38 protein-coding genes and 1 tRNA gene are annotated in these 45,177 nt (G+C 63.2%); 29 read left to right on the top strand and 10 right to left on the bottom strand.

Annotated features, from left to right (window positions below):
- Positions 1-1,011: 1,011 nt before the first annotated feature.
- The 12 genes from IEY07_RS23385 (at position 1,012) to IEY07_RS23330 (ending at position 15,103) form a co-directional block, all read left to right on the top strand.
- On the top strand, positions 1,012-2,487 hold the full coding sequence (locus IEY07_RS23385; RefSeq protein WP_188898480.1) for a tyrosine-protein kinase domain-containing protein: 1,476 nt from the start codon (positions 1,012-1,014) through the stop codon (positions 2,485-2,487).
- Between the two features lie 137 nt (positions 2,488-2,624).
- Complete coding sequence (locus IEY07_RS23380; RefSeq protein ID WP_229670589.1) at positions 2,625-4,445, top strand: polysaccharide biosynthesis protein; 1,821 nt, start codon at positions 2,625-2,627, stop codon at positions 4,443-4,445.
- Complete coding sequence (locus IEY07_RS23375) at positions 4,442-5,491, top strand: SDR family NAD(P)-dependent oxidoreductase (protein WP_268239258.1); 1,050 nt, start codon at positions 4,442-4,444, stop codon at positions 5,489-5,491. The genes IEY07_RS23380 and IEY07_RS23375 overlap by 4 nt, the downstream gene beginning before the upstream one ends.
- A 28-nt stretch (positions 5,492-5,519) precedes the next feature.
- A complete protein-coding gene (locus tag IEY07_RS23370) occupies positions 5,520-6,710 on the top strand; it encodes a glycosyltransferase family 4 protein (RefSeq protein WP_268239259.1) in 1,191 nt (396 codons plus the stop codon).
- Complete coding sequence (locus IEY07_RS23365) at positions 6,707-7,393, top strand: sugar transferase (RefSeq protein WP_188898476.1); 687 nt, start codon at positions 6,707-6,709, stop codon at positions 7,391-7,393. Before IEY07_RS23370 ends, IEY07_RS23365 begins: the two co-directional genes overlap by 4 nt.
- Positions 7,390-8,262, top strand: coding sequence for a sulfotransferase (locus IEY07_RS23360; protein WP_188898474.1), 873 nt, complete (start codon positions 7,390-7,392; stop codon positions 8,260-8,262). The genes IEY07_RS23365 and IEY07_RS23360 overlap by 4 nt, the downstream gene beginning before the upstream one ends.
- Positions 8,255-9,460 carry a DegT/DnrJ/EryC1/StrS family aminotransferase gene (locus tag IEY07_RS23355; protein ID WP_188898472.1) on the top strand — a complete coding sequence of 402 codons (1,206 nt, stop codon included), beginning with the start codon at positions 8,255-8,257 and terminating at the stop codon, positions 9,458-9,460. Before IEY07_RS23360 ends, IEY07_RS23355 begins: the two co-directional genes overlap by 8 nt.
- Complete coding sequence (locus IEY07_RS23350; protein WP_188898470.1) at positions 9,453-10,598, top strand: polysaccharide biosynthesis C-terminal domain-containing protein; 1,146 nt, start codon at positions 9,453-9,455, stop codon at positions 10,596-10,598. The genes IEY07_RS23355 and IEY07_RS23350 overlap by 8 nt, the downstream gene beginning before the upstream one ends.
- 8 nt (positions 10,599-10,606) lie before the next feature.
- Positions 10,607-11,710, top strand: a complete 1,104-nt coding sequence (gene wecB, locus IEY07_RS23345) for a non-hydrolyzing UDP-N-acetylglucosamine 2-epimerase (protein WP_229670587.1) — start codon at positions 10,607-10,609, stop codon at positions 11,708-11,710.
- A 76-nt stretch (positions 11,711-11,786) separates the two neighbouring features.
- Positions 11,787-12,989 (top strand): O-antigen ligase family protein, encoded by a 1,203-nt coding sequence (locus IEY07_RS23340; RefSeq protein ID WP_188898466.1) that lies wholly within the window; start codon positions 11,787-11,789, stop codon positions 12,987-12,989.
- A gap of 79 nt (positions 12,990-13,068) precedes the next feature.
- Positions 13,069-14,211, top strand: coding sequence for a glycosyltransferase (locus tag IEY07_RS23335; protein WP_188898465.1), 1,143 nt, complete (start codon positions 13,069-13,071; stop codon positions 14,209-14,211).
- Positions 14,198-15,103 (top strand): glycosyltransferase, encoded by a 906-nt coding sequence (locus tag IEY07_RS23330; RefSeq protein WP_188898463.1) that lies wholly within the window; start codon positions 14,198-14,200, stop codon positions 15,101-15,103. The genes IEY07_RS23335 and IEY07_RS23330 overlap by 14 nt, the downstream gene beginning before the upstream one ends.
- Here IEY07_RS23330 and IEY07_RS23325 read toward each other — a convergent pair.
- Positions 15,100-15,900, bottom strand: a complete 801-nt coding sequence (locus IEY07_RS23325) for a hypothetical protein (protein ID WP_188898461.1) — start codon at positions 15,898-15,900, stop codon at positions 15,100-15,102. The two genes, IEY07_RS23330 and IEY07_RS23325, sit on opposite strands and share 4 nt — an antisense overlap.
- Before the next feature lie 205 nt (positions 15,901-16,105).
- Here IEY07_RS23325 and IEY07_RS23320 point away from each other — a divergent pair, with 205 nt between their 5' ends.
- The 3 genes from IEY07_RS23320 to IEY07_RS23310 all read left to right on the top strand — a co-directional run bounded on the left by IEY07_RS23320 (position 16,106) and on the right by IEY07_RS23310 (position 19,319).
- Positions 16,106-17,587: an oligosaccharide flippase family protein gene (locus tag IEY07_RS23320; RefSeq protein ID WP_188898459.1), complete on the top strand. Its 1,482-nt coding sequence runs from the start codon at positions 16,106-16,108 to the stop codon at positions 17,585-17,587.
- A 146-nt stretch (positions 17,588-17,733) separates the two neighbouring features.
- Positions 17,734-18,588 carry a phosphotransferase family protein gene (locus tag IEY07_RS23315; RefSeq protein WP_188898457.1) on the top strand — a complete coding sequence of 285 codons (855 nt, stop codon included), beginning with the start codon at positions 17,734-17,736 and terminating at the stop codon, positions 18,586-18,588.
- Entirely contained in the window at positions 18,585-19,319 is a 735-nt protein-coding gene (locus IEY07_RS23310) for a methyltransferase domain-containing protein (protein WP_188898455.1), read from the top strand. The genes IEY07_RS23315 and IEY07_RS23310 overlap by 4 nt, the downstream gene beginning before the upstream one ends.
- A gap of 34 nt (positions 19,320-19,353) precedes the next feature.
- Here IEY07_RS23310 and IEY07_RS23305 read toward each other — a convergent pair whose 3' ends face one another.
- Both IEY07_RS23305 and IEY07_RS23300 read right to left on the bottom strand, forming a co-directional pair.
- Entirely contained in the window at positions 19,354-20,067 is a 714-nt protein-coding gene (locus IEY07_RS23305) for a sulfotransferase (RefSeq protein ID WP_188898453.1), read from the bottom strand.
- Between the two features lie 1,566 nt (positions 20,068-21,633).
- On the bottom strand, positions 21,634-22,233 hold the full coding sequence (locus IEY07_RS23300; protein ID WP_188898451.1) for an arsenate reductase/protein-tyrosine-phosphatase family protein: 600 nt from the start codon (positions 22,231-22,233) through the stop codon (positions 21,634-21,636).
- A gap of 1,354 nt (positions 22,234-23,587) precedes the next feature.
- Here IEY07_RS23300 and IEY07_RS23295 point away from each other — a divergent pair.
- Positions 23,588-23,959 carry a site-specific integrase gene (locus tag IEY07_RS23295; RefSeq protein ID WP_188898449.1) on the top strand — a complete coding sequence of 124 codons (372 nt, stop codon included), beginning with the start codon at positions 23,588-23,590 and terminating at the stop codon, positions 23,957-23,959.
- Between the two features lie 138 nt (positions 23,960-24,097).
- On the opposite strand, the gene IEY07_RS23290 is transcribed toward IEY07_RS23295, so the two are convergent.
- Positions 24,098-24,179 (bottom strand) — tRNA-Tyr (locus IEY07_RS23290).
- 117 nt (positions 24,180-24,296) lie between these two features.
- On the opposite strand from IEY07_RS23290, the gene IEY07_RS23285 reads away from it, so the two are divergent.
- Positions 24,297-24,788: a YajQ family cyclic di-GMP-binding protein gene (locus tag IEY07_RS23285; protein WP_188898448.1), complete on the top strand. Its 492-nt coding sequence runs from the start codon at positions 24,297-24,299 to the stop codon at positions 24,786-24,788.
- Positions 24,789-24,866: 78 nt separating this feature from the next.
- Positions 24,867-25,046, top strand: coding sequence for a hypothetical protein (locus IEY07_RS23280; protein ID WP_188898446.1), 180 nt, complete (start codon positions 24,867-24,869; stop codon positions 25,044-25,046).
- A 33-nt stretch (positions 25,047-25,079) separates the two neighbouring features.
- Here IEY07_RS23280 and IEY07_RS23275 read toward each other — a convergent pair whose 3' ends face one another.
- A complete protein-coding gene (locus IEY07_RS23275) occupies positions 25,080-26,732 on the bottom strand; it encodes an APC family permease (RefSeq protein WP_188898444.1) in 1,653 nt (550 codons plus the stop codon).
- 61 nt (positions 26,733-26,793) lie between these two features.
- A complete protein-coding gene (locus IEY07_RS23270) occupies positions 26,794-28,848 on the bottom strand; it encodes an NAD(+) synthase (RefSeq protein ID WP_188898442.1) in 2,055 nt (684 codons plus the stop codon).
- A gap of 104 nt (positions 28,849-28,952) precedes the next feature.
- Between IEY07_RS23270 and IEY07_RS23265 the strand changes: the two genes are divergently transcribed.
- From IEY07_RS23265 to IEY07_RS23235, 7 genes are all read left to right on the top strand, one after another.
- Positions 28,953-29,699, top strand: a complete 747-nt coding sequence (locus tag IEY07_RS23265; RefSeq protein ID WP_229670585.1) for an ABC transporter ATP-binding protein — start codon at positions 28,953-28,955, stop codon at positions 29,697-29,699.
- Positions 29,699-31,027: an ABC transporter permease family protein gene (locus IEY07_RS23260; RefSeq protein ID WP_188898437.1), complete on the top strand. Its 1,329-nt coding sequence runs from the start codon at positions 29,699-29,701 to the stop codon at positions 31,025-31,027. The genes IEY07_RS23265 and IEY07_RS23260 overlap by 1 nt, the downstream gene beginning before the upstream one ends.
- 8 nt (positions 31,028-31,035) lie before the next feature.
- Positions 31,036-31,869: an exodeoxyribonuclease III gene (locus IEY07_RS23255; protein WP_373288915.1), complete on the top strand. Its 834-nt coding sequence runs from the start codon at positions 31,036-31,038 to the stop codon at positions 31,867-31,869.
- Between the two features lie 75 nt (positions 31,870-31,944).
- Positions 31,945-32,532, top strand: coding sequence for a hypothetical protein (locus tag IEY07_RS23250; RefSeq protein ID WP_188898433.1), 588 nt, complete (start codon positions 31,945-31,947; stop codon positions 32,530-32,532).
- Between the two features lie 66 nt (positions 32,533-32,598).
- A complete protein-coding gene (locus tag IEY07_RS23245) occupies positions 32,599-34,179 on the top strand; it encodes a beta-N-acetylhexosaminidase (RefSeq protein ID WP_188898431.1) in 1,581 nt (526 codons plus the stop codon).
- A 36-nt stretch (positions 34,180-34,215) separates the two neighbouring features.
- The gene (locus IEY07_RS23240; RefSeq protein ID WP_188898429.1) at positions 34,216-36,804 is read left to right on the top strand and encodes an alpha-mannosidase; all 2,589 of its coding nucleotides are present in this window, start codon (positions 34,216-34,218) and stop codon (positions 36,802-36,804) included.
- Positions 36,801-37,970: a pyridoxal phosphate-dependent aminotransferase gene (locus tag IEY07_RS23235; RefSeq protein ID WP_188898427.1), complete on the top strand. Its 1,170-nt coding sequence runs from the start codon at positions 36,801-36,803 to the stop codon at positions 37,968-37,970. Before IEY07_RS23240 ends, IEY07_RS23235 begins: the two co-directional genes overlap by 4 nt.
- Here the strand turns inward: IEY07_RS23235 and IEY07_RS23230 are convergent.
- From IEY07_RS23230 to IEY07_RS23220, 3 genes are read right to left on the bottom strand one after another with little or no spacing between them, the layout of a single operon-like run.
- On the bottom strand, positions 37,967-38,272 hold the full coding sequence (locus tag IEY07_RS23230; RefSeq protein ID WP_188898425.1) for a 4Fe-4S binding protein: 306 nt from the start codon (positions 38,270-38,272) through the stop codon (positions 37,967-37,969). The two genes, IEY07_RS23235 and IEY07_RS23230, sit on opposite strands and share 4 nt — an antisense overlap.
- The gene (locus IEY07_RS23225) at positions 38,269-38,835 is read right to left on the bottom strand and encodes an NADH-quinone oxidoreductase subunit C (protein WP_188898424.1); all 567 of its coding nucleotides are present in this window, start codon (positions 38,833-38,835) and stop codon (positions 38,269-38,271) included. Before IEY07_RS23225 ends, IEY07_RS23230 begins: the two co-directional genes overlap by 4 nt.
- The gene (locus IEY07_RS23220) at positions 38,828-39,244 is read right to left on the bottom strand and encodes an NADH-quinone oxidoreductase subunit B (protein ID WP_229670592.1); all 417 of its coding nucleotides are present in this window, start codon (positions 39,242-39,244) and stop codon (positions 38,828-38,830) included. Before IEY07_RS23220 ends, IEY07_RS23225 begins: the two co-directional genes overlap by 8 nt.
- Positions 39,245-39,384: 140 nt before the next feature.
- Here IEY07_RS23220 and IEY07_RS23215 point away from each other — a divergent pair, with 140 nt between their 5' ends.
- Genes IEY07_RS23215 through IEY07_RS23200 form a run of 4 tightly spaced genes read left to right on the top strand, consistent with a single transcriptional unit; the run spans position 39,385 to position 44,506 of the window.
- Positions 39,385-41,268, top strand: coding sequence for a 2-oxoacid:acceptor oxidoreductase subunit alpha (locus tag IEY07_RS23215; protein WP_229670583.1), 1,884 nt, complete (start codon positions 39,385-39,387; stop codon positions 41,266-41,268).
- A gap of 8 nt (positions 41,269-41,276) precedes the next feature.
- Positions 41,277-42,350, top strand: coding sequence for a 2-oxoacid:ferredoxin oxidoreductase subunit beta (locus IEY07_RS23210; RefSeq protein ID WP_188898482.1), 1,074 nt, complete (start codon positions 41,277-41,279; stop codon positions 42,348-42,350).
- Between the two features lie 6 nt (positions 42,351-42,356).
- Entirely contained in the window at positions 42,357-43,307 is a 951-nt protein-coding gene (rarD, locus tag IEY07_RS23205) for an EamA family transporter RarD (RefSeq protein WP_188898418.1), read from the top strand.
- A 50-nt stretch (positions 43,308-43,357) separates the two neighbouring features.
- The gene (locus IEY07_RS23200; protein WP_188898416.1) at positions 43,358-44,506 is read left to right on the top strand and encodes an MFS transporter; all 1,149 of its coding nucleotides are present in this window, start codon (positions 43,358-43,360) and stop codon (positions 44,504-44,506) included.
- Here IEY07_RS23200 and IEY07_RS23195 read toward each other — a convergent pair.
- On the bottom strand, positions 44,500-45,006 hold the full coding sequence (locus IEY07_RS23195) for a nucleoside deaminase (protein WP_188898414.1): 507 nt from the start codon (positions 45,004-45,006) through the stop codon (positions 44,500-44,502). The two genes, IEY07_RS23200 and IEY07_RS23195, sit on opposite strands and share 7 nt — an antisense overlap.
- Between the last annotated feature and the right edge of the window lie 171 nt (positions 45,007-45,177).

The raw sequence follows: 45,177 nt of genomic DNA, 5'->3' as shown, positions 1-45,177 counted from the left end.
CAATGCCCCTACCCTTGAACAAACTTGACCTGGCACCGACCAATTTCAGAAATACCGTGACCAATCTGTGACAGAACCAGCGGGTTCTGCCAGGCTGCCGTGCGGGTTAAACCTTGCATCAGGCAAGAAGCTGCCAAAAGGTTACAGACTCAAGGATTTCTTCCACGGCGGCAGCAGACCGCAGTTATCGTGGCAATCGGGCCTAGGGAGCCCGGCGAGGCAAACAGAAGGTTCCCCCTTCACAGTTCCCGTGCCTCGCACAGTCCCCGCCCGGCCGGCCATGGTCCCCCGAACACGCGCCGACCGGGCGGCGGACATCACCGGCCCGGACTCTGCGCGAGGAACATGGTCCGGGCAAATCGTCAACGATGATGTCGCAGACCATGTCGAATCGCGATATTGTCGACTCGCAGGTCATATCGACCATCGCTGTGGTCGCAGCGTGATGAGCGCAGAGACTGAGCGTAACGTCCCGCACAGGCCGAACTGTCCACCAAGTAGGGCCGGGTTCTGCCGGGCGGCGGATGTACACCTGTCCAGCCGACAGGCCTTTACACAACTCGTTGACTATCGCGGTGCCCGCGCATCAGAGTTACCACCCGCTCTGTCAATGGCGGCCATGCCGGTAGGCACCACGCCAGCCAGCACCACGTGAGGGGAAAACTCGACCGCCCCGCCTTCGCACCTTGGTCGAACGCTGTGCCGAGCGAGGGAACTGAGCTGTGATGCCAGCCGCTCCGCATGCTTGGCCGCAAGAGGTCATAAATTCAACAGTTCACGTACACTCCACCCTGACGGGGGGCTATGTTGCTGATCGGATTATCTGCTAGGTTTCTTCTGTCCCAGTAGTTACACGGATCACATAGACAACGGCGCCGCGCGGAACCCTCTGGGCGACTCTTCTGCCTGAATAACGTAGTCGTTCACCTACTCGCCCGCTACTTAGAGGCGAGCCAGTGGCGGCACTCCCCCGCTCAGCCTTCGGCTGCTTATTGCTTGGAAAGGGTCGCTGTGGACCTTCAGACATTCGTGAAGATCCTTCGCAAGCGCTGGAGGATCCTTCCAGTGGCCGTTGTTGTCGTGGTGGCGTTGGTTGGTGCGATTACCTACGTTCTGCCCCGGAGCTACCAGTCGCAAGTGCAGTTCTTCGTGTCGACCGTCGATTCTAGCGACAATAGTCAGCTTGCGCAGGGCAGCACTTTCTTACAACAGCGAGTCAAGTCGTACGCTCAATTGGTAGCAGCCCCAGTCGTACTGAAACCCGTGGTCCAGGGTCTGAAGCTCGACACGTCCGCTGATGACCTAGGAACTCGGGTCAGCGCTTCCATTCCGGCGGACACAGTTCTGATCGATGTCACAGTTCACGATTCGAACGCCCGAACGGCACAAGCAATTGCCAACGCAATCGGAAGGCAATTCCCACGGAGCGTGGCGCAATTGGAGCAGGTTCCGGGGGCTGGCAACAGTCCAGTGAAAGTCACCGTAACCAAGCCAGCCACCCTCAGCCTCGCCCCGATCAGCCCGAAGCCAGCGCGAAATCTTGCGTTTGCTGCAGTTCTCGGTATGCTATTTGGTTTGGCCACTGCTTTGCTGCGACATTCTTTGGACACGAAGGTGCGCACCAAGGACGACATTGAGACGCTCGCAAACGGCACGGCCATCCTTGGTTCGATCCCTTACGACGGCGACGCGTCCAAACATGCTTTAATCCTGGGCGCTGCAACGCGATCCTCTCGGGCCGAGTCATTCCGTTCACTGCGGACGAACTTGGCTTTTGTCGGTGCGGCAGAAAATGTCCGGTCAATTGTTGTAACCTCCTCCCTCCCAGGCGAAGGCAAGACGACGACTACGGCCAATCTTGCACTGATGTTGGCCGAGTCAGGCTCACGGGTTTGTCTGGTCGAAGGTGATCTTCGCCGGCCCAAACTCCTCGACTACTTCGGCTTGGACGGTTCCGCTGGTCTCACGGACATCTTAATCGGCCGCGCCAATGCGGTCGATGTCCTCCAGCCGTATGGCAAACAGGACCTCATGCTGCTGGGGGCCGGCTCAATTCCACCGAATCCTAGTGAGCTACTTGCCTCCGCGGTCATGCGAAACGTCTTGCAAGATCTTTACAGAGATTTCGATTATGTACTCGTTGATGCGGCGCCGCTTCTCCCCGTCACCGACGCGGCCGTGCTTAGCACACATGTTGATGGAGCGCTCATGGTGGTCGGGAGTGGGCTCGTGACTAAGGATCAACTCCGGACAGCTCTTGACTCTCTCATGACAGTTGAAGCCCGACTACTTGGAGTCGCACTAAATCGAACGTCCCGTAGTGACAACTCAGATACCTACTACGACTACCGATATGAATATGCAGCCCGTCGCAAAAATGAATCTGCAACGCCCGTATCTGGCTGGGATAGGAAGTCCGCAGACGCAGTCGACGAAGATTCGACCGACAGCTTGCTGCCAGAACGATCGTCGACGCGGGTCAGTTAATGATGACTCCGGGCGTACCGATCGGGGACCGCGCAGACCATCGTGAGCCTTCGCACAATCGCGAACCTTATGCTTGGACTCGCCGGGAGCTGATCGTTCAAGTCGTTTGGGCGTCGACCGACGCCACGGTAGTTGTCATGGCGGCCTTTGCGTCAGCTTGGGTCCGGTACGACCTGCGCGTGGACGAGATACTCAGTCGCCCAATTGCGCGATTTGCTACGATTGCAGCTGCTGTCTATTTGGTTTGCGGACTGCTCATCGGTCCTTACCGAATCGGACACCTCCGTGGCTCCTTTGAGGAAACTGCAGACATTGCGCGAGCAGCTGCGGCGTCGGCGATCCCCATGGCTCTTGCGATGCTTTTGACGCCGTGGTTCACGGGTGTGCCTCGCAGCATGGCAATTTTGGTTCCTATCCTGGCCGTGGTCGGTATGTTCACATCACGGTTCGTAGTGCGTTCATACCGCCATGATCGACGGCCTGCGCTCGTGCATCTCCGCAAAGTGATTGTCTTCGGGGCGGGGCTCTCGGGGCGTCAGCTGGTGAGAGCGCTCCAGAATGATGCCGACACGTCCTTCGCTCCAGTGGCCCTGCTGGACGATGATCCCCACAAACGACGCCTGAAGATCGATGGGCTCCGAGTCCGAGGCAGTCGGAAGATGATCGGGGAGGTCGCTGCGGCCACCGGTGCGTCAGCTCTTGTCGTCGCGCTGCCCTCCGCCGACGCTCACCTGATCAGGGATCTACGCAGCCGCGCGCGGGACGCTCACCTCGACGTATTGACGCTCCCGCCAACCGATCAGCTCATCGGCGCCCCGAAGAGTGGGGACCTACGTGAGCTAGATCTGGAGGATCTGCTGGGCAGACGGCGGGTCCGACTGGATGAAGGATCGATCGCGGCTGCCATTGCAGGCAAGACGGTGCTCGTTACCGGTGCAGGCGGATCCATCGGGTCCGAGCTGGCCCGCCAGATCTCCCGATTTGGCCCGCGAAAGCTCATCCTACTTGATCGAGACGAATCGGCTCTTCATGCAACCCAGCTGAGCTTAACTGGACGTGCGCTGCTGGATGACGACACTCTTGCGCTGGCTAGCATCCGTGACCTAGGGGCCCTTCGGGCGATCTTCAAGGCTCAGTGCCCGGAGATCGTTTATCATGCGGCCGCGCTCAAGCATCTGCCGTTGCTGGAGCAATTCCCGTTGGAGGCGTGGAAAACAAATGTCTTGGGTACGCTAAACGTGCTCGAAGTCTCGGCCGAATGCGATGTCGAGGTGTTTGTGAATGTCTCTACTGACAAAGCGGCGGATCCCACTTCTGTTCTCGGCTACAGCAAGCGGCTTGCTGAGAGGCTTACGTCTCATTACGCCGATCAGCAGGGTGGAAGCAGGTTCGTCAGCGTCAGATTCGGAAACGTTCTCGGTTCCCGCGGCTCGGTGATTGAAGCGTTCACCAAACAGGTCCAGCGGGACGGCCCAGTAACCGTCACCGATCCTGACGTGCAGCGCTACTTCATGCTTATCCCAGAAGCAAGTCAGTTGGTCCTTCAAGCGTCAGCGATCGGCAGCGATGGAGATGTGCTGGTGTTGGACATGGGACAACCGGTAAAGATCCTCGATGTCGCGCAGGCCCTGATCGACCTTTCCGGTAGATCAAACATCGAGATTGTCTTCACGGGGCTGCGGCCTGGTGAGAAGCGCTCGGAGGATCTCTTTACCTCGGGGGAGCAGATCCGGCCCACATCCCACCCGCTCGTAAGGCGAGTTAGCGTGCCGGCTATCAATCCACTGGACGTGCGGAGAGCCGACCTTCTGGATCCCCTCGATGCGTTGGACTGGATGCGGACACACGCCGTCTCCTGCGCGTCGTTGAGCCCTCTGTTAGCCAGTGATGATCGATCCGAAGTACGGGCTGCCGAAATCGCAGCCGGCATTCGCCGCAGCAGGGAGTCACGACTTTGACGACGACATATCCGAGTTCGGATGGTGCAGTTGTTCTGGTCACCGGCGGGACAGGATCCTTTGGTTCCACGATGGTCCGTCGTCTCTTGGCTAATGGGGCGGCACAAGTCCGAGTCCTCAGCCGGGACGAGCTGAAACAGCACGAAATGCGAACCGAGATCGGGAGCGATCGTTTGCGGTTCTATCTCGGAGATGTACGCAATCGGGAGAGTGTCGACCGCGCCATGCCCGGCGTCGATCTGGTCTTCCACGCTGCGGCGTTGAAACAGGTTCCGTCGTGTGAGTTCTTTCCGATGGAAGCCGTGCTGACCAATGTCATGGGCAGCCATAACGTCATTGAGTCGGCTGCACGCAATGGTGTGCATTCCGTCGTATGTTTGGGGACGGACAAGGCTGCCTATCCGATCAATGCCATGGGTATGACCAAGGCGCTCATGGAGAAGACCGCGCAGGCATTCGGCCGCAACAACCCGGAATCGACCACCCGCGTCAGCACCGTCCGTTATGGCAATGTCATGTGCTCCCGGGGTTCTGTGATTCCGCTGTTTATCAGTCAGCTGCGCAATGGGCGGCCAATGACCGTAACCGACCCTGAAATGACCCGTTTCCTGATGTCGTTGGATGATGCTGTCGAATTGGTAGAATACGCTTTCCGGTCCGCTCATCCTGGTGATCTGTTCATCCGGAAGGCGCCTGCCTGCACAGTGGGGGCACTCGCGACAGCAGTGGCCGAACTCCTCGACACGGAACCTGAGATCGATATCGTCGGCACCCGTCATGGCGAGAAGCTGTACGAGACGCTTGCAACACGTGAGGAGCTGAGCCGAGCCCAGGACCGAGGGCAGTTCTTCCGAGTTGCGGTCGACGCGCGCGATCTCAACTACGAACAGTATTTTGATGAAGGTGATATCTTCGCCGGTGCGGCCGACGACTACCACTCCCACAACACCGAGCGACTCGGAGTAGCAGAGGTCAAGTCGGTCCTTGCCAACCTCCCAGAGTTCCGGACGCTGGTACGAGCATCGGAGCGGTTTGAACAGCGCTGAGCGGGGCAGTCGGTCGCATATCGTCCTCGTGCACCGCTATTTTCATCCCGATACGCCGCCGTATGCAGCTATCCTCAAGGAGATAGCCTTGGCACTGGGCGATCGAGGTATGGCCGTCACAGTTCTCACTTGTCAGCCTTCGTACAGTCGACACGTAGTTGGCCGCGCCGCTGGATCTGAACAACTTGCACCGAATGTCCGGGTACGACGCTGGTCAGTACTCCCCGACCGTTCGACGACTGCCCTCAAGATCGTCAACATGATCATTTTCATCCTTCACGTCGTGGCTGCATTGCTACGGATGAAACGGCTGGACGTCATCATGGCTGCGACCAATCCCCCAGTCCTGATCGCTTCGACGGCGTCGCTCCTTGCCAAGATCAAACGAGCACGATTCGTCTACCACCTACAGGACATCCATCCCGAGGTGTCCGTGGCCACGACAGGCAAGGCCAGCATTGCCGATCGCGTGGCAAACCTGGTGGACACCTGGACAGTTCGGCTGGCGGACCGTGTCGTCGTGCTGTCCGACGACATGGCCAAGGTCGTCGAAGAGCGCGGACGTCGCGACGCCATCATGGTGATCAACAATTTCGATCCGTGGCAACTGGGATCTCAACTGCTGCCGGAACCGAAACGGGTCGACGGCACAATTCGCTTCGTATACGCGGGCAACTTGGGCCGTTTTCAGAACCTCGAGACGCTCGCTCGGGCGATCCTTGAGCTTCGAGGCGATGATCGGTTCGCCTTCGACTTCATCGGCGACGGTGCCATGCGGCCGTGGCTGCAGCGGTTCGTCACAGAGAACCGCCTGTGGAGTGTGGGGATTCACGGTTATGTCGAGCCGCGTCGTCTTGCGGGCATGATGCGGGAGCGCTTCGACGTCGGTGTCCTGTCCCTTCATCCCGGGGTCATTCGTTGTGCCTACCCGAGCAAGATTATGTCCTATCTCCGTAATGGCCTGCCGGTCTTGGCTGTGGTCGAATCGGACAGCGAACTCATCGACACCCTGCTCCACCGCAAAGCGGGATGGACAGCCGATCCGTTGCGCCCCGATGCAATCGCCCGAGCAATGATCGAGATCGCGGAGTCGGACCAGATTTTAGTTCAGATGCGGGACAATGCTCGACAGATGTATCTTGATGAATTCGATCAGTCGCATCAACTGCGACGCTGGGGCAACCTGTTCGAGGACCTGCTCGTGGAGAACATCCGATGACGCAGAACCATACTTCAGGATGGCAACGGATTTTGGCTGGTGCAGGTCTGTTGATCACCTCCCCGGTACTCGCTGGTGCCGCCGCCGGGATCAAACTGTCCGACGGGGGAGCGGTGTTCTACCGAGCGACCCGTGCCGGTGTAGCGAGGGTGCCCTTCACCATGTACAAGCTGCGCACGATGCGGCACGGCGCCGACCAAGCTGGTTCGATCACAGCCGCCGATGACCCTCGGGTATTTCCGTTCGGCCGTTGGCTGCGGCAGCTCAAGGTCGACGAGCTGCCGCAACTCCTCAACGTCGTGAGGGGCGAGATGGCCTTGGTCGGTCCCCGACCGGAAGCCGTTGACATTGTGCGCGAGTACTACCTGCCGTGGATGGATGAGACTCTGACTGTGCCGCCCGGGATCACTGGACCTGGAAGCCTCCATTTCATCGCACAGGACCGCCAGCTTCCGAGGGACCCGGCGCAGGCACGCGAGGTCTACGCACGTGAGATTCTGCCGATCAAGCTCGCGCACGAGTTGGTGTACATCCGGTCCAGGTCTTTGGGTTACGAAATCCAGCTAATCGTCAGGACGCTACTGCGGATGTTCAGCGCGGACGGCTTGTTCGAGTCGGCGGCTGAACTCGAAGGCCGTGAGGCCCGAGCAATCCTCGGTGGAATCGGGAGCCAGACATCGTGACTCAACCCATTGTGCTGATCGGAGCCGCACGATCAGGAACCAAGATCGTTCGCGATGCTCTCGCCGAAGCAGCCGGCTGCGGACGGGTCCCCTACGACATCGGCTTTGTCTGGCGATACCGCAATGAGCGCGCCGAGAGCGACATCCTGGACCCGGCAACGGTGACACCGAGGATCAGGTCGTTCGTCCGCGACTACATCGAGCGGTACGCGACGGACGGCTCACTCAAAGTGATCGAGAAGACGGTCGGCAACGCTCTGCGCCTGCCGTTCGTCCATGCTGTACTTCCCGACGCGGTGTTCGTCCACCTCGTCAGAGATGGGGTCGACGTCTCGGAATCGATTCGACGCCAGTGGCTCGCGCCCGCCGGCGGCCGCTACGTGATGGCCAAGATGCGTCATTTTCCTCTGCGACTGGTCCCATCGTACGGCCGTAAATACACCGCTGCCCAACTACACCGCATCGCCCGAAAGTCGCGCGTCGGAACTTGGGGTCCTCGCTATCCGGGAATCGACCAGGACGTTCGCCGGGAGAGCCTGCTCACCGTGTCGGCCAGGCAGTGGCGTACCTCGGTCGAATACGCGGCATCGCAGCTTCCGCAGATCGGCGTTCCCTACTTCGACGTGCGGTATGAGGACATCGTCGCTGATCCGCCAGGAACCCTAGCGGCTTTGCTTGATGATCTTGGGTTGCCATATACCGACAAAAACTTACTTCGGACAGCGTCGAGGTTCGACCCAGGTCGCGTTGGCCGAGGAGCGACATCGCTGACATCCGAAGAACTGACCGAACTGGACCGGGAAATACGTCCGGTGCTCTGCCGCCTAGGCTATCCGTCCGCCGTCGGTCACGAGGTAAACGATGTCTGATGATTCTTTAGTTGATGTCGCGGATGCGGTACCGTTCGCACTCCCCGACATCGGGGAACGCGAGATCGCGGAGGTTGTCCAGACGCTGCGTTCCAACTGGCTAACCACCGGTCCGAAAGCACGTCTGTTCGAAGAACGCTTCGCCCAAGCGGTCAACGGCCGTCATGCCGTTGCCGTCAACTCCTGTACGGCGGCGATGCACCTTGCGCTGGAAGCCGTGGGTGTTCGCGCCGGCGACCTCGTCTATTTGTCTCCGTACACATTCGCTGCCACCGCAGAGGTGGTCCGGTACCTCGGTGCCACTCCGGTCTTCGTAGATATCGAGCCCGATACCTTGAACATCGACCTGGGCCTGCTGGCTGATCGACTCGAAAACGACCGGCTCCGCGGTTCGGGCACATCACGCGTGATCATGCCGGTCCATATCAGCGGCGTACCTGTCGATATGGAACGTGTCTGGAACCTTGCCCGCCAATATGATCTTGCGGTTGTCGAGGACGCGGCTCACGCGTTTCCGGCTTCGAGACGCGGGCAACTGGTTGGCACGATGCCCGAAGACGTGACCGGTGCTGTCTGCTATTCGTTCTACGCGACGAAGACGATCACGACAGCCGAGGGGGGCATGTTGGTCACACCGGATGCCGAAGTGGCTGAAAGGGCGCGCAGTATGAGCTTGCACGGCCTCTCGCGTGTCGCCTGGTCGAGATATTCAGCAGGCGGGACCTGGCGCTACGACATTGCGGCCCCCGGCTACAAGTACAACCTCACCGACATGGCCGCTGCACTCGGACTCGTGCAGTTGGAGCGCGCCTCCGAGATGAAAGAGAAGCGAGAACTAATTGCCGCTCGCTACGACAAGGAGTTTGCAGCATTCCAGCATCTCGAGACGCCGCGTGTACCGAGCGATGTCAGCAGTGCCTGGCATCTGTACGTTCTGCGGGTCGAGAACGAACAGGCTCGGGATTCTCTCGTCTCGCACCTGCAGCGGGAGCGCATCGGCTGCAGCGTCCACTTCATCCCATTGCATCTGCACTCCTACTACCGCGACACGTACGGTTACCTACCCGAGGACTACCCTGTCGCGACCCGTGAGTTCGGCCGGGCGGTTTCACTTCCAATTTTCAGTGCAATGTCCGAAGCGCAGGTCAGCCGGGTCATCGACGCGGTCAGTTCGTGGGCAGGAAGATTTGATGGTTAATCGTCCACCGCGCATTCTGCTGACCGGAGGCCATGGCTTCCTCGGTTGGCACACCGCCTGCCGGTTGCGTGCCATTCACGGCATCGAACCAATCCGCGTTGGCAGAAGCACTATGCAAAAGCCCGATGATCTCGACCGCATACTCAAAGATTCCGATGCCGTGATTCACATCGCCGGCGTTAATCGAGCCGACTCCGACGCAGAGGTCGAAAACGGCAACACAACCGCCGCCGAATGCCTCGCGGGCGCGCTCGTGCGGCGACGCAAGCCGGTACCGGTCGTGTACGCAAATTCAATCCAATCCACGACGTCGAGCCCGTATGGACGGGGCAAAGCCGCCGCCGCGCGGATTCTGAAGACAGCGTGCGACGGGCAGCTTGCCAACATACTTCTGCCCAACCTCTTCGGTGAGCACGGTCGTCCCCGGTACAACTCCTTCGTCGCAACCTTCGCTGATCTGATTGCGCACGACCAGGAACCCGTGGTCCACCAAGACCGCGAAGTCCCCCTGCTCCACGTGCAACAAGCCGCCCGGACGCTGATCGACATCGCGCTGGGTGGCGAGTCGGGAGATCGAACCCTTGAGGGAGATCCACACACCGTCACCGAGGTCCTGGACCTGCTGCGACGGATGCACGCGCTCTACAGCAATGGTGAAATCCCACCGCTGCCGACGCCCTTCGACAGCGATCTCTTCAACACCTACCGAAGCTACCGGTTCCCCGACATGTTCCCGCATACCCCGAAGGTCCACGCCGACCAGCGCGGAGATCTCTTCGAAGCTGTGAGATCTCACGGCGGAACCGGGCAGGCATTCGTGTCTAGCACCCGCCCCGGCGCTCAGCGTGGAGACCACTACCACATTCACAAATTCGAGCGGTTCCTGGTGATCCAAGGAGAAGCGGAAATCAAGCTTCGACGGCTTCTCCATGACGACATCGTAACGTTTCGGGTCAGCGGGAGCACACCGTCATTCGTGGATATGCCCACCTTGTGGGTACACAACATTCGCAATGTCGGCGACGATGAGGTGCTCACGATGTTCTGGTCGGACCAGCTCTTGGACCGTGCCAATCCGGATCAGTATCCGGAAGCGGTCGAGAGCAAACGATCCCCGAGTGGGTCGGTCGACGGATGATCAAAGTCATGACCATCGTCGGGACAAGGCCAGAAGTCATCAGACTCTCGCGGGTCATCAGCCGACTCGACGAATCCGTCCACCATGTCATGGTCCACACCGGACAGAACTACGACTATGCGTTGAATGGCGTCTTCTTCGAAGACCTCGGATTGCGAAAGCCTGACTTCGTTCTTGGTGTCGATACATCAAGCCTTGGGCATGTCCTCGGTGACACGCTCGTCAAGATCGAAGCGTACCTGAAATCAGAACAACCGGATGCCGTGCTGGTTCTCGGTGACACCAACAGCTGCATTTCGGCGCTGATGGCGAAGCGGTTGAGGATTCCTGTTTACCATATGGAGGCAGGAAATCGGTGTTTCGATGAAAATGTTCCTGAAGAGACGAACCGGCGTTTCGTCGATCACATCGCCGATTTCAATCTTGTGTACACCGAGCACGCCCGTCGTAATCTGCTGGCCGAGGGCTTGCACCCGCGCCGCATACATCTGACCGGTTCACCGATGAACGAGGTGATCAGCTACTACCGTCATCAAATCGACGGTTCGCCGGTACTTACCGAGCTTGACCTCCAACCATCGAAGTATTTCGTCGTGAGCGCCCACCGCGAGGAGAACGTGGATTCACCGGCACGGCTCCAGGCCCTGCTGGGATGTCTGGAAGCGGTCGCTGGTACCTACAGTCTTCCCGTCATCGTGAGCACCCATCCACGTACCCGGGATCGGCTCGAAAAGCTCGGAATCGACGTGAACAACAGCGCTATCCGTTGGCTCAATCCCTTCGGATTCAGCGACTACGTCAAACTGCAGATGCACTCCGCCTGCGTACTGAGTGACTCCGGCACCATTGCGGAAGAGTCCGCGATTCTCGGCTTCCCGGCGGTGACGCTTCGGGAGTCGATCGAACGGCCGGAGGCCCTGGACACCGGCTCGATCATGCTCAGCGGATTGGATCGGGACGACGTGCTGATCACCGTCGACGCCGCCATGACAGAGCGAGAACGAATCACTGCACCGGCGGAGTACCAGATCGATGACACCAGCCGTCGGGTGGTTCGATTCATCCTTTCGACCGTTCATCGCACCCATGAGTGGGCCGGAATCCGCCGATGACCAGGTTGACAGTCGAAGTCGTCCGGACGCGCGAGCCCACGTGGTCCCCGGGCCGCCGGGCATGTCGGAGGCCCGTGTGAACCTATCATTCGAAGCGATACTGATCGGCCTGGTCGCGCTGGCCGCGTTTGCGATCTTCGCTGTGTGCGTGACCAGCCAGAAGGTGTACGTAGCGACCGCGGTCAGCCTCTACATGCTGTCGCAAACACCCCAGGGTCACACCATCTCGGGACTCGGCATCGCAACGCGCGCGTTCGCGCTTGCGGTGCTGGCAACAGCCTGTTTCCTGCGCCCCCAGGCATACACGACGCGTGCGTCTCGAGCGCTCTTGGCGACGACAATTTGCGGAACGGGCGCCTACGCAGTGGAGATCTACAACCACGGGCGGTCCTCAAGCGCCATAGTTCCTGCTGTCGTCTACGTCCTCGTCGGGGTCCTCTTGCTTTCCGCAAGCCGAACGATTGATGCTGCGCAACTTCGCTCCGGCGTAGCTACAGCTATCGCAGGGGCCACGGGCCTCAGCATTCTGCTAGCCCTCGTAGCGCCCGGGACAGGATTGGTAGCCAACCGCCTCGCCGGTATCTTCCGAGACGCTAACTCTACCGGGTTCTTCGCGGGCCTGGGAGTTGTGATCAGCGTGATCAGCCCGCGCCTTCGTTTCCGGAACATCCTGCTCGGCATGTCCGCAATCGCTCTGATCTGGACCGCCAGCCGATCGGCGCTTTTGGCGGTCGCAGTCGCGGCTGTTCTGACCGGGGTGCGAGTCTTGATCACGAACGAGCGGAAACGTGCGCTGAAGTACGCAGTGGCCGGCATCGCGTGTGGGGCAATAATTTGGGCGAGCACCGCCCGCCAAAACCTACTTATTCTCCGCACACAGAACACCCGTGAGCCAGGCATTGAATACACCATGGAAATCGTGCGCGACCGTCCATGGATCGGCGTTGGCTACGGAAACAATCCTGTGGAAATCGCCAGCACGCCGCTGCGCTGGCTGGCCCAGGACGGAGTGCCGGCGCTGATCGCGGTGATGTTGGCTTACCTGATTGCATTGATTATCAGTTGGCGTCACGGTTGGACCGCATTCCTGGTTATGACCTTCGGCATTACCAGCTCGCTGTTCGAGGGTTGGTATCTTGCCGGCGGATCCGGACTCTTCATCGCATTCTGGCTGGCACACACGTCAACTCTCCGACAACCGTCGACGTCCGCCCATCCGATATCTCAAGAAATACCCATTCCGAACGTCCGCCGGAATAGCGAGTTCAGAACTCGCTGATGCATCCGCTATCCGACGTGCCCCACGAATTCCTTGCATACAGAGGCGTGTCTATGCCGTGCACCGACGGCTTCCTATCATGAAGGAGCATTTCAACGCCATGCTGAAAGGCAATCCGGCGGTCTCCAAGCCATGCGCCGGATTGTCAGGATATCGCCCTGATATCTTGGTGATCACGCAGTCCGTTTCACCCAATTTCGCCCCAGTTCTGGACCGACTCGCGACACGGTTCAACATCTTAGTCGTTTACCTGTACCCGACCAGTCCACGGGCCAGTTGGGGGGACTTGGAGATAAGGCATCCTTACATCGTTCTCTCGGACAGCTGGTTGAATGCGGCCAAGATCCTAGTCGCAGCGCTCCGACCGGGAGCGCCCAAGGCCTTGGTCGTCATGGGTTACAAGGGCCCGCTTCGGTTAAGCGCGTTGGTGGCCTTCCGCCTACGAAGGCGACCGATCGTGTCTAGGACCGACTCCAACGCCATCGCGCTGACTGGCGAACCGCGACTCAAACGAGCAGCGCGTCGACTCGCGTACCGAATGATCTTTCCCGCTCGCACCCGCATCTGGACGATCGGGCAGGCAAACACTTCCTTCTGGGAGTCCTATGTCGGCCGCGGCAATACGCACCTGATCCCGTATTCGACCCCAGTTCTACCGGACTCGCTCGGTCATCCTCCCAGTCCACGTAAATCAGACCCAACCCGCATGCGCTTCCTGTTTGTCGGCCGGCTCACGGCGGTCAAGGATGTCGGACTGCTCATCGACGCCTTCGAAGAACTGACCCGACCAGAGGAGCGGGAGTGGACACTCGCCATCGTCGGCGACGGCGAGTCCGCTGCCGACTGGACTCGGCGGGCTGCCAATGACGCGCGCATCAGCTTCCACGGTGCCGTGGACCATCATCGGCTGGATGAGCATTACCACCAGTCCGACGTCTTAGTGCTCCCTTCGCGCCAGGAGGCATGGGGACTGGTTGTCAGCGAGGCTCTCGGATTCGGACTGTACGCCGTCGTCAGCGACCGGGTCGGAGCTAGCGAACTCATCAGCGATCCCGCTTCCGGCACAGTCTTTCCCGCGGGCGACCGGACGGCGCTGATCGCGGCCCTCCGGCGCGCCGCCACGCAGCCGATGCGCCGACCGGTACCGCCGTACGATCCCACCGACGACATGGCCGATGATCTGGAAAAGCTGCTGGCAGGAGATGACGATGCCTATTGGTAAGCCCCGGCTGTCGTTGGGGGGTCTAGCGGTCGAGCAGTCCCTCGTCTCCGTGGGCTTCGACTGTGACACACCAGGCGCTGCACTGATCGAAACCGCTCCCCCGACCGTTCGCTACCGCACTGTTCTTGTCCAGAACGCCTGGAACGTCCTTCCAGATGGCGCTTTCCAGAAACATCTCAAGCGATATCCCCGCTCACACCGCCGAAGGGCCACGGCTCGTCGAGCCCTCGCCCGGTGGAACCTGTGCCGAACAGCCAAGGTGGTCTGTCTCACGCATGCCGTCGCGAGCCTCGTGAACCAAAGCCTCGGGATCCGCAGTGTGGTTGCCGAAGCAACGGTCCCGGTACACGACTGGTCCATCCACGACCGCCACCTCAAGAAGAGCGAAAACGCCAAACCCGCTTACGCGCTCGTCCCCGGCACCATTACCTGGTACAAACGACCGCAGGCTGCCCTCGATTGGCTAGCAGAGCATGAGCCGAACATCCGACAGATCAAGATCATCGGAAAGGACGATGGCTCGGGCTGCTTGCAGGACCTGCAGCGTTCAGCCGAGGAGCGATCGCTGCTCATCGAACAGCAGGTCGTTGACCATGCCAACCTGTATCCCCTGTACGCGGCCGCGGCCGTCACCATCCTGCCGAGCTCGTTGGAGAGCCTCGGTCTCGGGCTGAGCGAAGCACTGGTGCACGCATCGCGGGTCGTGGCGAGCGCTATTCCGGCTCACAGGGAAATCGCCGGCCGAGTCGGCACGGAAGCAGAGTGGATGTTCACCTCTAGCTCATCCGGCGGAGAGCAGGTCCGTCCGTCCCGCGCATCACAGATCACGCTAGAGGAAGCACGGACCGAATGGAGGCGGGTCGGTGAAGAACTGGAACTGGCGTCGCTCTAAGGCCGGTCAAGCTCGCTCTGAGGCTTGTCAAGATAGCCGTATCGGCGCATCCAGGGACGAAGCATCGTCGCGACACCGGTCCTCCAAGGGAGCCCGGCGGCCTGCCACCGAGCGTCGAGCTGGAACGTTCGAGTGCCTTGTTGGCGTACCGGATTGGCCACGAGTTGATGCCGCGTCAACTCGACAGCGGGCTGTTCGCGGTAGCCCCAGCGCGCCATCAGGTATGCGACGGCGTCGGAACCCAAGTCCTCGTAGCGGATCATGGGCGTTCCGATTGGTACGACTCGATCTGCGGCCGAGTTCATCGCCCACCAGTAACGGATGCCACGGATTCCGCCATGGGCAACCATCTGAGTTACGGCTCCTTGGGTCGTCACTTGGGCCTTGGGACGCGCGAGCGAGTACAAGACGCCTCGTGGATCACGTACGAGCCGGATCGCCGGGGTGTGTTCGAACGCCTCGAATCCGCCCGAAGCCCGCGCTAGGCCGTAGAAGAAGGGATGCTTGGATGAGTCCACAACCAGATGCGAGCCCGCTGACTCGGCCGCCGCCCCAACAGCGAGGTACAGCCGAGAGACTTCTGTGCAGTACCACTGCATCGTCTTGTTCAGTGGCAGTCGCAGCGTCTGCAGCCAGCTTCGATAGTTTCGGACGGGCATGACCCGACGATTGGTCTCCTGCATGAAGCGCCTGGTATCGGGGTCCAACAAGCCTTCGTACCTGCCGACGACCTCGCACCAGAACGAACATTCCAGAGGACGGTTCATGCATGCACAAAGGATTTCACTGTTTTCCATCGCTCCCCAGACGCCTATCAACTCTCCGACAGCTATGCCCCCATACTGGTCGGCGAGGTAACCCTCGAGATACGTACTACCGCTGCGTACCATGCCGACAAGTGATACGAGACCAGGCCTGCCAGCCGCTTGAGGGGTCTGCATCCCAGGATCCTAGCGGCCGCCAAGAGGCTGCAGATTCGTGCACGGAAGGAGTTCATGGCTGATGCCGAGCCCGGACACCCAGCCGCTCGGCCGCCGAGTGCTCAGGTCAAGCATGATCATGCTTGGAAACTCGGCTGCGATCCGGGGAACGACTTTTGTGACCCAGCTCGTCCTGTCACTCATCCTGTCCCGCTCGGACTTCGGCATCTGGGCGATTGCGCTTTCGGCTTCAGTGTTGCTCACCAACTTCCGTGGCGGCGGAATGCTGCAGTGGCTGATTCAAGGAGGCACCGAGCGCTACGTAGTCCGAGCCGGTCCGGCATTCTGGACATCTCTGGTCTTCAACGTGCTCCTGGGCACGTTGATCGTTGCGATTGCACTGCCCGTCTCCAAGTTCTACGGCGAACCGCAGGTCTTCGAGATCATGATCATCAGCGGTGCGAGCTTTCCGCTGATCACGTTGGGTGCCTTCTACAAGACTACGCTCTCGATCAAGCTCTGCATGGGCCAGGTCACCCTGATCGAAATCGCCAGTGCGGTCGTTCGCAGCGGTCTGACCATTTGCTTGGCGTTGACCGGTCTCGGGCCACTCAGCTTTGTTCTACCGCTGCCGGCTTCCTACATCGTCGAATCGATCATGGGTCACCACTACGAGCGGAGCCGGCCATGGCGTCTTTCTCGCCAACTCCGAAGCTGGCATCGGTTGGTCTTCCAGAACCGCTGGATCCTCAGCGGAACGCTTGTGACCACCCTGACGATCAATGTCGACTACATCGTTCTAGGTCGTTTGACATCACTTTCGACGCTTGGCGTATACTTCTTCGCCTATCAGCTCACATTCGTCACCGCAGTCCTGGTGACCGACAACGCGCGACGGGTGATGACGCCAGCTTTTGTGGCGGTGGATCCAAGTAGACGAACCAACGCTGTCTTGCGAGCGACTAATGCCTACCTGCTGTTCGGATCGCCGTTACTGCTTCTGCTCGGCGCGGTCGTCGGTGGTGTCGAGCCGATCATCTGGAGGGCCAAGTGGACGGATGCAATTCTCCCGATCCAGATCCTCTCCTTCAGCCTCCCATCACAACTGCTCACCGTGATCGCTCAGGCCTCCCTGCAAAGCAGCGGACGTTTCCGCGGTTGGACCGCTGTCAACGCTATCCGTGCATCCTTGGCTGCCGGCGGTGCGCTGGTGGCCGGCACGCTCTTCCGATCAGACGTTTCGGCGATTTGCGCGGTGATGGCACTGGCCTTCGTCGTCGGAAACCTCTCCCAGATCGTTCTGACTTTCTACAACCAGCGCATCGGACTGTTCAGCATGATCAGACAGACCTGGGCAGGGCTTCTCGCTGCTCCGGCATGCTTGATCGTCGTCCTTCTGCTGCTTCACCAACTGTCCCCCAGCCCGATAATCAGCGTGCTCACCGGTGGGCTCGTCTTCGTGGTGCTCAATGCGATCTGCATTGGAGTATTCGCTCGTCATGACGCGATGCAGCTGGCCAGGCTTGCCCTGCCGCGGCTCAAACGACTCGGTGATGTCGGATGACCACACATCGCTCCCGGCTGTACCGCGTCGCCGGCCGGCCTGTGTGCGCCCTGCCCTACGGTGCCAGCAACGCCGTCCGATCGAGCGGTGCCGATCGATATGTCGCGGTGACCGCCAAGCGAACGATCGTTCGTAGCCTTCTTCGCTTGGCAGCCAAGGCTCCGGACTCGGTCGCCATGGTGCCGATCCTCCCGCTTGACCAACTTCCGTCGCTGATCGACGCCTCGGCGGTTCTGGCACGCGTTGAAGCCACGATCGGCGCCGAACAGCGTCTTTGGCCGGTGGCATTCTGGCCGACCCAGCCTGGACGTGACCGTCTGTACCTCCATCTTCTGACCGATTCCGGCAAGTCCAGAGGATTCCTCAAGATCGCACGTGACGCCGACGCTTGTGGACTCAAGCACGAGGCGCGGGCGCTTCAGGAACGTCACGGCGGCTCTGGACTTCTCAGAACTCCGAAGGTGTTGGCATCCGGTGGCGACCCTGCGGAGAACACGTCTTGGCTGTTAGTAGAGCCGCTCCCTTCCGACGCACGCCCGGCTCGGCAAGCACCAGACCAGTTGTTGACAGAAATCAGTGGGCCGGTCCGGCATGTCTCCACAGAGGAGCTCGACCAGTTGAGTTGGTGGCAGACGTTGGGCGAACGATTGTCAGACGCGCCATTGGAGCTGCGACGCGCGGTCGACCGGCTCATTCCCTATGGGGTCGACGTCGCATCAATACACGGCGACCTCCGTCCCCACAACATGGTTGCGTCCCGAACGCGCATCTGGGTCTACGACTGGGAAGAATCGGCACTGGACGGACCGGCCGGGACAGACGCATTCAGTCTCAGGGTTCTCGGCGGCTCGCTGCGAGATCTTGTTCGGCGCATCCGCAGCCTGACGACGGATGAGCGGAACGCATTCGTCTGGTCTTGCGCCTTTGGTTGGGCACGGGCGAGTCTTCCTTGGCGATCCGCTACACACGCATGGAATGAATCTGGAGGATGGAAGCAATGAGCTACAGCGCACACTTCGCAAACGAGCACGAGGCCGAGCGCTACGACACGGACCAGTATGCGCCCAGCGCCTACGCGACGTTGCTTTGGGAGATCGAACAGCAGCAACTGGACGAAGTCCTTGGCACCATGGCGCCAAGACAGTTCGATCACCTCGACTTCGCCTGTGGCACGGGCCGTGTCCTCCAGCATGTTGTGCCACAGGCTGCGAGCAGCACAGCGATCGATGTTTCGGAAGCGATGGCCGCTCGAGCACGAGCACGCGTTCCATCCGCCACAGTCATCACCCGTGACATCACCCGCGGCGGCGAGATCGAAGGCAGCTATGACGTGGTGACGGCCTTCCGGTTTATTCTCAACGCGGAGCCACAGCTACGGGAGGCAGGATTGAATGCGCTGGCGGCGCGCCTTCGAAACAGCTCCTCCATTTTGATCTTCAACAACCATGGCCATTTGCTCAGCCACAAGGCCCTGCTAGCCGTTCCACATTGGATCCGCCGGCGTGGCGCCAGGCGGCAAAGCGGGAATCTGATGACTCATCGGAAGGTTGTTGTGACCGCCCGTCAGTCGGGGCTCCAGGTTCAACGCGTCGCGGGATGCGGTGTGCTAGGTGGCCGTTTGGCGAAAATGATTCCGCGAAGTGCCGCGGTTCGAATCGAGCGTTGGGCAGCAAGGTCACCGTTGAGTTGGTTTGGAAGCAATCAACTGTATGTAGCCCGACGAGAGTCCTGACACAGTGGCCGAGACATGTCACCATCGAAGAGGATCAATGGTAGCCGAACCGTGCGTTCAGACGTCCGGCGATGCGCTGAAAAGTGGTGAGCTCGCCGCTCCCGAGCTCGGCTCTCCACCGCTCATCAGCGGTGATGCCCCCGATGGAATCCATCAGGATCGGATTTCCCGGGATTGCATGGAACGTGCCACGCGGGGGCATTGCGCAGACGCCGAGGTCCTCGACACCGAGTTGGCCATAGACGCGGTTAATTGTCGCCAACGGGGCGGCGCAGAACGATTCGTAGTTGATTAACATCCGCTGGTCTGAAGGCACTGTTCGAAGCATCCGCAGCACATTCGAGTTGGCCGAAACCCATGCTCTCGCCGCCTCGGCCATGCTGGCGCCAGTACGGCGGATCCGCGACGCCGCCACAGCACGCCCATCTCGGACTAAATGGACCACAAACGTGTCTGAAGGTCTTTCCAGATGAAGCGCCTTCATCCTCCCAGGCGACTTCGTCGAATCGATCACACCTTCTGCTTGCCGTGCACGGCAGATGGTTTCGAAGAGCCGCCAGCTGTTCGAGGCACTGATGAGCTGGGCTTGAGCCGAGGCGTTGACCCGAGCAAGAGCTTGCAAACCGCCGGATGCCCCCGCCATCAGCATGGCCTGGGCGATTCGACGCCCCGGGCCTAAACCGCGACCGCCTGCAGTCACCTCGAAATCCGACCAAGTCGTGATAGAGCGTCCGAGCTGGTCACTCAAGGCATCCTTCACCGCCGACCAGAAGAGACACCTGCCGAGGGTCGCCCCACAGGCACACCTTCGTGTCTGTGGGGTGATGGAAAGGCGGTGGACCTCTCCAGTGCTGATCAGCTGAGGATGAGTGCCGAGGACAACGTCCAGCAACGATGACCCTGAGTGCCCGTCCCCCGCGATGTAGAGCAATCGCGTCCGGCTTCCGTTCCCATCCGTCACAGCGGGATCCTATAGTCCAGCGTCTGCGGACACGGAGCCACCTTGGTACACCGCCGGAAAGCTACAATCAGGAACCACGGACTGCTACGGATCGATTGGCTGAACGGGTGCCATGCGTTAGTTTTGCGACATCACACGAAAACCCGCCCGCCGGCCGCCCCCTCGCTCCCGCCAGACACCGGCTGTAACAATCGTCCATTCGTTGGACTCCGCTGAGGTGGTCTCATCAACTAGACATCGGCCCAACCGGATGCGGTGCATGCCCCTGGCGCTCGTTTTGTTCGTATACTTCCTTACGCTGTCTGCATGCGGGTCAACGGCGCCTCAGGTTCCGAAAGTTACCGTGTCATCCCGTGATATCGACTACTCAGCCGTGACCCATCAAGTTGGCGCTTATGCGGTCGGTCCGATGTCAGACCAAATTCAGCGGGCGGCTCAACTCGGTTTTACTATAGTACTCGGGTCATCGGTCACCGCCTCAGGTACCTATCAGGAGGCACTTCGGTCATCGGGGATGAAGGTGGTCGATAGCACCCCCCAGAAGATGATCTACCAGGCGGTTTGCCCTGCAGGATCGGGTGGTTGCCACAAACTCGGACCCGTTCAGATGAATACTCTTCGTCGGCAGCTGACCACCTACGTAAGGTCGCGATCGTCGAGCAGCACGACAGCGGCGTATTACATTCTCGACGATTATGTACCCGGCCTCGCGACGGTGCTGGCATCTGCGTACAACACGATCCGAGAGGCGGATCCTCATCGAGCGACTGTTTGCGCATTGGCTCTGCCGGTGGTGCAGATCAACGCCGATCAGACCCAGGTGACCGGAGCAATCACCAAATTCCGACGAGCTCTTCGCAACTATTCACCTTCTTGGTGCAATGCGGTGATGATCTACGCCTACGCTCGCTCAAGCCGTACACCGGAGACTCGCGGCGAGTACGACTGGCGAATGTCCACAACGCTTTCGAAAGCAGTCTCAGCGCTGCGGGCACGGGGATGGTCGCCGACACGGTCTCCTCTGATTGGAGTGCCTCAGGCTTTCGGTTATTGGCCGCGGCTCCCGTCCGCAGGATCCCCCGGCCCCGGACAGTATCGATCGGCCCCGACCGAATCGGAGTTGGCCGATCAGATCACGGCTTATTGCAAAGCTGGTGCCGTGTCCATCGTCGGATATGCTTGGAACGACCAAAGCTCGGGCCACGTTAGTGAGCTGTACAACACCGAAGCACTCAGGAAGGGCTTCACGACAGGTGTCAGGGATTGTCGGACGAGCTACTGGGGCTAGACCGGAGACTTGAGACTTGTGACGGCCCGGCTGGATTCCTCTGCTTCATGCGTAGCTCGCAAGCACTAAGACTGATCCCAGAGACCGCCGAACAGTTCGATCAGCGGCCGAGTCAGCGCGTCGATCTGATCGGCCATACGGTCAACCACCGCGCTAGCGCGCCTATAGGGGTCGACGATGTCCGAGTCCGCGACCGATCGAGGCTTCACATTCTGTCTGTACCTGGCAGCTTCAAAGGCAACTTCCTTTACCAGCGATTTCTCAGAGTATCTGGCATCGCGTGGATCGTTTGAGATACTGGGCATGATTCTTGCCAAATCGGAAAACTCGGCCAACGCAAAAGTGCGCCGCACCGTCCGCGGCGATAGTCGCACCACGTGTGACCGGTGTGCACGTGTAGCACAGAGCACGAGGTCCGCTTCTTGGAGCATCTCGGAAGTCAGTTGACGCGCTTTGAAAGCCGACGCATCCGCACGGGCGCGAATGAGCCGTTTGCGAATCCGCTGGTCCATGTCTGCACCGACCAGGGCAGCCGTTCCGGCGCTCGAAATCTTGATTCCGCCGAGCGTCAATCGGGACGTTAGCAGCCGCTCGGCATACGGTGAACGGCAGACGTTTCCAGTACAGACGATCAAGATATGGCCGCGCACCAAGTCGGTATCCATACAATGAGACTATGCGGCTGATACGGGACCCAGTACGACTTCCAATCGGTGGACACTGCGTCAATGATCAATCAACCTGGTCCACATCGGCCACCGCCAGGACGACGACTGAAGCAACGACTCCGCGATCAACCACCCCTCGGTCGAGGCCAAGTATCCCGAACGCTGGCAGCTTTCAACTCTCGGATGGTAATTCCGAGTCTCAAATCGCACAAACCATCGAATATACTGTGATCGCTCTGGCTGCGTCCGACTGCACGAAGCATCTCACCAGCCCGGCTGAACGTATTATTGACCCATGTCAGCCATTCGGGGGAGTGGGCTACGCGTAGTTCACCGAACACAACCACTGCGAGGCAGTCCGCCCGCACTTTGCCGCAGTTGCGGTCGTGAGATTGAGACGTTCGCATCGATCCAGCAGGGCTACATGGTCCAACGACTCTGGCAGCATGTCGATACCACCGACTGCTACGTGGCCCAGCCGTGGAACACGGATGACGCCGAGCGGCGACTGGACAGGAATATTACTACACAGTGAACCCTCCGTACACTTAGTCGTTTCGGCTTCGGCTGCGTTGTACATCCACAGCATGAACTATGCCGACTGTCGCTCGAGTCGACAACACCGACGTCGGAAAGGACACGTGCGGCAGCCCTAGTGTCGCGATGCCGATATTGCCGACCGACCGCCGAGCGCACCGGCTATCGGAACCTCATGAGCAATCCGGAAGCCATACCGGCATCGCCACCCACAGGGCCTTGGACAACACCACACCTCCGCGGGCCTACAGCCCATTCCCCCGCGACTGCGCTCGTTAGACGATCACGCCTTACACCGACACCTCGTCACGAGCCGATGCCAGCGACTGCGAGACCGGTCGAACACGAGTGATTGCTGTTGACGGTCGCAGCGGATCCGGAAAGTCAACCCTGACGAGCAAGCTGCAAACAGCACTCGATTGCGCCGTCGTACACACCGACGATGTGGCTTGGTACTTCACGATGTTCGACTGGGCCAGCGAAATGGCGGAACTCGTCATCAGGCCGGCCCATCGCGGATAGGCAGTCGACCGGGCCGAGGTTGACGGCTTCCTGAGGGCCGTAGGAGAACACAGCGACCGCGGCGCCCGCCTCAAAGCCTTCTTCGGATGCATGTACTACGCCGGGCTAAGACCGGAGGAAGCCGCCGAACTTCACGTCGCCAATCTGACGACTCTCCCCGAGCAAAAGGACACGTGGGGCGAGATCCATCTGACCCATTCGATACCCCGGTCCGGGAGCCGCTGGACCGACAGCGGCAAGCCGCGCGAGCAGGCGCCACTCAAAACACCGTGCCGCCGGCGAGACCAGATCAGTGCCAATGCATCCCGAGCTGGCTGAGCTTCTTCGCCAGCACCTCGACGCCTATGGCTCCAGCCCGGACGGCCACATCTTCGTCGGCGCCCACGGCGGCGCCGTCACCGACCGCACCTACCTTCAGGTCTTCCACGAAGCCCGCGGGGCGGCGTTCACGTCGGAAGAGGCAAGCTCCCCACTGATGGACGTTCCCTACGCGCTCCGGCATGCAGCCGTCTCCACCTGGCTGCGCGCTACCGGTGACGCACCACAGGTCGCCGCCTGGGCCGGTCACAGCGTCGCGGTACTGCTGAGGGTCTACGCAAAGTGCGTCTCCGGCGCCCAGGGCTCCAACCTCGAGAGGATCCTGGACGCCACCGGGCAGTCCTGACCGCGTTCCCGTGGGACGCTATTGGGACGAAATGCTCGTTCCCAGCCGGATCCAGCCGGTCACAGCCGGTCACAGCCGGAATGCCCTCGCTGGCCCCTGGCCGGCGTTTGGGCTGGTCAGGGGCCCTTTTCGGGCGGGTGGCAGGTGATGGATTCGAACCAACGTAGGCGAAGCCGACGGTTTTACAGACCGCTCCCTTTGGCCACTCGGGCAACCTGCCGTGCTCCCACCGAGGTGGCAGCGAGAGGCAACGATAGCAACTTCGACACCGGTTACGCGAACCGGCAATAATCTGGTCCAATCCGACCAGGACGCGACCCCGGATCAAGGAGATGAGATGGCCTCGGACAGCTCGTTCGACATCGTCAGCAAGGTCGACCGACAGGAGGTCGACAACGCCATCAACCAGGCCTCCAAGGAGGTCAGCCAGCGGTTCGACTTCAAAAACACCGGAGCCTCGGTCAAGTGGTCCGGCGAGCTGGTCGAGTTGGAAGCGTCGACCGAGGAACGCGTGAAGGCCGTCCTGGACGTCTTCCAGTCCAAGCTCGCCCGCCGGGGCGTCAGCCTCAAGGCGCTCGATGCCGGCGAGCCCAGGACCTCCGGCAAGGTGGCCAAGATCACCGCCTCCATCAAGGAGGGCATCGACTCCGACAACGCCAAGAAGATCACCAAGCTGATCCGCGACGAGGGTCCGAAAGGCGTCAAGGCGCAGATCCAGGGCGATGAGCTGCGGGTCAGCAGCAAGAGCCGGGATGCACTGCAGGAGATCCAGTCGCTGATCAAGGACCAGGACTACGACTTCGCAGTGCAGTTCACCAACTATCGGTAACCCTGGCTGAACGGCGCGAGGCGGGCCTGGTGCTCACGTCCACGCGATCCTGCTCCTCCGCGATGTCACCGTAGAGTCGTGGGCGTCGGACAGCAGCCAGACTGTGAGGGCTCGCAGACGGCCGGCATCAGCATCGTCCTGCACCTCGCCGCCCTGGGCATCCTGACCTTCGGCTGGTCGGTGATGCGCAGCCGGGTGGTGCCTTCGATCGTCCGCAGCGGCTGGTGGATCCTGCGGCGAATACTCCAGCTGGTCTGATCGGCTCCGCGAAGCGGCGACGCCACCGCGGAGCTAACCGGCGACCTGCTGCGGCGCCTCGCCACCGCGGCCACGCTCCGCCTGCTGGGCGCGCATGTCCTCGACGACGTCCGGCCGGCCGGTCAGATAGCGCGAACCGGCCGCCACGCCCCAGAAGTACAGGGCCAGCGCGATCGCTGCGACGACGACCGAGTCCCAGGGTGCCGGGATCAGGTTCTTACCGCCGAACGTGCCGATGAACGACATCGCGTACAGCACGGCGAGGTAGACGACCAGCCACAGGCCGCCGACCAGCTCACCCACTCCGTGGTGCTGGACGAGGTAGGTCACCGCGTACCAGATCAGACCGACGACGATGATCGGGATGGTCAGCCGGAGCTCTGACCAGTCCACCCAGTAGATGACCAGTGCGCTGATCACGAAGGCGATCGGCGCGATGATCATCATCCCCGGCAAGCGATTGGCTCGGGTGGACAGCCCCGCCCTCCGGAACGCCAGCAACGAGATCGCGCCGATCGAGAACGTGAACGCCGCCAGGGTGCCGGTGACGCCGACGATCGAGTGCCAGCTGGGCAGCGGCAACAGGAACAGGATGCCGAGCAGGAAATTGAATCCCAGCGCTCGCCGCGGCACACCCGAACCCTGGTGCACCTTCGCCAGCCAGCGCGGGAAGAAGCCGTTCTTGGACAGGCCGAACACATTGCGCGCATTCGCGGCGGTGAAGACGATCCCGGACCCGGACGGGGAGATCATCGAATCCGCGATCAGAATCCAGTACAGCCAGCTGAGCCCGACCAGCATGGCGATCTGGGCGAACGGCGAATCGAAGTTGACGCCGCTCCAGCCGTGGCCGAGCAGGTGCTGCGGTACACCGAACAGGAAGGCCAACTGCAGTGCGAGGTAGAGCACGATCGTGGCCAGGATCGTGGTGATCAAAGCCGCCGGGATGTCCTTGCGCGGATTGCGGACCTCACCGGACAGCTCGACGATGTTGCGGAAGCCGGTGTAGGCGAAGACCATACCTGCGGTGGCGATCGTGCCGAGCGCGGCACTCATGCCGTACGGCGCAAAACCACCACCTGCCGCGATGTTGGACGGGCCGCCGGCACCGCCGGAGTGATCGAATCCGCTGATCAACAGCATCACCACACACGTGGTCGGGATGAAGACCTTGATCGCGGTGATGATGTTGTTGCTCCGGGCGAAGATCTGGACGCCGAAGTAGTTGATCACGACGAAGACCGCCATCAGCACGATCGCGATGAGGATCCCGATCACGGTCAGCCGGCTGCCGTTGTACAGGCCCGGTATGTAGGAGCTGGCATATTGGACGACGCCCGCCGCCTCGGTCGGCGGGTTGCCGACGTAGGTGACCCACATGCACCAGCCGACAATGGCTGCGGCGAGCCGGCCGTTGGAGTAGAGCGGGTAGCGCACCAGACCGCCCGATTCAGGATGCACCATCCCCAACTCGGCGAAGACCAGCGCAACCGCAAGCATCACGGCACCGCCGATCACCCATGCGATCAAGGACGCCGGTCCCGCCGACTGGGCTGCGTACATCGCCGAGAACAGCCACCCGGATCCGATCACGCTTCCGATGCCGGTTGCCACCAGCGACCAATATCCGAGCGACTGCTTCAGATTGCGATCTTCGCGGACGACAGGCTCCGTCGTCGTTGCCATGCCATGCCTCCTTCTGGACATGGCACCCTTACCCCGTTGCCGGGGACGCTGAAACGCCGCCTCAGTCCGGCACGTTCGCCAGGTCGGCCAGCCAGGTCGTGCCCTTGGCGTCCGACGGCATCCGCCAGTCGCCTCGCGGCGACAGCGTTCCGCCGTAGCTCACCTTCGGCCCGTTGGGGATGGCCGACCGCTTGAACTGGTTGGCGAAGAACCGCTTGATGAAGACCTCGAGCCACTTCTTGATCGTGGTCAGGTCGTAGGCCAGCCGCTTGGCCTCCGGGAATTCCGGCGGCCACTGGCCGGACTCGACGTCGTGCCAAGCGTGCCAGGCCAGGAAGGCGATCCGGCTCGGGCTGAAGCCGTAGCGCAGCACGTTGAAGAGCGTGAAGTCCTGCAAGGCGTACGGCCCGACGGTGTCCTCGGTGCTCTGCGGCCGCTCGTTCTCCCGGGCCGGGATCAGCTCCGGTGAGATCTCCTGTTCGAGGATCCTCTGCAGCACTTTGTCGGTCTCCGGCTCGAACTGGCCGGTGCTGATCACCCAGCGGATCAGGTGCTGGATCAGCGTCTTCGGCACTCCAGTGTTGATCGCGTAGTGCGACATCTGATCACCGACACCGTACGTCGCCCAGCCGAGTGCGAGCTCGGAAAGATCACCGGTACCCAGTACAATCCCGCCGCGCTGGTTGGCCAGCCGGAAAAGGTAGTCGTAGCGCATCCCGGCCTGGACATTCTCGAAGGTCACGTCGTAGACCGGCTCGCCCTTGCCGAACGGATGGCCCATGTCGGTGAGCATCTGCGTCGCCGCCGGACGGATGTCGACCGTCTCGTACGTCGCTCCGATCGCTTCCATCAAAGCGATCGCGCTGTTGTAGGTGGTGTCACTGGTCGCGAAGCCCGGCATGGTGAAAGCCAGGATGTCGCTACGCGGCCGGCCGAGCCGGTCCATCGCATTGGCTGCGACGATCAAGGCGTGGGTCGAGTCCAGACCGCCGGACACCCCGATCACGATCTTGGGCCATGTCCGACTCCCTTGGGCGATCGCACGCAACCGCTGCTCCAGACCGGAGACCTGGATGTTGTACGCCTCGTAGCAGTCCAGCGCCAGCCGCTCCGGATCGTCCGGCACGAACGGGAACCGGTGCACCGCCCGCCGCAGACCAAGATCACCGGAGGGAGGCTCGAACTCGAAGTCGATCATCCGGTATTGATGATCACCTGTACGTCGCCGCACCGAGCGCGCGTTGTCGTCGAAGGTGCCCATCCGGATCCGGTCCATCCGGATCCGGTCAAGATCGACATCGGCGACCGTACGCTGCGGGCCGTCGGGAAACCGATCACCCTCGGCGAGGAGCTCGCCCATCTCGTAGATCATCGTCTGGCCGTCCCAGGACAGGTCCGTCGAGGACTCCCCCTGTCCTGCGGCCGCATACAGATAGGCCGCCAGGCAGCGGGCCGACCCGGACCGGACCAGCAGTCGGCGGTCCTCGGCCCGGCCGACAGTGATCGGGCTGCCGGAGATGTTGGCCAGCACCGTGGCTCCGGCCAGCGCCGCCTCGGCACTCGGTGGCACCGGCACCCACATGTCCTCGCAGACCTCGACATGCAGCACCAGGCCGCGGACATCCGTGGCCCCGAAGAGCAGGTCGGGCCCGATCGGCACCTCATGATCACCGATCGTGATCATGCCGGAGACCTCGTCGCCGGAGCCGAACCACCGCCTGTCGTAGAACTCCCGGTAGGTCGGCAGATACGTCTTCGGCACCACCCCGAGGACCCGTCCGCGATGAATCACCACAGCGGTGTTGAGCACCCGATGCCGATACAGCAGCGGCGCGCCGACGACGATCACCGGCAGCAGCTGCTCCGACGCCGCCGCCAGCTCGGTGATCGCCTGTTCGACCCGCTGCAGCAACACGTCCTGCAGGAAGAGATCGTCGGTGGCATACCCGGTCAGGCACATCTCCGGGAAGATCGCGACCGCGACCGAGTCGTCGTGGCAGCCCTGCGCCTGCTCCAGGACCGCAGCCGCGTTGGCGGCTGGGTCGGCGATCGCAACCGGCACCGTACACGCGGCGACCCGGGCGAATCCCTGGGCGTACGCGTTGGAGAAGTCCACGGACCCGAGTCTATGGGCTCTCCGACCACGGGCAGACCCGGCGGACGCCGGGAAGGGTCCGTGGCCGGATGTGCGTCGGCGCAGTCCGGCCCAAGCTGGACCTCATGATCCTCAGTGCCCGCAATCTCGTCATGACCTACGGCATCGCCGACACCGCATCACATGCGCTGGCCGGTGGCGACCTGGACATCGACGCCGGTTCCCTGGCCGTCATGGGGCCGTCCGGTTCGGGCAAGAGCACCCTGCTGCACTGTCTGGCCGGGATCCAGCGACCTACCGCCGGCTCGGTCGTGCTCCGCGGGACCGACCTGACGTCGATGTCGGACCGGGAGCGTACGGCGCTGCGGCGCACCGACTTCGGCTTCGTCTTCCAGTCCGGGCAACTGGTCGCCGAGCTGCCGGCGGTCGAGAACGCCGCACTGCCGTTGATGCTCGACGGGACGGGCCGTAAGGCAGCGATCCGGCGAGCCGCCGGCTACCTGGCGCTGGTCGGCCTGGCCGGCCTGGAGGGGCGACGGCCGGGCGAGCTGTCCGGTGGTCAGGCCCAACGGGTCGCCATCGCCCGGGCGCTGGTCACCGAACCCAGCGTCGTCTTCGCCGACGAGCCGACCGGTGCGCTCGACCAGAGCACCGGCGAGGAGATCCTGCACGTACTCGTCCGCGCCACTTCGCAGGCCGGGGCCGCGCTGGTCGTGGTGACCCACGATCCCGCCATCGCCCGGCACTGCGCCCGTACGGTGGTGATGCGCGACGGTCGCATCGTCGCCGAATACCACGCCCGGCCGCCGGTCCCTGAGCCTGTTGAAGGGCCCGGACCTTTCGAAGGGCCGTTCCTGCAAAGAACCGCGTGATGATCGCTCTTCGTCTCTGGTGGCTGCTGCTGCGCCGGCAGTCCGAACAACGTCTGGTGATCATGCTCGCCGTGATCGCCTTCGCAGTCTCCACCGGTGCCCTGCTGACCGTGCTGGGCGGTCTCGGAGCCTTCACCGCCCGCAACGCGGGCACGACCGGCGGGCTGTACGTGCTGCTGGCCCAGATCGCCACGGTGATCCTCGTCATCCCGGTGGTCACCCTCGGCGGTTCGGCCGCGCGGCTGGCAATCTCCCGACGGGACGACCGACTGGCGGCGCTCCGGCTGGCCGGCGCGACCAGCGGGCAGATCGGCATCATCGCGATCACCGACGCCGGCGCACAGGCCCTCGCCGGAGCGATCGTCGGCATCGGGCTCTACCTGGCCGCGCTGCCAGGGGTCGCCATGATCAACTTCCAGGGACGGCCGTTCCGGTGGTCGGAACTCCTGGTCTCCCCGGGACTGCTGGCGGTCACGGTCGCCGGCGTCGTCCTGCTCGCCACGGCTTCGGCGGTGCTCACCCTGGCGCGCATCGCGATCAGTCCGCTCGGCGTCGCCCGCCGTACGTCGCCCAAGTCGGTCAGCGCCATCCGGGTCGCGATCGCGATCGTGGTGCTGGTCGCCTGGGTACCGGTGACGAAACTGCTCGGCTCGAGTGCCGGCCTGATCGCCGGCATGATCGTCTTCGGTCTGTGTTTTGCCGTTCTCAATCTGATCGGCCCTTTCGTGCTCGGTCTGATCGGCCGTCTCAGTGTCAATCGGGCGAATTCGGTACCGAAGCTGCTGGCGGCACGCCGGCTCACCGATGATCCGCGGGCAACCTGGCGCCCGGTGGCGGGGGTGACTCTGGCCACCTTCATCACGGGCGTACTGAGTATCGGCCCGGCGATCGCCGCCCAGACTTCGCCGGGTGACCCTGACGAGGCCCACCTGCCCGCCGACATGATGACGGGATCCCTGCTCACGCTGGTGATCGCGGCGTTGCTGGCCGCCGTCTCGGTCGGCGTCAACCAGGCCGCCCGGGTTTACGACCTGCGTGATCAGTATCGGATGCTGCACCTGGTCGGGACCGATGCATCGGTGATCAAGCAAGCCAGGATGCGCGAGACCGGCCTGCCCCTGGTGGCTTCGATCGCGATCGCAGCGCTCGTCTCGCTGATCATCGTCGCCCCGTTCGGCGTCATGCTGATCGGCGCGGCTCCGGGCGGCATCGCGATGTTCGCTGGTGGAATCGTCATCTGCCTGGCCATGGTGTTGGGCGCGGTCGCTCTCAGCCAGCCGTTGGTGGACAGGGTGCTCGCGTCCGGATCGATTCCTGCGGCTGAATGAAACGGGTGTTGAATAGCGCGGTGCTCCGGATCGCGTCCTTCAATGTCAACGGCCTGCGCGCCAGTGTGCGCCGCGGCTTCGACGTCTGGCTGAAGGACCGCGAGCCCGAGATCGTCGGGCTGCAGGAGGTGCGTGCCTCCGCCGACCTGCTGCCGACGCTGGACGGCTATCACCTCAGCTATCACCCCGGATCGCTGGCCGGGCGCAACGGCGTCGCGGTGCTGACCAAGGACGCGCCGGTCGCCGTACGGCTCGGCTTCGGCAACCAGCGCTTCGATCCCGAGGGTCGCTACCTCGAAGTCGATCTTGCACCGACCGGCACCCGGCCGGCACTGACGATCGGATCGCTCTACCTGCCCAAGGGGGATCGTCCGGACGACGGCCCGGCAGCGATGGCCAAACACCGCCGCAAGCTGGCCTTCATGAGATCCCTGCGGGCCTACCTGAGCAGGTCCCGGCGGGCCGCCCAGGCGGCTGACCGAGAGTTCCTGATCATGGGCGATTTCAACATCGCCCACACAGCCCTCGACTTGCGGAACGACCGCGCCAACCAGCGCAATTCCGGCTTCCTGCCCGACGAACGGGACTGGTTCGGCTCGATCCTCGGACCGCGGAGCCTGATCGATGTCGTCCGCAGCCTGCACGGCGACCAGGAGGGCCCCTACAGCTGGTGGACCTGGCGGGGGCGCGCCTTCGACCAGGACACCGGCTGGCGGATCGACTACCAACTGGCCACCCCTGACCTGGCCAGGTCTGCGATCCGCGGCGGCACCGACCGGGAACCGAGTTACGAGGCCCGGATGAGCGATCACTCCCCGGTCGTCGTCGACTACGACCTGTAACTCCTTCATCTCTGGTCGCACCCGCTACGGCCTGGATATGCTGCCGGTAAGCCAGCACCCGGGCAGGGAGGCGGGATGAAGCGTCGACTCCGACAAGGCATTCGACGAGTCCGTGTCCGCGCTGCTCTGGCACTGGCCGGGGTGGCGGTGCTCGCAGTCAGCAGCACCACGGCAGCCTGGACCGACACCGCGCCGGTCACCGGCACGACGCTGTCGGCACTGACGGTCCCACCGGCGACTGGAATCACCTGCCAGCTGACGAATCCGAGCAGCGGCTACTACATGGGTCTGACGATCCGGGCGACGGTGCCGACCGGCGCCCAGTACTCCTACCAGGTGCAGCTCGTCCGGCTGGCAACACCCGACACGGTGATCTGGAGCCATGCGCCGACCTCGAGCATTGGCGGGGCATTGACGTATGTCTTCACCCAGGCCGACATCATCGCCGACCAGCCCACCGCCGGCAGCCAACACATCGACTACTACGCGAAAGTCATCGTCCAGTTGGCGAACACCATCAGTTGGCAGTCGACGCCGACCCAGATCAACTTCGACGCGCAGAACGCTCCTGGCGGGGTATTCGGCGTCGGTGCCGGTGTCTACTTCGGGAGCGTCCAAGGCTCGACCTCGCCGGGCGGCCAGCCGGGCCAGTGCACGACCTGATGCGCAATTCTGCGTGATTCGGACCAGGCCGTACAGAAAAGAACACTCGCCCATTAGGCTGCTGTCATGTCACAGCTCGATCTGCTGCCCCGCCCGAAGTCCGTCAGCCAAGGCGACGGCACGTTCACCCTGACCGCCGATCTGGCGATCTCCGGACCTGCGGAATGGGCCGCGATCGTACGCCGCCTGCTGACCCCGGGAACCGGCCTCGATCTGCCGCCGGCCGACGACGGCGCCCTCAAGATCATCCGGGACGACGACCTGGACGCGGAGGCGTACGCGCTCTCGGTGACCGCGGCCGGGATCACCATCACCGCCGCCGACGACCGGGGCGTCAACTGGGCCACTCAGACCCTGCGGCAGCTGCTGCCGGCGCAGACCTTCGGCCCGGCGCCGATCAGCTCGGGGCTCGCGGTTTCCGTGGTCGAGATCGCCGACGAACCGCGCTTCGCCTGGCGCGGGGTGATGCTCGACACCGGCCGACACTTCATGCCGTACTCCGACGTGATCTCATTCATCGACCTGCTGGCGATCCACAAGTACAACACCTTCCACCTGCACCTGACCGAGGACCAGGGTTGGCGGTTCGAGTCCAAGAAGTACCCGCAACTGACCCAGCACGCGAGCTGGCGCTCCGAGACCAGGAATCCTCACTGGGCGGCCGGTGACGGCACCCCGCACGGCGGCTACTACACCCAGGACCAACTGCGGGCGATCGTCGCCTACGCCGGCCAGCGCGGCATCAATGTGGTGCCGGAGATCGAGTTCCCGGGCCACGTCCGGGCGATGCTGGCGGCATTCCCCGAGCTGGGCAACCATCCCGAGGACGCACCTGGCGCCGCGACCACCTGGGGCGTCTTCCCCGAGGTCCTCAACATGAGCGACGCCTCGCTGGAATTCGCCTTCGACATCTGGGAAGAGGTCCTGGAGATCTTCCCCAGCAAGTACATCCACGTCGGCGGCGACGAGTGCCCGCGGGTCGAGTGGCAGCAATCCGATGCGGCCAAGCAGCTCGCCTACGACAGGGGGCTTCCCGGTGTCGACCATCTACAGCGCTGGTTCACCGAGAAGCTGCGAGACTGGCTGGCCGAGCGTGGCCGGCAGCTGGTGGGTTGGGACGAGATCAACGATGAAGGCATCCTGACCGGTGCGGTCACGATGGCCTGGAGGGACGAGAAGTACGGCGTGATCGCGGCCGAGGCGGGTGGCCAGGTGGTGATGTCGCCGGTCAGCAAGACCTACTTCGACTACTACCCCAGCACCGACGACGCCGAGCCGTACAGCATCGGTGGCGGCATCACCACCGAGCGCGCCTACAGCCTGGAACCGACCGAGGGCATCCCCACCGAGCTCCATGATCGAATCCTCGGCACCCAGTGCCAGATCTGGACCGAATACATGCCGTCGGCCCGGCGCGTGCAGTACATGCTCTACCCGCGAGCCTGCGCCCACAGTGAGGTCGCCTGGTCCGACCCCGAGGGACGCAGCTGGGAGGAATTCTCCGGCCGTCTCGAAGGACATCTCACCCGGCTGGACGCACTCGGCGTCAACTACCGGCCCGAAGCCGGACCGCTGCCCTGGCAGCAGGGCGGCACCGGTGCCTGGGAGCGGCCGCAGCAACACCGCAAGAACGCTTCCCAGGGCTGACTCACCGCCGCCGGGCGGGCCTGGCATCATCGCACCATGACCGCACCGGGGCCACCAGCCACACCGCCGCCGGCTGCGCCGGACCGCCGCATCTTCATGATCGGCAACGCGCATCTCGACCCGGTATGGCTATGGCCCTGGCAGGAGGGCTACCAGGAGGCCCGGGCGACCTTCCGCTCGGCGCTGGACCGGATGGACGAGTACGACGATTTCGTCTTCACCTGCGACCAGATCGTCCTGCTCTCCTGGGTCAAGGAGTCCGATCCCGAACTCTTCGAACGGATCCGGGAGCGCGTGGCCGAGGGCCGTTGGGTCAATGTCGGCGGCTGGTGGGTCGAGCCGGACTGCAATATGCCGATGGGCGAGTCCTTCGCCCGACAGGGGCTGTACGGCCAGCGCTTCCTGATCACCGAATTCGGTCGGCCGGCGACGGTCGGCATGAATGTCGACCCCTTCGGCCACAACGCCATGATCCCGGCGATCCTGCAGGCCCAGGGCATGGACAGCTACACCTTCCTGCGACCCGGCCCGCATGAGGCGGATCTCTTCGACACGCCGTTCTGGTGGCAGGCTCCTGACGGATCACGGGTGCTGGCCTCCCGGATCCCCTTCGAATACTGCTCACCCGGAGGCGACATCTCCTGGCAGGCGGAGAAAGCGCTCGGTCAGCTCGACCGCAGCCGCGAGGCCGTGATGGTCTTCTACGGTGTCGGCAACCACGGCGGTGGACCCACCAGGGCCAATATCGACTCGATCCATCGCTGGGACAGAATGGGCAGCTTCGGGAAGTTGATCATGAGCTCACCCCGGGACTTCTTCGACGAGACCCTGGCCGCCGGCACCGACGATCTCCCGGTCTGGAGTGCGGATCTGCAGCATCATGCCGCCGGCTGCTATTCGTCACATTCGGCCATCAAGACCTGGCAACGTCGCGCCCAACACGCCGTGCTAACCGCTGAACGATGGGCGATCGTCGCCGATCTCATCGGCGGCGATGTCCCGGCGACTGATCGCTATCCCCGTGAGGATCTCGAACGGGCCTGGAAACAGGTGCTCTTCAACCAGTTCCACGATCTGCTGCCCGGGTCGGCGATCGAACCGGGCTTCGAGGACGCCCGTGATCAACTCGGCGAAGCCGTCGCGATCAGCAAGCGGATCACCACCCGGTCCCACAACACCATCGCCCGCCGGATCGACATCCCGCAGATCGACGGCACCCAGCCGGTGGTGATCTTCAATCCGCACCCCTGGCCGGTGTCCACACCGGTGCGGATCGACTACGGCGGGCAGCCAACGGGCGTCCAGGTGACCGACGAGGATGGGGAAATCGTCACCAGCCAAGAGATCCAGGCACTGTCGACCACCGCCGACCGATCGCGCGGCGGCGTGCTTTTCGCTACCGAGCTGCCGCCGCTCGGCTATCGCGTCTACCGGATCCGACCGGCGTCGTACGAAAGCGCCTGCACCGGCCATGCCGCAGTCTCGGTGGAGACCGTCGCCGACGGTTCGGTCAGCCTGGAGAACGACGACCTGCGCATCACCATCGATCCGCGGACGGGTTGGCTGTCATCCCTGCTGGACAAGCGGACCGGAGTTGATCTTGCCGGCCGCGGCCCGCACTGGCAGGTCTGCCAGGACCCCTCCGATACCTGGGGACACCGGGTGGTCTCGTACGCCTGGCCCGGTGAGGATTTCCCGGTCACCGGGATCCGGGTCACCGAGTCCGGTCCGGTGCGCGCCGCCGTCCGGGTCGAACGCGGCTGGGGACGTTCGACCATGATCGAGACCTATTTGCTGGCCGCCGGTGACGATGCGATCGAGCTCGACATCGTGCTCGACTGGCGCGAGCCCGCGCACCTGCTCAAGCAGCGCTTCCCGATCGCCGTCAGCGATCCGCGGGCCACCTTCGAGATCCCGTACGCATCCCTGGAGCGGCCGGTCAACGGCTCCGAGGAGCCGGCCCAGTCCTGGGTCGATCTGTCCGGGACGCTCGGCGAGCAGGCCGTGGATCAAACCGCGGGCCTGGTGGTGATCAACAATGCCAAACACGGCTACGACGCCTCCCCGGCCGACTCCCCTGTCGCGGATACCGATCCGAGTATCGGCATCACCGCGGTCCGCAGTCCGGTCTATGCCTGGCACGATCCCTACGAGTTGGAGCCGAACGGGATCTACCGGTTCCAGGCCCAGGGCGAACAGCACTGGCGGTGCCTGCTGGTGCCGCACTCCGGTAACTGGCGGACCGTCCAGCCGACCCGGCGCGCGCTCGAGCTTGGTGCCGGACCGCGCGCGATGCTGGAGAGCTTCCACCCGGGCCCACTGCCATCAGAGCAGAGCTTCGCCGAGGTGATCACGACCGACGGCACAGGCCACATCCTGGCGACGGCCGTCAAGGGCTCGGAGGAACCGACCCGCAACGATGGGGCGGACCTGATCATCAGGGTGTCGGAGACCAGCGGCCGGCCGGCCACAGCGTCGATCCGGCTGCCGGTGATCGGCCGGTCGTTCGACTGCGAACTGAAGCCGTACCAGTTCCGGACCTTCCGCGTCCCGGCCGACCGCCGCCGGCGGATCCGCGAGACGAATCTGATCGAAACCGACGATCGTGATAGGCAGGGCATATGACCGAGCTCACTGACCGGCAGCCCCTGGTGACGAGGATGCGCGCCTTCGGGACCACGATCTTCGCCCAGATGTCTGCTCTCGCGCTGGAGACCGGCTCGGTCAACCTGGGCCAGGGTTTCCCCGACACCGACGGTCCGGCGGAGATCCTCGAGGCCGCGACCCGGGCGATCAACTCAGGACACAACCAATATCCGCCGGGTCCCGGTGTGCTGCCACTGCGGGAGGCGATCTCGGAGCACCAGTTGACGTACTACGGCCTGGACTACGACCCGAACGGCGAGATCCTCGTCACCGCCGGAGCGACCGAGGCGATCACTGCCGCGATCCTGGCACTCTGCGAGCCGGGCGACGAGGTGATCGCCTTCGAGCCGACCTACGACTCCTATGCCGCGTCGATCGCCATGGCCCATGCAGTGCTCAAGCCGGTCCGGTTGGACGGCCCGGATTTCGCTCTTGATCATGACCGGCTGCTGGCTCAGGTCACCGACCGCACCAAGTTGTTGTTGATCAATACCCCACACAACCCGACCGGTCGGGTGCTGACCGAGACCGAGCTCGGCTGGATCCGTGATCTTGCCGTCGAACGGGATCTGATCGTGATCACCGACGAGGTCTACGAGCATCTGGTCTACGAAGGCGTACACCGGCCGCTCGCCACCTTCGAGGGCATGCGGGAGCGTACGATCCAGGTTTCCTCGGCAGGCAAGACCTTTGCGGTGACCGGCTGGAAGGTCGGCTGGGTGTGCTCGACGCCGGAACTGGTGTCCGCGGTGACCACGACCAAGCAGTTCCTCACCTTCGTCAACGCCGGACCGCTGCAGTATGCGGTCGCCGAAGGACTCCGGCTGCCGCCCGAGCGACTGGCCGAGGTCGGGCAGCGTCTGAAGGCCGCTCGTGATCAGCTCGCCGAGGGTCTGACGTCCGCCGGCATCCCGCCCTTCCGTTGCCAGGGGACGTATTTCCTCACCTCGGACGTGTCCGTGCTCGGCTACGACGACGGCGTGGACTTCTGCTTCGACCTGCCCAAGAAGGTCGGCGTGGTGGCCATCCCGAGTCGGCTCTTCTATCTCGACCCGGGTCCGGCGAAGTCTTATGTGCGCTTCGCCTTCTGCAAGAAGCCCGCAGTGCTCGCCGAGGCTGCCGAACGACTGGCCAGGCTCCGTTAGCGCAGCTCCTCGATCTCGTGGGTCAGCCCGGCGGCCGTAGTCACCCCGGAGACCGGATCGCTCGCCCACTCCAACGCGTCGAAGGGGCACTCCTCGACGCAGATCCCGCAGAACATGCACAGCGACCAGTCGATCGCGAACCGGTCCAGCACATTGGTCGTACGCTCCCGGGCACCCGGCGGCAGATCGGGGATCGGCTCGGTGTGCGAGTCGATCGTGATGCACCAACTCGGGCACTCCCGGGCGCAGATCATGCACGAGGTGCAGTTCGCCTCGATCAGCCGGATCGCGCCGTGACTCATCGCCTTCGCCGCCGCACCCGACCACCGACCGCGGACTGCGCAACCTCTTCGGGATCCGGTTCGCCCTCGGGATTCCGATCGCCCCAGATCTCCGGCTCCGGAACGCCCGGGGGCACCATCCGTCGCCGGCTCGGTGCTCCCCCGGGCTCCTTGGCGCCCGGCCAGTCGATGCCGGCCCGCGCGCCGAGCACCGCATCCTTGCGCAGCGGTGCCCCCACGTAATCCTCCGAGAGCAGGAGCCGTCGCGGATCGCCGCCGATGAAGTCGATCGCGTACAACTCCCCCGACTCGCGTTCGTGCCAACCGGCGCCGGCGAAGACGTCGACGATGCTGGCCAGCCGCGGTTCGTTCCGCGGGATCACGGTCCGCAGCAGCACCGCACGGCCCGCAGCCAGATCGACGAGCCGAGTGATGACCTCGAAGTCGCCCTCGTCGAATTCACCGGCCCGGCCGATCTGGTCGACCGCGCCCAGCCAATCGAAATAGTCGTACCCGTCGGTCTTCGCAGCGGCGACTGCCTCGTGCCACTCGGCAGCCGAGACCCGACGACTCACCTCAGACACGCGCGCGCTCGCTCAACTCGTCGACGATCGTGGCCAACGCCTCGGGCGGCGGCGGGCATCCGGGGACGTACGCGTCCACGGCAACCAGCTGATCGATGCCCTTGGTGACGCTGTAGGAATCCCAGTAGGGGCCGCCGGCGGAGGCGCAGGCACCGAAAGCGACCACCGCGGCACTCGGCACGGCTGCACGGATCCGGGAGACGATCGTCACGACCGGGCCGGTGAGCTTGTCGGTGACTGTGCCGGAGATCACCACGACCACCCGTGAACCGGCGGGCAGGTCCTCGACCCGGACAATTCCGGCCGACGTGCGTCCGTACGACGCAGCCTCGAATTCGAGCGTGCAGCAGGCCAGTCCGACGTCGACGACGTAGGTCGACCCGTCCCCGTACCAGTCCCAGAACTGCATTCCCGCCACACGCGCACCCTACTTCGGATGACCGTCCTCCGGACGACTGCGGCTTGCAGGGTAGGACACACTTACTATGGGTCGGGTTGCCATCAGCAACTCACCGCTACAGGCGCAGGTACGGACGTAGGGAAGGCCAAGTGACAACAGCCGCGAGCCAGCAAGAAGACGCGGTCAAGACTCTCGACCGGGTTGTGATCCGGTTCGCCGGCGACTCCGGCGACGGCATGCAGCTCACCGGTGACAGGTTCACCGCGGAATCGGCGATCTTCGGCAACGACATCTCGACGCTGCCCAACTTCCCGGCCGAGATCCGCGCACCAGCGGGCACTTTGCCGGGCGTCTCGAGCTTCCAGTTGCACTTCGCCAATCGCGACATCATGACCCCGGGTGACAAGCCGGACGTGTTGGTGGCGATGAATCCGGCTGCGCTCAAGGCCAACATCAGTGATCTCGCCCGCGGCGGCGTGATCATCGCCGACACCGCCGATTTCACCAAGCGCAATCTGGACAAGGTCGGCTACGCGTCCAATCCGCTGGAGGACGGCTCGCTGGCCGATTACCAGGTGCACGCGCTCGATCTGACCGGGATGACCACCGAGGCGGTCAAGGAATTCAGGCTGACCCGCAAGGACGCCGGCCGGAGCAAGAACATGTACGCCCTCGGGCTGCTGTCCTGGCTCTTCCATCGTCCGGTCGAGCCGACGATCAACTTCCTGGAGACCCGGTTCGCGACCAAGCCGCAGCTCCGCGACTCCAATATCAAGGCCTTCCGGACCGGGTACGCCTTCGGTGAGACCACCGAGGTCTTCGCCTACAGCTACGAGGTCGCGCCGGCCCCGATGCCGAAGGGCACCTACCGGCAGATCTCCGGCAACCTGGCCCTGGCGTACGGGCTGATCGCGGGCGCCCGCAAGGCGGACCTGCCGCTCTTCCTGGGCGCGTACCCGATCACCCCGGCCTCCGATGTGCTGCACGAGCTGAGCAAGCACAAGCGGTTCGGCGTGACGACCTTCCAGGCCGAGGACGAGATCGCCGGGGTCGGCGCCGCGTTGGGTGCCAGCTTCGCCGGACACCTGGGTGTCACGACCAGCTCGGGACCCGGCATCTCGCTGAAGATGGAGACCATCAGTCTCGCGGTGATGACCGAGTTGCCGTTGGTGATCTGCGACATCCAGCGGGCCGGGCCCTCGACCGGCATGCCGACCAAGACCGAGCAGGCCGACCTGTTGCAGGTGATGTATGGCCGTAACGGTGAGGCTCCGGTGCCAGTACTGGCGGCCCAGTCGCCGTCGGACTGCTTCGACACCGCGGTGGAAGCCGTCCGTATCGCTGTCAAGTACCGGACACCGGTTTTTGTCCTCAGCGACGGTTATCTGGCCAACGGAGCCGAGCCGTGGCAGGTACCTGACCTGTCCGGCATCGCGCCGATCGACCCAGCGTTCGCAACCGCGCCGAACGGCGACAACGACGAATTCCTGCCCTACAAGCGGGATCCGGAGACGCTCGCCCGCCCGTGGGCGATTCCGGGCACCGCCGGTCTCGAGCACCGCATCGGCGGCATCGAGAAGGCCGACGGCACCGGCAACGTCTCCTACGACCCGGCCAACCACGATGCGATGGTGCGGATCCGGCAAGCCAAGATCGATGGAATCGTGGCCGACGTCCCCGATCTCGAGATCGACGATCCCAGCGGCGGGGCGCGGGTGCTGGTCCTCGGTTGGGGCTCGACCTACGGCCCGATCACCGCAGCCGTACGCCGGGTGCGGGCGACCGGCCGGTCCATCGCCCAGGCCCATCTGCGGCACCTGAATCCCTTCCCCGCCAATCTGGGCGAGGTGCTGAAGGCCTACGACCGGGTGATCGTCCCGGAGATGAATCTGGGCCAACTGGCCCTGCTGCTGCGCGGGAGATTCCTCGTCGACGTGCAGTCCTACTCGCGGGTCCGCGGCCTGCCGATCTCGCTGTCGGAGTTGGCCGAAGACCTGCAGACCGAAATTGATGATCTTGGAGTGACAGCGTGAGTGTGGAGATCAGCACCACAAGCAACGGGCAACGGTCCGGGCTCGCGGGCGTACCGCTCGCCGTCGAGCCGTTGAATCGCAAGGATTTCACCACCGACCAGGAGGTCCGCTGGTGCCCGGGTTGCGGTGACTATGCGGTGTTGTCGGCCTTCCAGGGCTTCATGCCCGAGGCCGGGATCAAGCGCGAGAACACCGTGATCATCTCCGGTATCGGCTGCTCGTCGCGGTTCCCTTATTACGTGGATTCCTACGGGATGCACTCGATCCACGGTCGGGCTCCGGCCATCGCCACCGGAGTTGCGACCTCGCGTCCTGATCTTGGCGTCTGGGTGGTGACCGGCGACGGCGATGCGCTCTCGATCGGGGGCAACCATCTGATCCACGCCTTGCGGCGCAACGTCAACTTCACGATTCTGCTGTTCAACAACCGGATCTACGGGCTGACCAAAGGCCAGTACTCGCCGACTTCGGAGATCGGCAAGATCACCAAGTCGACGCCGTACGGATCGCTGGACAATCCGTTCAACCCGCTGTCGCTGGCGCTCGGTGCCGAGGCGACCTTCGTCGCCCGGACGGTCGACTCCGATCGCAAGCACCTGACCGCGATGCTGAAGGCGGCCGCCGAGCATCGGGGCGCGTCCTTCATCGAGATCTACCAGAACTGCCCGATCTTCAACGACGACGCATTTGCCGCCGTCAAGGAGAAGGACACCAAAGCTGAGGCCATCATTCCTCTGGTCGACGGCGAACCGATCCTCTTCGGTATCGACAACCGACTCGGCGTGATCCGCGACCAGCAGACCGGCGAACTCAAGGTCGCCGAGGTGGCCGAGGTGGGCCTGGAGAACATCGTCGTCCACGACGAGCATCATCCCGATCCGGCGTACGCCTTCGGTCTTTCCCGGCTGACCACGCCGGGTGTGCTGGAGCGGGCTCCGATCGGCATCTTCCGCAGCGTCGACGCGCCGGCCTACGACGACCTGGCCCGCGAGCAGGTGGCGGCCGCCGCCGAGAAGTACGACTCCGACGACGACGCACTGCAGCAGATGATCAACGGCCGCGACACCTGGACCGTCGACTGAGGGACGTTGACTGGAGACACTGATCGCAGGGCCGACAAGACCGGGCTGCTCTACGGCCTGATCGCGTACGGGATCTGGGGTCTGGTCCCGCTCTTCTGGAAGCTGGTCGACCAGGCCTCGGCCGGCGAGATCCTCGGCATGCGGATGATCTGGTCGCTGGTCTTCGCGATCATCCTGGCCGTCATCACGCTGCCGCGCGACTGGTTCGTCCAGATCGCCAATCGCCGTACGTTGTTGCTGCTCGCGGCCGCCTCGGTCGTGGTGTCGATCAACTGGGGCACCTTCATCTGGGCGACCAACCACGGGCACGTCACCGAGACTTCGCTCGGCTACTACATCAACCCGATCGTGTCGATCCTGTTCGGCGTCGTGTTGCTGCATGAGCGGTTGGCGCGCTGGCAGTGGCTGGCCGTCGCACTGGCCGCGGCGGCTGTCGTCGTGATGACGATCGAGTACGGCCGACTGCCGTGGATCTCGCTGGTGCTGGCGTTCTCGTTCGGATCGTACGGTTTGATCAAGAGCCAGGTCCGGGCCGGTGCGCTGCAGACGCTGGTGATCGAGTCCGGTGTGATGTTCGTGCCTGCCCTGGTGTTCTTGATCATCCTGCAGGTCCGCGGCATCCTGACCTTCGGCCATCTCAGCTGGCTCCACAGCCTGCTGCTCGCCGCCGGTGGTCTGGTCACCCTGGTGCCGCTGATCCTGTTCAGCGCTGCAGCCAGGCGACTGCCGCTGACGGTGGTCGGGATGCTGCAGTATCTGGCGCCGACGATGACCTTCCTGCTCGGAGTGTTCTACTTCGGCGAAGAGATGTCGCCTGGCCGCTTGATCGGTTTTGTGATGGTCTGGATCGCGGTGATCATCCTGACGATCGGCATGGTTATCACCCTGCGGCGATCCGATGCGGCTGCTATCGTCACGGACATGAAGGACTCACCCGGCGTTTCGGGCACGCGCTGACACATCCGTCGGACGCGTGCCGGCTCCCAACGTCGTGAGAGTTCCTTCCTGTGTTCGTGGTCGTCCTGGCCTGCCTGGCCTTCTTCAGTCTTGCCCTGCCCGATTCGATGCTCGGGGTCAGCTGGCCGAGTATGCGCATCGACTTCGGCGAATCCGTCAGCGCGGCCGGACTTGTGCCGCCGGTCGGTATCGCCGCCAACCTCGTCTCGACCATCCTGACCGGCCGCCTGGTCGCGCGGCTGGGTGTCGGGCGGCTGCTGACAGCGGGCGCCGTGCTGTCGACGATCAGCCTGCTGGTCGGTGGCCTGAGCCCCACCTTCCGGATGTTTCTGGTCAGCGTCGTACTGGCGGGCCTGTCCGCCGGCGCGACCGACACGTCCCTGAACGCGTACGCCGCCCGCCGGTTCGGTGCGCGCAAGATCAACCTCCTGCACGCCTCGTACGGGGTGGGTGCGGTCGTATCACCGCTGATCGTGACCGCTGTCCTGCAGTTCCACCTGACCTGGCGGTGGGCCTACCTGATCGTCGCAATGCTGCAGGCCGGGCTGTCGATCATCTTTCTGACCACCCGCCGGAGCTGGGCGCGACCGGTCGATGTTGATCATTCCAGGGCAGACAGGAATGCTCCTGCCTGGTCACGTCCGGTCATGATCAACACCGGCATCGGCCTGCTGGCCGTCGGGGTCCAGACCGGCATCGAGTCGAGCGCCGCGCTGTGGTCGTACGTCTTTCTCACCGGTGCTGCCGGCGTCCGACCGGGCGTCGCGGGCGTTGTCGCCTCTGGCTACTGGGCGACAATGGTCGTCGGGCGGCTGCTGCTCGGGTCACTGGCCGAGCGGATCGGCGCCTGGCGGGTGCTGGGACTCAGCGTCGGCGGTCTGCTGGTCGCGGCAGCGCTGGTGCTGGTCTCATCGCCGGCAACGGCGATCATGGGGATCGTGTGCTTCGGACTGGCGGCTGCGCCGGCCTACCCACTGTTGATCTTGACGACTGCGGAACGGACCTCGATCCGGGTTGTTGATCAAGTCGTCGGACTCCAGGCCGCAGCCTCGTCGGTCGGCGCCGCGCTGATCCCGCCGGCGGTCGGGTTGCTGATGGGACGGTCGCTGCACTTGTTCGCACCGGCGATAGCGGTGCTCAGCGCGTGTGCACTGGGATTGCAGATCGTCGTGCGGATCCGTCGGACCGCCGCTCACTGACGCGCAGCCAGCCCCCGACACCACTCCCGCATCCCGTGCGGACCGTCACCAGCGGCGTATTCACCGAAGAGCTCCTGGGACTCTGCCCGTCGGATGCCTCCGATGATCTCCGCCGGGCGACGGAAGAAGGCCAGCTCGTTCGGCGGGGACCAGAGCTTGATCAACTCGTGAGCTCCGTCGTCGGGTGACTCGAGCCCGTACCAGATCTTCTGCACCCCTAGCGTGACTGCGGTGCCCATGCACATCAGACACGGTTCGAGATTGACCGCGAGGATCAGCGGTTCGTCGCGTTTCCTGAAGCCGAGGATCTTGTCCGCCTCGACCATTGCCAGCAGGTCGGCGTGGGCGATGTGCCGCTTGAGTGCATGCTCGCCGGTATAGGCACGCCCGATCACCTCGTCGCCGGAGATGACCACCGCGCCGATCGGCATTTCCCTTGCAGCCAAGCCATCCCGCGCAACGTCGAGTGCCAGGCCGACAGCGGTTTCCGGAGTGAACACGCGCTGATGTTAGTGGTCGCACCTTCTTGTCCACAGGGTTCGGAGTGGTTTGAAGGGTTATGTCATCTCGCAGGACATCGGTGACGGTTTGAAGGGTTTATGTGATGTCTCAGGAGATCGGTGACGGTTTTGCATCAGGACATCGGTGACGGTTGTTGTGTCAGGACTTCG

This window comes from Microlunatus endophyticus (assembly GCF_014646195.1).
GTDB classification, from domain to species: Bacteria; Actinomycetota; Actinomycetes; order Propionibacteriales; family Propionibacteriaceae; genus Microlunatus; species Microlunatus endophyticus.
The sequence above is the reverse complement of the archived record's forward strand: the minus strand, read 5'-3'. Positions and strand labels throughout refer to the sequence as shown.

Bases quoted from the DNA above. Each gene is read 5' to 3' on its own strand.
- IEY07_RS23380 (WP_229670589.1), top strand. From the start codon at position 2,625: ATGGCGGCCTTTGCGTCAGCTTGGGTCCGGTACGACCTGCGCGTGGAC.
- IEY07_RS23365 (WP_188898476.1), top strand. From the start codon at position 6,707: ATGACGCAGAACCATACTTCAGGATGGCAACGGATTTTGGCTGGTGCA.
- IEY07_RS23355 (WP_188898472.1), top strand. From the start codon at position 8,255: ATGTCTGATGATTCTTTAGTTGATGTCGCGGATGCGGTACCGTTCGCA.
- IEY07_RS23350 (WP_188898470.1), top strand. From the start codon at position 9,453: ATGGTTAATCGTCCACCGCGCATTCTGCTGACCGGAGGCCATGGCTTC.
- wecB (WP_229670587.1), top strand. From the start codon at position 10,607: ATGACCATCGTCGGGACAAGGCCAGAAGTCATCAGACTCTCGCGGGTC.
- IEY07_RS23335 (WP_188898465.1), top strand. From the start codon at position 13,069: ATGAAGGAGCATTTCAACGCCATGCTGAAAGGCAATCCGGCGGTCTCC.
- IEY07_RS23330 (WP_188898463.1), top strand. From the start codon at position 14,198: ATGCCTATTGGTAAGCCCCGGCTGTCGTTGGGGGGTCTAGCGGTCGAG.
- IEY07_RS23325 (WP_188898461.1), bottom strand. From the start codon at position 15,900: ATGGAAAACAGTGAAATCCTTTGTGCATGCATGAACCGTCCTCTGGAA.
- IEY07_RS23320 (WP_188898459.1), top strand. From the start codon at position 16,106: ATGCCGAGCCCGGACACCCAGCCGCTCGGCCGCCGAGTGCTCAGGTCA.
- IEY07_RS23310 (WP_188898455.1), top strand. From the start codon at position 18,585: ATGAGCTACAGCGCACACTTCGCAAACGAGCACGAGGCCGAGCGCTAC.
- IEY07_RS23300 (WP_188898451.1), bottom strand. From the start codon at position 22,233: ATGGATACCGACTTGGTGCGCGGCCATATCTTGATCGTCTGTACTGGA.
- IEY07_RS23285 (WP_188898448.1), top strand. From the start codon at position 24,297: ATGGCCTCGGACAGCTCGTTCGACATCGTCAGCAAGGTCGACCGACAG.
- IEY07_RS23275 (WP_188898444.1), bottom strand. From the start codon at position 26,732: ATGGCAACGACGACGGAGCCTGTCGTCCGCGAAGATCGCAATCTGAAG.
- IEY07_RS23265 (WP_229670585.1), top strand. From the start codon at position 28,953: ATGATCCTCAGTGCCCGCAATCTCGTCATGACCTACGGCATCGCCGAC.
- IEY07_RS23260 (WP_188898437.1), top strand. From the start codon at position 29,699: ATGATCGCTCTTCGTCTCTGGTGGCTGCTGCTGCGCCGGCAGTCCGAA.
- IEY07_RS23250 (WP_188898433.1), top strand. From the start codon at position 31,945: ATGAAGCGTCGACTCCGACAAGGCATTCGACGAGTCCGTGTCCGCGCT.
- IEY07_RS23245 (WP_188898431.1), top strand. From the start codon at position 32,599: ATGTCACAGCTCGATCTGCTGCCCCGCCCGAAGTCCGTCAGCCAAGGC.
- IEY07_RS23240 (WP_188898429.1), top strand. From the start codon at position 34,216: ATGACCGCACCGGGGCCACCAGCCACACCGCCGCCGGCTGCGCCGGAC.
- IEY07_RS23235 (WP_188898427.1), top strand. From the start codon at position 36,801: ATGACCGAGCTCACTGACCGGCAGCCCCTGGTGACGAGGATGCGCGCC.
- IEY07_RS23230 (WP_188898425.1), bottom strand. From the start codon at position 38,272: ATGAGTCACGGCGCGATCCGGCTGATCGAGGCGAACTGCACCTCGTGC.
- IEY07_RS23220 (WP_229670592.1), bottom strand. From the start codon at position 39,244: ATGCAGTTCTGGGACTGGTACGGGGACGGGTCGACCTACGTCGTCGAC.